45 protein-coding genes (2 of these 45 cut by a window edge) are annotated in these 57,671 nt (G+C 40.7%); 32 read left to right on the top strand and 13 right to left on the bottom strand.

Annotated features, from left to right (window positions below):
• Both QQK02_RS14245 and QQK02_RS14240 read left to right on the top strand, forming a co-directional pair.
• A protein-coding gene (locus QQK02_RS14245) for an efflux RND transporter permease subunit (protein WP_284208761.1) crosses the window boundary here: on the top strand, nt 1-319 show its final stretch. It extends 2,792 nt beyond the left edge of the window; only the last 319 of its 3,111 coding nucleotides appear in the window; its start codon lies off the left edge, out of view; its stop codon occupies nt 317-319.
• A 7-nt stretch (nt 320-326) separates the two neighbouring features.
• Nucleotides 327-1,394, top strand: coding sequence for an efflux RND transporter periplasmic adaptor subunit (locus QQK02_RS14240; RefSeq protein ID WP_284208760.1), 1,068 nt, complete (start codon nt 327-329; stop codon nt 1,392-1,394).
• 39 nt (nt 1,395-1,433) lie between these two features.
• Here the strand turns inward: QQK02_RS14240 and QQK02_RS14235 are convergent, their stop codons facing one another.
• The 3 genes from QQK02_RS14235 to pgi form a co-directional block, all read right to left on the bottom strand.
• Complete coding sequence (locus QQK02_RS14235) at nt 1,434-1,841, bottom strand: hypothetical protein (protein WP_284208759.1); 408 nt, start codon at nt 1,839-1,841, stop codon at nt 1,434-1,436.
• Complete coding sequence (locus tag QQK02_RS14230) at nt 1,838-3,253, bottom strand: sodium/proline symporter (protein WP_284208758.1); 1,416 nt, start codon at nt 3,251-3,253, stop codon at nt 1,838-1,840. Before QQK02_RS14230 ends, QQK02_RS14235 begins: the two co-directional genes overlap by 4 nt.
• A 115-nt stretch (nt 3,254-3,368) precedes the next feature.
• Nucleotides 3,369-5,018 (bottom strand): glucose-6-phosphate isomerase, encoded by a 1,650-nt coding sequence (pgi, locus tag QQK02_RS14225; RefSeq protein WP_284208757.1) that lies wholly within the window; start codon nt 5,016-5,018, stop codon nt 3,369-3,371.
• Between the two features lie 121 nt (nt 5,019-5,139).
• Here pgi and QQK02_RS14220 point away from each other — a divergent pair, with 121 nt between their 5' ends.
• The 6 genes from QQK02_RS14220 to QQK02_RS14195 all read left to right on the top strand — a co-directional run bounded on the left by QQK02_RS14220 (nt 5,140) and on the right by QQK02_RS14195 (nt 12,537).
• Nucleotides 5,140-5,760, top strand: a complete 621-nt coding sequence (locus QQK02_RS14220) for a fumarylacetoacetate hydrolase family protein (protein WP_284208756.1) — start codon at nt 5,140-5,142, stop codon at nt 5,758-5,760.
• Between the two features lie 182 nt (nt 5,761-5,942).
• On the top strand, nt 5,943-6,077 hold the full coding sequence (locus QQK02_RS14215) for a thioredoxin domain-containing protein (RefSeq protein WP_284208754.1): 135 nt from the start codon (nt 5,943-5,945) through the stop codon (nt 6,075-6,077).
• 55 nt (nt 6,078-6,132) lie between these two features.
• Entirely contained in the window at nt 6,133-8,028 is a 1,896-nt protein-coding gene (locus tag QQK02_RS14210; protein ID WP_284208753.1) for a tetratricopeptide repeat-containing diguanylate cyclase, read from the top strand.
• Nucleotides 8,029-8,080: 52 nt separating this feature from the next.
• On the top strand, nt 8,081-9,259 hold the full coding sequence (locus tag QQK02_RS14205; protein ID WP_284208752.1) for a hypothetical protein: 1,179 nt from the start codon (nt 8,081-8,083) through the stop codon (nt 9,257-9,259).
• Nucleotides 9,256-11,403, top strand: coding sequence for a 5-histidylcysteine sulfoxide synthase (ovoA, locus tag QQK02_RS14200; RefSeq protein ID WP_284208751.1), 2,148 nt, complete (start codon nt 9,256-9,258; stop codon nt 11,401-11,403). The genes QQK02_RS14205 and ovoA overlap by 4 nt, the downstream gene beginning before the upstream one ends.
• Complete coding sequence (locus QQK02_RS14195; RefSeq protein ID WP_284208750.1) at nt 11,404-12,537, top strand: aminotransferase class I/II-fold pyridoxal phosphate-dependent enzyme; 1,134 nt, start codon at nt 11,404-11,406, stop codon at nt 12,535-12,537. It begins immediately after the preceding gene.
• 52 nt (nt 12,538-12,589) lie between these two features.
• Here QQK02_RS14195 and QQK02_RS14190 read toward each other — a convergent pair whose 3' ends face one another.
• Both QQK02_RS14190 and pulA read right to left on the bottom strand, forming a co-directional pair.
• Nucleotides 12,590-14,623, bottom strand: a complete 2,034-nt coding sequence (locus tag QQK02_RS14190; protein ID WP_407705047.1) for a glycoside hydrolase family 97 protein — start codon at nt 14,621-14,623, stop codon at nt 12,590-12,592.
• 87 nt (nt 14,624-14,710) lie between these two features.
• Entirely contained in the window at nt 14,711-17,491 is a 2,781-nt protein-coding gene (gene pulA, locus QQK02_RS14185) for a pullulanase-type alpha-1,6-glucosidase (protein WP_284208749.1), read from the bottom strand.
• Between the two features lie 422 nt (nt 17,492-17,913).
• Here pulA and QQK02_RS14180 point away from each other — a divergent pair, with 422 nt between their 5' ends.
• The 6 genes from QQK02_RS14180 (at nt 17,914) to QQK02_RS14155 (ending at nt 33,054) form a co-directional block, all read left to right on the top strand.
• Nucleotides 17,914-20,826, top strand: coding sequence for a TonB-dependent receptor (locus QQK02_RS14180; RefSeq protein ID WP_284208748.1), 2,913 nt, complete (start codon nt 17,914-17,916; stop codon nt 20,824-20,826).
• A gap of 39 nt (nt 20,827-20,865) precedes the next feature.
• Nucleotides 20,866-25,170, top strand: coding sequence for an alpha-1,6-glucosidase domain-containing protein (locus tag QQK02_RS14175; protein WP_284208747.1), 4,305 nt, complete (start codon nt 20,866-20,868; stop codon nt 25,168-25,170).
• A gap of 568 nt (nt 25,171-25,738) precedes the next feature.
• Nucleotides 25,739-28,495, top strand: a complete 2,757-nt coding sequence (locus QQK02_RS14170) for a TonB-dependent receptor (protein ID WP_284208745.1) — start codon at nt 25,739-25,741, stop codon at nt 28,493-28,495.
• 145 nt (nt 28,496-28,640) lie between these two features.
• Nucleotides 28,641-30,134: a tryptophan halogenase family protein gene (locus QQK02_RS14165; RefSeq protein ID WP_284208743.1), complete on the top strand. Its 1,494-nt coding sequence runs from the start codon at nt 28,641-28,643 to the stop codon at nt 30,132-30,134.
• Between the two features lie 14 nt (nt 30,135-30,148).
• On the top strand, nt 30,149-31,639 hold the full coding sequence (locus QQK02_RS14160) for a tryptophan halogenase family protein (RefSeq protein WP_284208742.1): 1,491 nt from the start codon (nt 30,149-30,151) through the stop codon (nt 31,637-31,639).
• 11 nt (nt 31,640-31,650) lie between these two features.
• A complete protein-coding gene (locus QQK02_RS14155; protein WP_284208741.1) occupies nt 31,651-33,054 on the top strand; it encodes an MFS transporter in 1,404 nt (467 codons plus the stop codon).
• A 37-nt stretch (nt 33,055-33,091) separates the two neighbouring features.
• On the opposite strand, the gene QQK02_RS14150 is transcribed toward QQK02_RS14155, so the two are convergent.
• On the bottom strand, nt 33,092-33,844 hold the full coding sequence (locus tag QQK02_RS14150; protein ID WP_284208740.1) for a hypothetical protein: 753 nt from the start codon (nt 33,842-33,844) through the stop codon (nt 33,092-33,094).
• Between the two features lie 177 nt (nt 33,845-34,021).
• On the opposite strand from QQK02_RS14150, the gene QQK02_RS14145 reads away from it, so the two are divergent.
• The 4 genes from QQK02_RS14145 to QQK02_RS14130 all read left to right on the top strand — a co-directional run bounded on the left by QQK02_RS14145 (nt 34,022) and on the right by QQK02_RS14130 (nt 39,878).
• Nucleotides 34,022-34,396 (top strand): YacL family protein, encoded by a 375-nt coding sequence (locus QQK02_RS14145; RefSeq protein ID WP_284208739.1) that lies wholly within the window; start codon nt 34,022-34,024, stop codon nt 34,394-34,396.
• Nucleotides 34,397-34,478: 82 nt separating this feature from the next.
• A complete protein-coding gene (locus QQK02_RS14140) occupies nt 34,479-35,771 on the top strand; it encodes an efflux RND transporter periplasmic adaptor subunit (protein WP_284208738.1) in 1,293 nt (430 codons plus the stop codon).
• The gene (locus tag QQK02_RS14135) at nt 35,764-38,913 is read left to right on the top strand and encodes an efflux RND transporter permease subunit (RefSeq protein ID WP_284208737.1); all 3,150 of its coding nucleotides are present in this window, start codon (nt 35,764-35,766) and stop codon (nt 38,911-38,913) included. Before QQK02_RS14140 ends, QQK02_RS14135 begins: the two co-directional genes overlap by 8 nt.
• An 86-nt stretch (nt 38,914-38,999) precedes the next feature.
• A complete protein-coding gene (locus QQK02_RS14130; protein ID WP_284208736.1) occupies nt 39,000-39,878 on the top strand; it encodes an ATP-grasp domain-containing protein in 879 nt (292 codons plus the stop codon).
• A 52-nt stretch (nt 39,879-39,930) separates the two neighbouring features.
• Here QQK02_RS14130 and QQK02_RS14125 read toward each other — a convergent pair whose 3' ends face one another.
• Entirely contained in the window at nt 39,931-41,358 is a 1,428-nt protein-coding gene (locus QQK02_RS14125; protein ID WP_284208735.1) for an ATP-binding protein, read from the bottom strand.
• Nucleotides 41,355-42,050: a response regulator transcription factor gene (locus QQK02_RS14120; protein WP_284208734.1), complete on the bottom strand. Its 696-nt coding sequence runs from the start codon at nt 42,048-42,050 to the stop codon at nt 41,355-41,357. The genes QQK02_RS14125 and QQK02_RS14120 overlap by 4 nt, the downstream gene beginning before the upstream one ends.
• A 161-nt stretch (nt 42,051-42,211) precedes the next feature.
• Here QQK02_RS14120 and QQK02_RS14115 point away from each other — a divergent pair, with 161 nt between their 5' ends.
• Complete coding sequence (locus tag QQK02_RS14115; RefSeq protein WP_284208733.1) at nt 42,212-43,012, top strand: Spy/CpxP family protein refolding chaperone; 801 nt, start codon at nt 42,212-42,214, stop codon at nt 43,010-43,012.
• A gap of 39 nt (nt 43,013-43,051) precedes the next feature.
• Here the strand turns inward: QQK02_RS14115 and QQK02_RS14110 are convergent, their stop codons facing one another.
• From QQK02_RS14110 to QQK02_RS14100, 3 genes are all read right to left on the bottom strand, one after another.
• Nucleotides 43,052-44,098 carry a trypsin-like peptidase domain-containing protein gene (locus tag QQK02_RS14110; protein ID WP_284208730.1) on the bottom strand — a complete coding sequence of 349 codons (1,047 nt, stop codon included), beginning with the start codon at nt 44,096-44,098 and terminating at the stop codon, nt 43,052-43,054.
• A 142-nt stretch (nt 44,099-44,240) separates the two neighbouring features.
• Nucleotides 44,241-45,605: a Do family serine endopeptidase gene (locus tag QQK02_RS14105; protein WP_284208729.1), complete on the bottom strand. Its 1,365-nt coding sequence runs from the start codon at nt 45,603-45,605 to the stop codon at nt 44,241-44,243.
• 80 nt (nt 45,606-45,685) lie between these two features.
• Nucleotides 45,686-46,138, bottom strand: a complete 453-nt coding sequence (locus QQK02_RS14100) for a YhcB family protein (RefSeq protein ID WP_284208728.1) — start codon at nt 46,136-46,138, stop codon at nt 45,686-45,688.
• A 205-nt stretch (nt 46,139-46,343) separates the two neighbouring features.
• Between QQK02_RS14100 and zapE the strand changes: the two genes are divergently transcribed.
• The 10 genes from zapE (at nt 46,344) to QQK02_RS14050 (ending at nt 54,203) form a co-directional block, all read left to right on the top strand.
• Nucleotides 46,344-47,459, top strand: a complete 1,116-nt coding sequence (gene zapE, locus QQK02_RS14095; RefSeq protein ID WP_284208727.1) for a cell division protein ZapE — start codon at nt 46,344-46,346, stop codon at nt 47,457-47,459.
• A 166-nt stretch (nt 47,460-47,625) separates the two neighbouring features.
• Nucleotides 47,626-48,552 (top strand): aspartate carbamoyltransferase, encoded by a 927-nt coding sequence (gene pyrB / locus QQK02_RS14090; protein WP_284208726.1) that lies wholly within the window; start codon nt 47,626-47,628, stop codon nt 48,550-48,552.
• Nucleotides 48,552-49,013: an aspartate carbamoyltransferase regulatory subunit gene (gene pyrI, locus QQK02_RS14085; RefSeq protein WP_284208725.1), complete on the top strand. Its 462-nt coding sequence runs from the start codon at nt 48,552-48,554 to the stop codon at nt 49,011-49,013. Before pyrB ends, pyrI begins: the two co-directional genes overlap by 1 nt.
• Before the next feature lie 275 nt (nt 49,014-49,288).
• Entirely contained in the window at nt 49,289-49,717 is a 429-nt protein-coding gene (gene rplM, locus QQK02_RS14080) for a 50S ribosomal protein L13 (protein ID WP_284208724.1), read from the top strand.
• A gap of 3 nt (nt 49,718-49,720) precedes the next feature.
• A complete protein-coding gene (gene rpsI, locus QQK02_RS14075; protein ID WP_284208723.1) occupies nt 49,721-50,113 on the top strand; it encodes a 30S ribosomal protein S9 in 393 nt (130 codons plus the stop codon).
• A gap of 291 nt (nt 50,114-50,404) precedes the next feature.
• Nucleotides 50,405-50,995: a ubiquinol-cytochrome c reductase iron-sulfur subunit gene (gene petA / locus QQK02_RS14070; RefSeq protein ID WP_284208721.1), complete on the top strand. Its 591-nt coding sequence runs from the start codon at nt 50,405-50,407 to the stop codon at nt 50,993-50,995.
• On the top strand, nt 50,995-52,260 hold the full coding sequence (locus tag QQK02_RS14065) for a cytochrome b (RefSeq protein ID WP_284208720.1): 1,266 nt from the start codon (nt 50,995-50,997) through the stop codon (nt 52,258-52,260). Before petA ends, QQK02_RS14065 begins: the two co-directional genes overlap by 1 nt.
• Nucleotides 52,260-52,961 (top strand): cytochrome c1, encoded by a 702-nt coding sequence (locus tag QQK02_RS14060; RefSeq protein ID WP_284208718.1) that lies wholly within the window; start codon nt 52,260-52,262, stop codon nt 52,959-52,961. Before QQK02_RS14065 ends, QQK02_RS14060 begins: the two co-directional genes overlap by 1 nt.
• A 157-nt stretch (nt 52,962-53,118) precedes the next feature.
• Entirely contained in the window at nt 53,119-53,757 is a 639-nt protein-coding gene (gene sspA, locus QQK02_RS14055) for a stringent starvation protein SspA (RefSeq protein WP_284208717.1), read from the top strand.
• Complete coding sequence (locus QQK02_RS14050; RefSeq protein ID WP_284208716.1) at nt 53,757-54,203, top strand: ClpXP protease specificity-enhancing factor; 447 nt, start codon at nt 53,757-53,759, stop codon at nt 54,201-54,203. The genes sspA and QQK02_RS14050 overlap by 1 nt, the downstream gene beginning before the upstream one ends.
• Nucleotides 54,204-54,271: 68 nt before the next feature.
• Here QQK02_RS14050 and QQK02_RS14045 read toward each other — a convergent pair whose 3' ends face one another.
• Nucleotides 54,272-54,748 (bottom strand): acyl-CoA thioesterase, encoded by a 477-nt coding sequence (locus QQK02_RS14045; protein ID WP_284208715.1) that lies wholly within the window; start codon nt 54,746-54,748, stop codon nt 54,272-54,274.
• Nucleotides 54,749-55,019: 271 nt separating this feature from the next.
• Here QQK02_RS14045 and QQK02_RS14040 point away from each other — a divergent pair, with 271 nt between their 5' ends.
• From QQK02_RS14040 to QQK02_RS14030, 3 genes are all read left to right on the top strand, one after another.
• Nucleotides 55,020-55,658, top strand: a complete 639-nt coding sequence (locus QQK02_RS14040) for a 1-acylglycerol-3-phosphate O-acyltransferase (protein ID WP_322790617.1) — start codon at nt 55,020-55,022, stop codon at nt 55,656-55,658.
• 10 nt (nt 55,659-55,668) lie between these two features.
• On the top strand, nt 55,669-56,019 hold the full coding sequence (rraB, locus tag QQK02_RS14035) for a ribonuclease E inhibitor RraB (RefSeq protein ID WP_284208713.1): 351 nt from the start codon (nt 55,669-55,671) through the stop codon (nt 56,017-56,019).
• Between the two features lie 79 nt (nt 56,020-56,098).
• Nucleotides 56,099-56,257, top strand: a complete 159-nt coding sequence (locus QQK02_RS14030) for a hypothetical protein (protein ID WP_284208712.1) — start codon at nt 56,099-56,101, stop codon at nt 56,255-56,257.
• 48 nt (nt 56,258-56,305) lie between these two features.
• Here QQK02_RS14030 and QQK02_RS14025 read toward each other — a convergent pair whose 3' ends face one another.
• A protein-coding gene (locus tag QQK02_RS14025; RefSeq protein WP_284208711.1) for an efflux RND transporter permease subunit crosses the window boundary here: on the bottom strand, nt 56,306-57,671 show its final stretch. 1,715 nt of this gene lie beyond the right edge of the window; the window shows 1,366 of its 3,081 coding nt (coding positions 1,716-3,081); the start codon falls outside the window, past its right edge; the stop codon is at nt 56,306-56,308.

Raw genomic sequence — 57,671 nt, 5'->3', positions numbered from 1 at the left:
TCAAACCCGTCAATCTGAACGCGTAGGTAAAACACGCACTCAAGCTGTTGCAGAAGCAGTAAGCATTCGTGCTCGCCCCGTTTATATGAGTACATTAACGAGTTTATTTGGCATGTTGCCGTTGATGCTAATGCCGGGTGTTGGCAGTGAAATATACCGTGGATTAGCCGCCGTAATTGTCGGTGGTATGTTGGTCAGCGCTATTTTCACTTTAGTGCTATTTCCAAGTTTACTGCGCATCGGTGAAAGCACGGTTAAGCAATCAAATAACGTGACTCACCTAACACCTCAAAGAGCCAAACAAGTTAGCAATAGCTAAGGAAACAATGATGAAAACAAATAAGATCAGTATGAATAGATTCTTAGCCTTGGGTTTACTTATCGGTAGTGTGCTAAGTCAAATCAGTTATGCGGCAGAGGCGCCGAAAAAGCCTGTAAAAATAGATAAAGTAACGGAAATGGTGCTTCCTGCAACGTCTGTATTTATGGGCACTGTTGAATCACGTACGCATATTCCAATTACAGCAGGTGTTAATGGTCGTATTGACAAAATAGCGCAACCGGGCGATTTTGTTCAACTTGGCGACACGTTAATTGAAATGGATACCTTGCCACTACAACTTAGACTTGCAGAACAAAAAGCACAAATTAAACGTGCTGAAATAAATATGCGATATCTTAAAAATGAAGTGAGTCGCCTTGAGCAGTTAAAGAAAACCAATGCTACATCGCAATTTCAGCTTGATCAGCAACGCTCACAGTATGAATTGGCTATGTCAGATCATGAAATCGCTCAACTTAAATTAAAGCAAATTGAAGATCAGCTTGCCAGAGCAACCGTTAAAGCACCTTTTCAAGGTGTTGTCACTGAGCGATTGATGCGCGCAGGTAGCGATGTGAATCGCAGTGATACCTTGTTGAGATTTTTGGACACGACCAACCTTGAAGCCCATGTTTATGTACCGGTAAAGTATTTAGCATTTTTGCGCCGCGGTAACGAGTTAACATTAAGTGCAGATGACCAGTCGATCCAAGCGAAAATCAACGCGATTATCCCCAGCGCAGACTCGCGCTCTCAAACGGTTGAGGTGCGTATCCTTATTCCTGAAGAGCTCAATCATGTTTGGGCAGCAGGTCAACTGGTTAAAGTGACGATCCCTGTTCAAGAAACAAAGCTAAGTTTAACTGTTCATCGAGACGCTTTAATTCTACGCAAAAACGGTGTTTATGTTGTCAAAGTGAGCGAAGACAATACGATAAAGCGTTTTCCTGTCATCGTTGGTGCAGGTACGCCTGAACGGGTCAGCATTGAGGGTGAAGTCAGCGCTGGAGACGCGATTGCGGTGCGAGGTGCTGAGCGATTAATTGACGGTGAAGAAGTTATTATTCAATAACTTTTTTATCCGATATAAGCGCCTCCCATGTGCTTGCATCTAACACTGAATCGCTTCAAAGTTTAACGCTTGGGCGTGATGTTTTGTCATTTCGACAAGACGTTGTCTAAGCGTGTTTTCTAGTGCAATTTGCTCCGTCTGATTAAGATCTTGCTCAGTTAAGGCAATCAGAATTAAGCAATTGAGGCCATTATTTTGAGAAATAAACGCACAATTGTTTGACACTTTTTGCCAAGCTAAACCATCACCACATTGCAGTGCTAATTCCTCTTGCGTGATGAATCGATAACGAAAGCGAGGACTGCGCGCTTCATCCTCGAACCAATTTAGCCCCATTGCCTGAAAATTTAGCCATGCTTCTGTCGTAGTAATCGCACTAGATAGCAGTGAGGATTGCGATAAAAGAGTGTCACTGACCGTTATTTGTAATGGAAATAGATTTGTCATAAGGCTTTTTGAGTTAAATGAATACGACCCCACCAAGCAATTGCTAGGGCAAGAAAGAATGGCACTAAACGCTCGATATAATCTCCCGGCGCTGAAGGCATAAAACTTAGAGCGACAGTTAAGAAAAAACCAGTACAGATAGCAGCAAGCGCGTAACATCCTTGTACTCGCTTACTACATACTCGCACAACGAGCAGAGGGCCAAATGCCGCCCCCAGTGCATTCCAGGCAAATAATACCCGAGTGAATATATCCTCAGGCGCGTATAGGGCGATAAGTGTTGATACAACACACATTAAGACAACTGTTAATCGAGAAAATAATAGGGCCTTTTTATGATCTTCAATTTTGACGACATCATAAGAAAGTGCAGAAGCACTTACCAACAATTGGCTATCTGCCGTTGACATAATTGCCGATAACACAGCTGCGATGATGATGCCCGCGATAATTGGCGAAAACAGAGAGCTAGTGAGGGCAAAGAATGCTTGCTCTTGATCGGCAACAGGATCAATCAACACCTTGGCTGACCAACCGACAATAACCATGCCTCCATAGACTAATGTTGCCCAAGTCACGGCGATAATGCGTCCTTGTTTAATGGCTGCTTGTGATTTGATCGCCATTAAGCGATTAACCACATGTGGCTGACCACAATTACCTAAACCAATCCCCATGAGACCAAATATAAAGCCAATCGCTAACATACCTGAATGCGAGCCAAAACTATTAAGTTGTTGTTCGTTAAAAACGAGGTGCATTTGTTGCCAAAGCTCTGTTGGTCCACCAATAGCCAATAATGCATAAATAGGTAGGAGTAGGCTAGTAGCAGCCATTAACAACCCTTGTAACGTATCCGTAATACTAACGGCCCAAAAGCCACCTAATAAGGTATAAATAAGAATAATCGACGTGCCTAAAATAATACTGGTGGTCATCGACATGTCAAAGGTACTTGCAAAGGTTTTTCCTGCCGCCTGAAACTGTGCTGCAATATAAAAGCTGAAAGCAAAAATGATGGCAAATGCACAAACAAAGGTAATTAACTGTTTAAACTTACCGGTATCTTCAGCTAATAGCTCGGTTAGCGTGACTGATTTTTTTTCATGACTGAGTTTTTGTAACTGGGGGGCGAGCCAAAACCAATTAAAGATGTAGCCACAAATAATACCAGGTGGGATCCAGGCAGCAGATATACCCATCACATAAGCAGCACCACTCATACCAAGTAAAGACCAAGCCGATGAAGCACTTGCTGCTGAACTAACTGCCGCTACCCATGGGCCAAGCGAATGGCTACCAATAAAGTAATCTTGCGTATTACTATTACGCTGATTACTCCATAACCCGATACTAATCAGTAATACTTTGTAAGAAATTAACGTGATCAGGACGGCGTAGTGATAGTCCATTTAAGCGCTCATTTTTATTATTGTATGTGATAAGTTTTACGTTTTTGGCAACAACAATGCAAGCCTGGTAATAAAAAGGCCGCTAATTAGCGGCCTTTGTTGGGTTATTGCTTCGCTATATTTGCTCTATCATTGCGTGGTAATGGCTAAGTAAACCTTGGGTAGAGCTATCATGTTTAGGATTTACTTCACCAGAGGCTAATTCTTGTTGAATCTTGTTAGCCAAAGTTTTACCTAACTCAACACCCCATTGGTCAAACGAACAAATTTGTAAAATAATGCCTTGAACGAAAATTTTATGCTCATACATGGCGATTAAGTTACCGATAGAGCGAGGCGAGATTCGCTTCATCAAAATCGTATTCGTTGGTCGATTACCTACGTGTACTTTATGAGGAGCTACTTTATCAATATAGCTATCATCGCGACCTCGCATTTTAAGGTCTGCACGCACTTCTTGTTCCGTAACGCCTTGCATCAAGGCTTGTGTTTGTGCGAAAAAGTTCGCCATCAATGTTTCATGGTGGCCTTCAACAGGCGTAACACTTTCTACTGAACCGATAAAATCGGCAGGTACAATATTATTGCTTTGGTGTAAGTATTGGTAAAACGCGTGTTGCCCATTAATACCGAGTTCGCCCCAAATTGAAGGTACCGTTGGGTAGTCAACTTTTTCACCCTGCCAATTAACCGACTTACCATTACTTTCCATTTCAGCTTGCTGAAGATAAGCACTTAGCATGTGTAATGATTGATCGTAAGGCAAAATGGCTTGAGACTGGGCTCCTAAAAAGGTGGTATTCCACACACTTAACAGAGCCATGATCACTGGGACATTTTCAGTTAAGGGTGCATCTAAAAAGTGCTGATCAATTTCGTTAGCACCATCAAGTAATTCTTTAAACTTGTCAAAGCCAATATCTAAAGCAATGGGTAAACCGATTGCAGACCATAATGAGAAACGGCCACCTACCCAATCCCACATATTGAAAATGTTTTGCTCTTCAATACCAAATTTAATCGCGTTGGTTTTGTTGGCACTGACGGCGACAAAGTGCTTAGCAATAATTGACGTATCTTGTGCTGCGTCAGTTAACCATTGCATGGCCGTGTGAGCGTTTGTCATTGTTTCAGTGGTCGTAAACGTTTTACTCGAGACAATAAACAAGACGGTTTCAGGGTTAAGCTGTTTAAGGACATTCGCGATTTGTGTGCCATCAACATTTGATACGTAATGCATATTGAAATGGCCGTCGCTATAAGGGTTTAGTGCCTCGGTAACCATCTGAGGTCCTAAATTAGAGCCACCCACACCAATACTAACGATATCTGTGATGGTTTTCCCTGAATAACCTTTCCATTGACCTGAGCGAACACGTTGGCAAAAAGCGTCCATTTGTTGTTGAGTGGCGGATATTTGTTGATTGATATCAACACCGTCTAACAATTTAGGTTGGTCTAACTGATCACGAAGTGCAACGTGCAATACCGCGCGATCTTCTGTTGTATTGATATGCTCACCTGCAAACATTTTTGCTCGCCATTGATCAATATGGCAATCATTAGCGAGTGAAAAAAGCATATCCATGGTTTGTGGCTCAACGATATTTTTCGAGTAATCGAAAAGAATCTTAGGTAATTTGATACTTAACTTTTCAAAACGCTCAGGATCTTGAGCAAATAAATCCTTCATATGTGTATTTTTCATTGTGTCAGCATGTTGCTCTAATGCTTGCCAACTAGGTAATGATTTGCGAGCTTCCATAATATCTTGCTTAACCCTGTGCGTTATTAATTATTGTGTCATCACTAAGTGTTGATATTATGACAGAATATCAACACGATAAAATAGTTAAAAATTTTCACCTATAGTTCAGAGGCATAATATGCGGTCGGTAAATTATCAAAGTACGCAAATCACACCGAGTAAAATCATTTGTGTCGGTAGAAATTATTTAGCGCATATCAAAGAGCTAGGAAATCAAGTGCCTGAAGAAATGGTGATATTTTTAAAACCAAACAGTGCGATTTCAGAAAACTTATTCGTTCAACATCAAGGTGAGCCATTGCATTATGAAGCCGAATTGGCATATTTATATCAAAAGGGCTCTTTTGTCGCGGTGGCTTTAGGGTTAGATCTAACAAAACGTGGCTTACAGTCAACCTTGAAAAAACACGGTTTACCTTGGGAAAGAGCGAAAGCGTTCGATTGTTCAGCTTTGTTTAGTGATTTTGTCAGCATAGAAGAAAGCGATGAAGAATTAACGCTTTCATTGACTATAAATGGCGAGCAAATTCAATACGCAAGTAATCAGCTTATGATGCATAAACCCAGTGACATTTTGCGTTCTGTGCAAACATGGCTAACGTTAGCTGATGGTGACATTGTCATGACGGGAACACCTCAAGGTGTGGGAGCGGTGAAAGGAAATCACTCTTTTTGCGGTCAAGTCATTAGAAAGCATAGCGTTATTGTTGAAAAAATATGGCATAGTGAAGAAAGCTAATTTTTTAGCTTTCTGACAAGATAAGGTTATTTACACTTAAAATTGCGCTAACATGGTTGACAGAGTAACCTTGAAGTGAAAGCTAATGAAACGTGTCGTGCTATACAGTGCTAAAAATTGCCCGCATTGCGACTCGGCAAAGGCTTATTTTCAGAAAAAATATAACCTTTCGATTGTGTGATGTGAAAACACCTGCAGGTCAAAAGGAATTTCATCGATTAGGGTATAGAGCAGTACCTGTTGTAAGAGTTGGCGAAAAAGTAGTGCAAGGCTTTTCAATAAAGCAATTTGAAAAACTATATAAAGCAAAAGATTAAAAAGGAACGGTGGCATATTGCTCGCTGAGGTCTGTAGTAAAAACATGGAAGAGTCATGAAAGCGTATAGTCAATATATGTTAAGAAAGGGGAAGTTTTTATTGCTGTTACTTGCAGTAATCACTTCACCGATGACGTTTGCTTCCGATATTCTTAAAGATGAAGAAAAACTCAGATATAAAGACCCTAAAACCTACTATGCTCAAATCCTACAGCTCAAGGAAAGTGCCGAAAATAGTCATCGCGATCAGTATTATTGGTGGTTATTAAGAAAAGCTCAGGCAGAGCATTTATTGTGGCTTCCTAAAAAATTCAAAGAAACGGTTTCCTTAACCCTTGATCTTATCGAACCAGGCGCGCCAGCCGAAGTGATTAGTCACCTTCAAATGTTTTCTGGCATTATTGCCCAGCAAGAAAGCCGCTATACAGATGCAGTTAAAGCTTTTAAGCTTTCCATGACGATTGCAGAACAAGAGCAGTTAAACGAAATTTATGTCAGCGCGAAACAAGAACTGGCTTACACCAGAAGCCTAACGGAGTTATTTGACACCTCACTCGTGGGTTTGCAAGAAGCGTACGTCGAAGCTTTTGCGTTAGATAATTTGTTTTTGGTTGCCGCAATTAATGAAACTTATGGCGCAATCTATGGTTACATGGATGAGTATGAGCGCTCTATTGAATATTATGAAAAAGCGTTAGAGAGCTACGAGCGATTAGGCTATGTATCACATATTGCTGAGGCAATATTCGGTATTGCAACGACGTATCGCTATTGGAAAAAATACGATCTAGCAATTGAATATTTTACGTTATACAAAGAAAAGATAGCCTTTACTCCAAACCCAGAAATTAACTTTTACGCAAGTTATGGCTTAGGCATGACCTTAGCGGAAAAAGGTGATTGCGTGGCTGCAATTGACGCGATTGATAAAGCTATCGCTCAAGGTGGCTTTGTCGATTACATTGCTGAACTATATAAACGCCAAGCAGTCTGTTTTATTCAACTAGAAAAGTTAGATAAGGCTGAACAAGCACTTGATAAAGCGGCGGCCATTTTTGCTGATATTCCTGAACTGCAAGGAACCACATGGCAACTAGAAGTGGATAAACTTTATGGCTTATTAGCAAAAGAGCAGGGTGACACAGAGCGCGCATATAAAGTCATTACGCAATACTATGATAAGTATATTGATTTACTCTATCAAAACTCAAGTTCAAGACTGTTACGTGTCAGAACCTCAATGGAAGTTGAGCGACAAAATATTGAAATATCACTATTGCAGCAACGTTCCAAGGTTAAGGTGTTGGAAATTGATAAAAAGCATCAAGAGAATGTCCAAAAAACCTATCTCATATTTAGTCTGCTTGCCATTATCGGCATGATCATCATCTTGATGTACCTTCAACAACGCACAAATAAAAAAATCTTTGAGTTGTCAATCAAAGACGGTCTTAGTGGGCTTTATAATCGCCGATATATCTTCAAACATATGGATAGATTAGTGCAGAAGTATCATGGCAGAGGTGAATTCGCTGCTATTTTAATTGATATTGACGACTTTAAAGCGGTTAATGATTTATATGGTCACCCTTTTGGCGATAAGGTCATTAAAGCAATCGCCGAAGTAGGGCAAAAAGTATTACGAGTCGGTGATGAAATGGCACGTATTGGTGGCGAAGAGTTTTTATGTATTTGTGCCCGTATCGATCACAAACAAGCTGTAGAAATTGCTGAGCGACTAAGAGAGTGTGTCGAAACAATGCCACTCTACCGTGAAAATGGTCAGCCTGTTCAAGTAAGTGTAAGTGTTGGTGTTGCTTTAGCCAATGCGAAAACATCTGAGAGCCAATCGTTATATGTTGCAGCCGACAAAGCGCTCTATTACGCGAAAGCGCACGGTAAAAACCAAGTGATAGCCTACAATGACATTGCAGATGATCTTGCACCCTAACTCGTTTCGTATGTTAGCTAGCATACAAAGAGACATTTAAGCGAGCCCTCCCTTGACGAGCTTATCTATAACACGACATGTATTAGCGGCAAACATCGTTCAGTTTTTACAAAACGTTATTAGCCAGCAAGGCTTTGACGCGAAAGTTCATTTTGAACTAGAAGGTTGTTTTCGAAATACTGAAAAGCACGTGCCGGTTAATTTTAATTTGTTAAACAACTGGTTAGTAAAACATAATATCGAAGGCACAATAATCCCTGAATATTGGCATAATCAATGGGAGTTTGTTAGTGACTTCGCTGGCCAATCACCACTCAAAGAAGCACAAAACTTAGCGTTTGTGCTTGAAAAACTACCAGAAGCGTTTCGTCAATTTAACTTTGGTGAAGTAAGTATTAAACCGGTTGTTTGGTCTGGTGACCAAGGAAAAATGGTGACTGGTTCAACACAAATATTTTGTCAGGATCGTCGTGCGGTTCATATCCCTAACGCCATACAAATGAATGTATCAGTGTTAAATAATGGCAAAAACTTGATGGTGGAACGCGGCTTTGGAGAGCGTCTTCAAGAGGCTTTTTTACAGACAAGCTTATCTTGCTGCTTACTTTACTTACCTGAAGAGGAAGCGTTTGAGCGCTTTGCCCTAAAAACTCAATATGGTTTATTTGACGAACTATGCTCACCTTATGATATCTCAGGCGGGCATCAGGGCAGCATTGCATTATATAAAGATAAAGGAAAGCACAACCAAGCCATGGGATTAGAGCCGCTCATTTATGGTGCAGATGAAAAAGTTCTGGTCAGTAAGCAGGATTGGCATGCAACGGCACGCATAGAGCATCGACTAGGTGCTGCAAGTTCGTTATACGATCCTTACATCAATGTTATTTTTGCATTACTTAATATTATTGAAAGCCTTGACGCTTTTATAAAACATCGCGAAGCGCCTTTAGATGCTAAAGCGTGTATTGAATCAACGGCGTTACCTTCATCCTTGTATGATCACGAAGATGAAACAAATGCCAATTATGGTGCTAATACACAAGGTGCGATTAGCTTATTTGAGAATGACAGGTGGTTTGCAGAAAAAATTGATCAATTAGTGGGGTTACACCGTAATGAGGATTCGTTGTCGTCGACTTTACCGGCTAATGCAGGTCAGTTATTAAAAAAACAAATATTGGCAAATTATCAAAAACAGCCCATTTTTATAAATAGAATACATTTATGAGTATTACAAATATTACTAAACATCAAATGAAAACCGTCTTGTTACAGGGGGATTGTATCGAGGCGAAGCGTGATGAAATAAAACGCTATTTTCAAAATACATGGCACACTTATGAAGCATTGTTTAGCCTAATAAACGATGACAGCGCTTTTTTCTTAAGACCAGAACCACTAAGACACCCTCTAGTTTTTTATTACGGCCACACGGCAACTTTTTTCATTAATAAGCTGATGTTAGGAAAATATATCAATGCACGGGTTAGTGAAAAATTAGAAGCTATTTGTGCCGTTGGCGTTGATGAAATGAGTTGGGATGATCTTGACTCAACGCATTATGATTGGCCAAGTGTTGATGAAGTGCGTGAATACCGTCATCAAGTTTTCGCGTTGATAGAACAACTCATTGACGATATGCCGTTAACGCTGCCTATCACGCAAGACTCTCTCGCTTGGGTGATTTTAATGGGCTGTGAACATGAACGTATTCATCTTGAAACGTCATCGGTTATTATGCGAATGTTAGACAGCCAATATCTTACGGCAAACAATGATTGGCAGTCATGCTCGCTAACGGGTAACGCGCCTGAGAATAGATGTATACCGGTGGCTGGTCACATTGTGCAGCTAGGTAAACCCCGCGATGCTAATACCTATGGTTGGGATAATGAATACGGTCAGGCTAGTGTAGAAGTACCTGATTTTAGTGCTTCTCAATACCTCGTTTCAAATGGTGAATTCTTAAGCTTTGTCGAAGCTGGTGGTTATCAAACACCTAAATATTGGACAGAAGAAGGGCAAAACTGGCTAGCCTTTAAACAAGCAAAAATGCCACGCTTTTGGCGAAAAACTAATGGTCAGTATTTCCAAAGAAATTTACTTGAAGAAATGCCACTACCCTTCGATTGGCCTGTTGAGGTTAATTATTTAGAAGCCAAGGCTTTTTGTAACTGGAAGGCAGAATTAACAGGCAAACACATACGTTTACCAAGTGAAGCCGAGTGGTATTGCCTGCGTGACCTTATTCAAGGCGATATCACTGACTGGGCAGAAACCAGAGGAAACCTCAATTTAGAGCAATTCGCCTCATCTTGTCCTGTTAATCGATATGAGCATAAACAGTTTTTCGATATTGTCGGTAATGTATGGCAATGGACAGAGTCTGCTATCGATGGTTTTAATGGTTTTGAAGTGCATCCACTTTACGATGACTTTTCAACGCCAACCTTTGATGGTAAGCATAATTTAATCAAAGGTGGTTCGTGGATCTCAACAGGGAATGAAGCAATAAAATATTCTCGTTACGCTTTTCGCCGACACTTTATGCAACATGTTGGCTTTCGCTATGTTGAAAGCAAAGATGAAACAATTCCTGATATTGCTGTTAATCAATATGAAACTAACCGTGAAATTTGCGAGCAATTGGCTTGTTATTACGCCAAAGGTGGTGACCACCAATTTGCGATGCCAAACTATGCGGAGCAACTGGCGCAAAAGGTTAATTACTTCGTCAATCAATACGATATAAAGCCAAGTAGGCTGCTAGAGCTTGGTTGCAGTGTGGGTAAAACAAGCTTCCTGTTGTCTTCAGTATTTTCTCATGTTGATGGTGTTGATTTTTCTGCTCGCTACATACAGCACGCAGTAAAACTCCAGAAAGGTGAAGCATTGCGTTATTCTCTCGAGCATGAAGGTGATATTGTTGATTTTAATGAAGTCACGTTATCTCAAATTGGTCAATTCAATGGCCGCGATATCCAACCGAAACACGTGTTATTTAGCCAAGGTGATGCTGGCAACTTAAAACCTATTTTTGATAACTATAATGTAATAGTTGCTCAACAATTACTCGAGCAATGTTACGATGCCAAGCGTTTTCTCAATCAGGTTTCTGATCGTCTAAGTGAAAACGGGATCTTTATTTTAGTGACTGATTACAGTATTAACCAAGATAAAGTGCCGGTTGAAAAACGACTAGGTGGTTGCAAAATTAATGGTGAAAATGTTACCGGTTTTGATGCCGTAAGTCAGTTGCTCTCGTTACAGTTTGACTGTCTAGAAGAAGAGCAATTAACTAAAATAGTGCCTCAAAATTACAGACAAGCGTCGATGAGCTTAATGCACGCTTCTGTGTGGCAAAAAAAATAAATGAACCATCATTTGTTGCCTCCCCATATAGCCTTTAGTCAGTCGGTTGAAGGTGATATTGCGATCAATTTGAGTCATTCAGGTGGGCAAAGTTTAACGGTAAATAGCCTACTTGCCTATTGTGATGGTCAGCGTTCGTCACTCGCCGAATTAGAGTTGGGTTATGCCAGTATTCAGGGGAAAAAATCGCTTCGCCAAGTTATTTCAACGTTTCATCAAGAAACTTATCAGCAAACTTGGGTTAAAGCAAAACATGTTATAACGTTTGCTGGCGCTCAAGAAGCATTGCGTGCTGTCTATCAAGGGATACTATCGCCCGGTGATCATGTTGTTGTGATGACACCAAGTTATCCGTCTTTGCAATCAATGGCTGTAGAGTTTGGCGCAACGCTAAAAGCGATACCTTTATCTTTTGATAATCATTGGCAACCTGATTGGTTAGCACTAGAAGCGGCAATAACGTCATCAACTAAATTAGTTGTTATTAACTCTCCCCACAACCCAACAGGTATGACTATTGGCAGTCGTCAAATTGAACGTATCGTTGAACGTTGCCAAGCGCATGATTGCTATTTGATCATTGATGACGTATCTCAAGCAACCCAGTATCAAAAACGCTCTTCAGAACGTAATGTCGATTATGACAAAGCGGTATTTATTAATGTGATGTCTAAGAGTTTTGGTTTAGCTGGTATTCGACTCGGTTGGGCAGTAACTAAAGATAAAGGGCTTACAACGAAATTGTTAGCACAGAAAGTAAAAGGCTCTATTTGTACCAGTGCTATCGACGAGTATTTCGCAGAATTAGCACTCATAAATAGCCAACGAATATTGGCACGCAACACTAAGATAGTTGAAGAAAATATTCAGCTATTCAAACAGTTTTTACTGCAGTTTCCTGAAATTAGCTGGCATCAACCTCGTGCTGGATTTTTGTCGGTGATCAAGTTTTCTGAGTCTTTGTTAAATGGGCAATCAATGGAGGACTGGGCAAAACAATTAGCTGAAAAAACTGGCGTTCTATTATTGCCGACTAGCCTATTTTCAATGCAAGGACCTTATTGCCGCTTAGGGCTAGGGCAAAAGAATTTTGCGGATGGACTTGAACGGCTGGGGAAATATCTCACTGATTAAACAATCGGCTATTAGACGGGAATAGTGCCTAACAGCCGAAAGTTTAAAAACATTACAACGCTTTAAAGCGAATGGCTACGCCACCACTTGTCGCTAGATTTACCTTTAAGGTATCGCTTGCTTTAACTGTTTTTTCTTCAATAACAAGCTCGTAAGGATTGTTTTTCCATTCAGCCTTGTCACCGTCACGATAAATTTGTGCTTGATAACGTTTACCCGGCGTTAGAAAGTCGAGTTTTAATGCAAGCTCTCGAGCATTTTCGTCAGTTACCGCACCTAGATACCAATCTTTTCCATCGCGCTCTTGGCGAGCAAATGCAACGTATTCGCCGATTTCACCAGCAACAGCGACTGATTTTTCCCAATCTGTTGGCACATCTTGAATAAACTGAAACGCCGGTAAGTTTGCTTCGTAATTGCGCGGTAGATCAGATGCCATTTGTATTGGGCTGTAGATAACAACAAACAGCGCTAGTTGTTTGGCTAAGGTTGTTTGCGGGCGATTGGTGTCGTCTCCTAAACCATTAAAGCTCATATCAAACGTACCAGCGGTAAAATCCATCGGCCCTGATAACATGCGTGTAAATGGTAAAATAGTCGTATGCTCTGGCGGGTTTGGAGGAGTTCCCCATGCGTTGTATTCTTGACCACGAGCGCCTTCACGAGTAATCCAGTTCGGGTAAGTACGACGTAAACCCGTGTCTTTGATTGGCTCATGGGTGTTGATACTGATGCGATATTTAGCCGCTTGCATGATATTAAACAAGTACTCATTTACCATGAATTGACCATCATGCCACTCTTTACGAACAAGGCCGTTTTTATCTATACGTTTAATGTTTCCTGCATCGGCAACATAGCCTGTTTTGACTTGGGCAACATTGTGTTTTTTATATAGAGTAAAAGCATCAGCCATTTGTTCGCGGTAATTTGAGACATTACCTGATGTTTCGTGATGACCAATTAGGCGAACACCCACTTTCTCACCATGTTTGCTTATTTTATCAATATCAAAATCTGGATATGGCGTATCAAATTTAAAAATATCTCCATTGTTAAACCAATCTCCGTCCCAGCCAACATTCCAGCCTTCGACTAAAACACCGTCAAATCCATATTTTGCTGCGAAATCCATATAGCGAATTGTTTCACTAGTTGTTGCACCATGCTTTTCACCACTGCCCCAAGTATTTTCTGCGATGTGCATTCCCCACCAAATACCTACGTATTTGCCTGGCTCTACCCAAGAAACATCGCCTAGTTTATTAGGCTCATTTAGATTAAGAATTAAATCAGAATTCAATAATCCTGTGGCTTGTTCACTAATTTGAATGGTGCGCCAAGGGGTTGTGAAGTTGTGACGTTTTCTGACCAACGTGCCGTCAGACCATGGTGTTAAGTCAGCTTTTAGCGTGCCAGGTCGGCGTTGATTTAGTGTCATACCTGCGTAATCAACGAGTGCCGCTTCATGAATTGAAACATGAGTACCATTGGTCAATTTAAACGTCAGTGGTGTATGAGTTAACGGTGCTTCTTTTAGCTTGGTTGTTTTGTAAATATACTCGTATCGATTCCAACCACGTGCTGGAATCCACCAAGCTGTGGCATTCTCACCATCATTAATCGCGAATTCAGTCGCTTCATCAATAATGCTGATGTCGCCCGTTAAGCCTTTTTGCTTTTTAACTTCGTAGCGAAAACCAAGGCCATCGTCAAATACTCTAAATTTTACGTCAAAGGTATGGGCTTTTTTGCGATCTGCACTAAAGGTCACCACAAGCTCGTTGTGCTGATCAATGACTTCTTTGCGCTCACCCCAAGGTTGTTCCCAACTTGAGCTGTGGCTTTGTGTTTTAACTGATTCGATAGTAAAGCCTTCGCCAAAGCTAGGGGCTTTTTTGAATGACATCCCCAGTTTAGAGGCTTCTATTACCGATTTGTCTTGGAAGCTTACTTGATAACTTGGGCTGTTATCATCACTGACTGTCAATACTATCTCGCCATTTGGTGATGTCACTTCAACGGTTTTTGCCATTAGCCATGGGCTAAGCAAAATCGAAGTAGCTAGGGTAATTATTTTTTTCATGTGACTCTCGTTACTATTCACTTTGTTGTAACTCTTTATGATTAGGTATAGTTGCCAACGATAAAGTTGTCATTGGCAACCGCGGTATTATTTAACAAAAATGGCTGTGGTAATTGCTGGAACCGTAAACCCGTTAGCCGTTGTTTTGCTCTGTTTTACGATGCTATCGGCACTTTGTGTCTGCACCGGATGCAAGGTAAAACCAGCGGCATCAGCGTAGTTAAAGTTGACGGCTTGTCGGTTAGCGTTAAACAGCACAATAATGTCTGTATATGGCGAACTGTCGCTTGTTGTTTTAGTTAAGTGCATAGCAATCAGCCCGATTTGTTGATTAGGGCCTGTATTTAAGAAACTGAGTTGATTAACAATGGCCTGTTCAGTGGTTAAACGGAATAGGTCACTGCTTGTTCTTACTTTTAATAGCTCTTCAAATAGTGCCGAAGAAAAAGCTATGTCATTTGCATTGACGCGGTCTTTACCATTATTCCTACGTATAATTTGGCTAATCAATGGCCAGTTTTCTTGGTCTTTTTCTGCTGGCGGTAAGCCAACATGGTAGTTATTATTTTGTTTTGAAAAATCAACATAATTGAACCAATCGGTGTAGTCATAACTGTCACGTAAATAAGACTTTGAACGCATTAATTCAGAACCCATATGCAAGAATGGAATACCTTGGCCTAACATCACATAGCTTAGGCTTTGGATGTGCATACGGATCCTTTCGGCTTTAGTTACTGAAAAGTCAGTGCGATATTGGTTGTTGTCCCATAATGTTTGATTATCGTGTTTTGACACATAGTTAACGGTGTCTGCCGGATCTAAAGCATAGCCCGTTGGCTGGTTGCCATAAGGTACTTCTTTAGCCAATGCGACTTCACCCGATTGAAGCGTCAGTGGGTAGTTCGCTAAATTGCCAGCTAAACCAATACGTGTATGATCAAGTAATAATTGGTAATCGGGAGCACCAGCTTCATTTTGTAGTTCGTTGTTGATAGTGCCTAAGCCATTACCAATACCTTGGTTTCTTCGTATATCGTTACCCGATACGCTAATACCTGGCCCACGGACGGCATCGCGTAATCGATCTGAAAAGGTACCAATTTCGCTGCCGGCCAGCTCAAGTTGGCTGGCTTGAATAAATTGTTGGTTATTGGCGACTTCGCCAAAATTCCAACCTTCGCCATAAAAGTAATTGTCGCTATCAACCGCATGAACCGCCTCTCTTGCTCGTAGCATGGCGTCTTTAGGTTGATGGCCCATTAAATCAAATCGAAAACCATCAATTTTATAGTCTTTTGCCCAAACAACTAATGAATCAATCATCAGCTTTTCCATCATGACGCGTTCGGTAGCGGTATTGTCACAGCAAGTAGATTGCTCAATTGCACCTGATATTGGGTTCAGACGATGATAATAATTAGGCACAATTTTATCGAGCACAGCGGTTGGCTCTAAACCTGCTTTATGCGTGTGGTTATACACAACATCCATAATGACACGAAATCCCATGTTATGGATGTCTTGTACCATTTGGCGAAACTCTATTAAGCGCGCTTTCCCTTCAGGCTGTTTGGCATAAGATCCCTCAGGCACAGTGTAATGAAATGGGTCGTAGCCCCAGTTGTAATTGTCAAACTCACGCAATTCACTAATCACATGTTGTGCGTCGTTTGATAACGGATCAAAGCCAGTTAATATTTCTTGTAAGCTTAAATCTGGTGCATATTCTTTTGAGCAAACACTTACTTCAGGACGCGTCTGACAAACTTTTTCAACGGTGTCTGATAGCGCAAAAGCAACGCCTGCTTCTTCATTAACGGTACCTATGTCAAACACAGGTAATAAATGAATATGGGTTAAACCTGCGTTTTTTAATCGCTGCAAATGTTTTATGCCATAGGATTGTTGCTCACCAAAGGCAGCGTATTTTCCTCGATTACTTTCATCAGAAAGCGCACGCTCACCAGCGCTAAAATCACGCACATGTACTTCGTAAAAAATTGCATCTTCTTTGTGTGTTATTTGTGGGTCTTGCTGAGTTGACCAGCCATTTGGTTGAGTGGATGGTGCGTCCAAATCTACAATTTGTGAGTGCTCACTGTTGGTGGATAGGCTTAAAGAATATGGGTCAGTAGTGGTGAAGGTTTCAATGTTTTGCGTTAGTGGGTGATAGTTTTTAATGTCATACTGATAGAAGTAACCGTCTAGATTCTTCGGTGTTTTAAACAACCATATGCCCGTGTTGTTATCCAGTGTCATCGCATGATTGGCAACAAAATTTTTCGCTTGGTCAAAGAGTTTAACCTCAACTGATAGGGCAGTTGGTGACCATAACTTTACTTGTGTGCCATTGGTTGTCAGCACCGCGCCGTAATCAGCCACATCATCGGCATCATTGTCATTTTTTGTATAAAGCTCATCAAGTAAATAACTGGTTTGTAGATGATGAATTGCGGTTGGTTGCTGCTGATCTAAAGCAAGTACTCCGACTCGACTTTTTATCAGCGCTCTCGTGTTCTTCTCATCAATGTTGATTTGATAAGCCTCGAAATCAGCTAGGTGAGGGTATTGAGATTTTAGGTGCGTAGGGAACTGCGTTTTTATCAGACCAAATGTCTTTAATGACGAAGTTTCTTTTGTCGCATTAGCGAGTGGTAAAGCACTCAGTGCATATTCTTCAGTTGCAGATTTTGGTAAAGCAATTAACTCTTTTGTTAACCAGTGACCAGCAAAATCAGTTGGTAAGTTAGAGAGTTTTTGTTGGCTAACTTCTATCGATGATGACGTGTTAGAAAGCTTAGTTGGCTGATCTTGGCAAGCTATCAATACAGCACATGACAGGAGGCTAGTTAATAAAACGCGCATAAAAAGTGCTCAATTTGGTGGTCAGTAATAAATTCATTTTAATCTAGCGATTTAAATCACTAATAAGAAGATAGACTATTCATAATGCATACGTATTCAAAAATGACGCCGTTAGCAAAAAGTTAATTAGGTTTTAAAAAAGTAAATTCTCGTTCATTTTTTATCCGTCTTTGCCCCTTCTAGACTTCCGCCGATTTTCGAGTAATTACTCTTAATGTCTGTCTGATCAAATGAGTTGTTTTTTATTGGTTTTATCGTTTTTTGCTCAGTTTTGAATACGTATGCAATGCGTAGGTGTTCTCTACGTAGTTTCATAAAGTGGTTAGTTGTGGTGCTTTTTTAAGCGCGACAAACGTGTTTTATAAAAAATAATAAGTTAACAAAAAGTTAGCTAAAACAGAGAGTAATCTGGGGAAGATAACATGTTTAAGCCAAGCAAATTGTCGCTTGCGTTGTTGTCATGTGGTTTGATTTCAGCTAGTGCTTTGGCACAGTCAGCTGAACAAGCAAACACAGCATCACAGCAAACGGCGAATAATGCACAAGATGATCAAATTGAAGTCATCGAAGTGACTGGTTTTAGAAAATCACTAATCGATTCAATCAATGCAAAGCGTTTTGCTGATACCGTAACAGAGCAACTTTCAGCTGATGACTTAGGTGCCTTACCTGATGTTTCTATGGCTGATGCCTTAACGCGGCTACCCGGTATTTCCGCGGTTCGAACCGGTGGACAAGCAGCCGAAATTAACATTCGTGGTATGGACGGTGGTTTTGTATTTTCGACATTAAATGGTCGAGAACAAGTGTCAACAAGCGGTAGCCGTAGTATTGAGTTTGACCAATACCCGTCTGAATTAATTACTGAAGCGGCGGTTTACAAATCCCCCAAGGCTTCATTAATTGAAGGTGGTGTAGCGGGAACCGTTGAGTTAAAAACGGCAAGCCCATTAAGTATCGATCAAGATCATAAGTTTAATATTAACGCGCGTGGCATGTATAACGACCGCGCGAGTGAAGTACAAGACGCTAATGAATTTGGTCATCGTTTAAGTCTGTCATATCAAGGCAAGTTTTTAGACGAAACACTTGGTGTCGCGTTAGGCTATGCGCGACTTTATCAGCCTAGTGTTGCCACACAGTTTATTGGTTTTGCCTACAACGGTGTTAAAGATATTGATTTAGTTGACGGTGATACTGATGGTCCAATTTACGATGACGGTAGCGCAAATCCGGAACGCGATATTGACAAAGAATACATTTCAGAAGGTTTTGAGCTTCAACATTTAGGTGGTGAAGAAACGCGTAATGGTTATGTTGGTGCAATTGAATGGGCGCCAAGCGACGTATTTAAATTACGTGCTGATGCGTTTGTCTCTAAATTTGATAGTAAGACGTTTGCACGTGGATTTCGTGTAAAGTTTGGTGGTGAAAATGCCGCTTATGCTAATCCAGTTATTGCCGAAAATGCGATGGTAGGTGGCACAATTAATCGTACTACCAAAAGTTTTACGCGTGTTGAAACGGTAAATGATGACAACCAAGACTTTGATGAAATTCAAAACTATGGTTTGAATTTACAATGGCAGATCACAGAACGTTTGACTGCCGACCTTGATCTTTCTTACTCAAATGCCACCAATGATTTTCGCAATGGTTTGTTATGGGCGTTAGTTGCAGAAGATGCGAACGCAGAAACGCCTGTTTTTGACACTAATGTATCGCTGTCTTACTTGTTAAACGGGTTAGATTTGCCTGACGTTGGGTTTAACCAAGCCGACGCTTTTACCGACACAAACCGTTTAATGGTGAGTAAGTACGGTATCTACCCTTTTCAAAATGAAGATGAACTTAAAGCGGTTCGTCTAGATCTGCAATACGATTTAGATAACGATTTTTTCTCATCGATTGAGTTTGGTGCTCGATATTCTGAGCGTGAATATAGCAACGACCGTTCACTTTATCAGTATGGTAACGATGGTGCATTTTCGAGTAGAGAAGCACCTTTGCAGTTAACCGACGACATGGTTGAAGTAGTGAATTGGGAAGGTGACTTTTCATATTTCCCATCGTACTTAGCGATTGATCTAGATTCGGCATTGGCGGCGTGGTTCCCAAATGGTATCCCACAACCTGTGCAAACATGGGGTGCGAATAGCGAAGGCGTAATCGACAACAACTCCTCTTGGTCGGTATTGCAAAGTGGTGATGTTTTCGAAAAAGTCGTGTCTGCTTATGTCATGGCAAATATTGATACTGAAATTGGCGATATTCCGGTAACGGGTAACATCGGTATTCGCATGGTTGATACCGATCAGTCTTCAACCGTGTATGAAGATGTTGGTGGTGACGTGTCTGCTGGCGCAACGCCAATTGTTGATCAGGTTGGCTTAGTTAATAGTAATTACGCATTCAAGCGCTTAGGGTTGAAATATACCGATTACTTACCTTCGATTAACTTAAACTTTAGAGTCACAGACAACGATCAAATTCGTTTTGCTGCGGCGAAAGTAATGTCTCGTCCAGAAATTAATCGCTTGGTTTCTAACTTGAGTACCAACATTAACGATGATGGCGAAATTTCGGGTAACAGTGATAACAATCCGTTCTTGAAACCTTTCTACGCTAATCAATACGATATCTCATATGAGCGTTATTTCGCTGATACAGATGGTGCTTTTGTTGCCGCGTTTTTCTATAAAGATATTGAATCTTTTGTTCAAACCTTGCCAATTTATAATTTTGATTTTAGCGCTAATGGCTTCTATGTGCCTGAAACTATTGAAGATGAGTTGAGCGGTGTGCCGGTAACAGTTGATCCTGTTGGTACATATACTACGGCCATCAACAATGAAGAAGGCGGTAGCATTAAAGGTATTGAACTTGCCTATACGCAAATCTTCTCATTCTTACCAGATTTATGGTCTGGTTTAGGTTTAAACGTAAGCTACTCATACACCAAAAGTGAAGTGGAATTCTTTACTGATCTTGGTGGGCAAACGCGCACACAGTCATTACCTGGTCTTTCAGAAAATGTCTTAAACGCAACCTTATTTTGGAACTACAAAGACTTCGAAACACGTTTAAATGCGCGTTACCGTAGTGAGTTTGTTTCTGAACAATGGGGTGTTAATGAGCAAGTTGTTAATTTTGATGATGAAATCGTTGTTGATATGCAGGCGTCATATGACGTAACAGAGCAATTAAGTGTGTTATTTCAGGTGAATAACTTAACCGACGAACCGACGCAAAGTTACTTTGGTTCTAAACAGTTTACCGGTACCACGCAATTCTTTGGTCGCCAGTTTTATTTAGGAGCCAATTATGCGTTTTAAGTTAATTCCTCTTGTATCAGATAGCTCGGAGATTCGCTCATGTTAGCAACAACTAAAATAATAAAATTACTTGCTGTTGCCCTCGTAACAGTAATGCTAAGCGCTTGTGGTGGTGGAGGTAGTGATGTCGCAGCTGGGCAAACGCTATTAACCTGTGATGTGCCGCAGGTACCAGATGCTAGCGGTACCATGTGTGTTGATCCAGAACCTTTGCAATGTAAAGCACCATTAGTACCTGATGCATTAAATGAAGAGTGTGTTGTTGGTTTTGATGAAAACGCACCGTTGCCAAGTGTTACACCTACTGAAAACCAAACTATTTTGTATTATAACCGCGGCGATGTTGGTGCGACCAATGCATCGGATGATCCTTCCTATGAAGGGTACCGCTTACATACATGGAATAATGATAGCTGTGATGCTTATGCAGCTCCGTTTGATAGTTCTGATTGGGCAAATGGTCATATTCATGACGGTGTTGATCCGAACTACGGCGCATATTGGATCCTCAACTTAAAAGAGGGTTACAGCGATTGTGCCAACTTTATAATTCATATCGGTACCGATGATGCAGGTAAAGCACTTGGTTCAAGTGACTTGCAAATGCCGTTAAACCAAGACGATGAGCGCTTTGTTCGCATGAACTTTACGTTCCACGGTGTACCAACAGTATTTGAATACCCGGTTGAATCGTTAGGTTTCAGTGCCTCAGGTAATTCAGCGCATTGGATCGATGCAAACACCCTTGTTTGGAAAGGCTATAACGATGGTGTTATGTCGGTAAAGCTGCATCATTCAGCTACCGCTGGGATTGAACAAGACGATGACGGCAATATCACTGGTGCATCAATTGATCTTACGCCGGTAGATTTAACTGACGAGCAGCGTGCATTAGCACCACAAGTTGCTGATTGGCCAGCCTTTCAAGGTGATTGGGAAGCTAGCGATGCGAAACAAGTACTTAAAAATCAGCTATTGGTTGTTGGCTATGATGCGGAAAATAAGCCGGCATTAGCCACAGGTGTTCAGGCCGATAAAGTACTAGACGTGTTTTATACGCAAGGCGACATGGATGCTGATGAAGCATCACTTGGTGTTGTGTATGACAACGGTGAAATTACTGCAAACTTGTGGGCACCTACCGCGCAAAACGTAGCATTAGTTGTTTATGACGCATCAAAAGCAGAAACAGCGCGTCATCAAATGATGGAAGATACCGATACAGGTATCTGGTCTTTTACTGGTGATAGCGCGCTTGATAGAGCTTTCTATCAGTATGAAGTCACCGTTTATCACTACCAAACAAAGGCAGTCGAAACGTTAATGGTGACAGACCCGTATTCGGTGAGCTTGTCGACCAATGGTATTTACTCACAATTTGTTAACTTAGCCGATGAAGATCTGATGCCTGACGGTTGGGATTCACATGATATTCCTACTATTGTAAACGTTGAAGATGCGGTTATTTACGAAGGTCATATTCGAGACTTCAGTGCATTAGATCAAAGTACTAGCGAAGAAAATCGTGGTAAATATTTAGCATTTGCTGAGGTTGATTCTGCACCTGTTCAGCACTTACAAAAATTGGCGGATAATGGTGTAACTCATTTTCATATGCTGCCGGCAAATGATATTGCTACCGTAAATGAAGATAGTGCCTCAATTGTTGATATCACAGATACCGTTGCAGCTTTATGTGAAGTTAATGCTGATGCACCGGTTTGTGGCGTGGAAGCTGATGACGCTGTGTTGAGTGATGTATTGGCAAGTTATGAACCGTATAGTAACGACGCGGCCATGCTCGTTGATGCGATGCGTAACTTTGATAGTTTTAACTGGGGTTACGATCCGAAGCACTTTAATGTGCCTGACGGTATTTACGCCTCAAATCCAGATGGTGTTGCGCGTATTATTGAAATGCGTGAAATGATCCAAGCACTTCATCATACGGGCCTGCGTGTTGTGCTCGATGTTGTATACAACCACACTAATTCAGCAGGTACCTACGATAACTCAGTTTTAGATAAAGTGGTGCCAGGTTATTACCATTCTCGAGATATTGAAACAGGTAGCGTGATTCAATCAACTTGTTGTAACGATACAGCGTTAGATCATCGTATGATGGACAAACTGATGGTTGATTCACTTGAAATGTGGACCGAACATTATAAGTTTGATGGCTTTCGATTCGATATCATGAGTCATGGCTCTAAAGAGCAAATGTTAGCCGCGCGAGATGCGGTGCAAGCTATTGATGCGGATAACTACTTCTATGGTGAAGGTTGGACCCGTGACGATCGTGGTTTTACACAAGCAAATCAGCTAAATATGGCGGGTACTGAGATTGCGACCTTTAATGATCGTATTCGCGAAGGTATTCGAACAACTCACATCTTTAGTAATGATGCTGATAACCCTGAAAGCTACAACAAACAAGATATTGTTAAGTTAGGGATGGCTGGTTCGTTAGCTGACTATGTCTTGGTGAACAATAACGGTGTTGCAAGCACTGGTGCTGCTTACTCACCGAATATGTATGCGCAAGATCCTGCAGATAACATTAACTATATTTCTAAGCATGACAATGAAAGTTTATGGGATCAGTTACAGTTAAACCTACCGTTTAATTACTCGATGGAAGATCGCGTACGTATTCAAAACGTATCGCAATCGATTATTTTACTGTCTCAAGGTATTCCATTTTTACAAATGGGCGGTGATTTCTTACGCTCAAAATCGTTAGATAGAAATACTTACGATGCTGGTGATTGGTACAACTATGTTGATTTCACGTTAGCAGGAAATAACTACAATGTCGGTTTACCGCTGGATAAAGGTGGTCGAGACGATGAAACCTTAGTGAGCTTAGCAACAAGTGCTAATAGCCAGGTTGCTATGACCGAAATGATGTTTGCTTCTGAGGTGTTTAATGAGTTCTTATCGGTCAGAACATCAAGCCCGCTATTTAGGCTGACAACATCACAAGATATTATCGACCGTGTTGGCTTTCACAATATTGGCAGTGGGCAAACACAAGGTTTAATTGTCATGAGTATTGACGATGGTCTTGGTTTAACTGATTTAGATCCTGCAAATGATGCGATTGTTGTCGTGGTTAATACTAGCGAAAATGATGCAAGTCATACCGTTGCTACTGCATCAGGGTTTACCTTACATGACACGCTAGCAAATTCAGTTGATAGCTTAGTTTCGAGTGCAAGTTTTGACGCTGGTGAAGGTCAAGGTACATTTAATGTACCGGCATACACGACGGCTGTTTTTGTCAAAGTACAGGGTGAAAGCCAAGGTGAAGGACTGCTAGCAACAGCTACGTCAGGCGCACCTGATGTTGAGCCATATGGTGATACAACGGTGTACGTGCGTGGTGAAATGAATGGTTGGGGTGAAGTTGATGACTTCAACTATCAAGGCGGCGGTGTTTATCGTACAACGATAACCTTATCTGCTGGCACTTACGGTTTTAAAGTCGCTTCAGGAGATTGGTCTACGGTGAATTTAGGTGCACCTAGTAGCAGCGAAAATGTTGTGAGTGTGGGTGAAGACTTTACGCTATTACCGGGTAGTAACGACAACCTGGCTATTACGATTGATATTGAGGCGACTTACGTATTCACAATTGATGCAAATGATATCGATAACCCAGTACTTCATGTCAGGAATGAAGAAACCTTTGCAGGCACACCGATTTTTGTGCGAGGCGGGATGAATGGCTGGAGTGAAGATAATGAACTTACCTATATTGGTGATGGAAAGTACATAGCGACCATTACTGTTGATGATAACACGCATGACTTTAAAGTTGCTTCGGCAGACTGGTCAACAGTTAACCTTGGCGCACCAAGTGACGATCGTGAAGTTATGGCGGGTGACTACAAGTCGTTAGTGCAAGGGAGTAATGACAATTTCTATATGAGCTTTGTTGCTGGTGAATATACCTTTTATGTTGATGCGAGCGATCCACAAGCGCCAACCTTAGGTGTATTTAATGCGCCGTTATTTGGCGCTACCGAAGTTTATATTCGTGGTGGTATGAACGGTTGGGGCACTGCAGATGCTTTATCTGACAACGGCGATGCAAGCTTTAGTGTTGAGATTGAGCTTAATGCCGAGCGTTATGAATTCAAAGTTGCTTCTGAAGATTGGTCTACGGTTAATCTAGGCGCGGATAACGCATCAAGCGAAGTATCAATTGATATGCCATATACATTAACGCAAGGTTCAAATGCGAATCTTGTTGTCGAAGCTGATGAGGCAGGCACTTATGTCTTTACGGTAACAGGGCCAGATCCACAAAGCCCAACAGTTACTATTACTAAAAAATAAGCTTTAGTGCAAATACTCAAACTTTTATAGGCGCTCAATCGAGCGCCTTTTTATTGTGCAACTCCCCATTATTACCAGCTAATTGCGCTAATTTGGTGAATAGTGAGTAAATATCCATCAATACACTGTTAACAGGTGTAACCTCTGCATACGTATTCAGATAGGTATCAAAAATCATGAAAGTATCCACTCACACATTACATTTTGATTTTTTTTCTTCCAGACTGGTCAGGTTGGAGGATTCCAGAAAATCAGCTAACTCGTTGAGTTTATTGTGCTGGAAGTTGGCTTGAAAACTTGCAACGTTATTTTGAATGTTTTTTACATAGAAAGTTTGCTGTTATTTGAATTTCTCTATTACGCTTATGTGGAGAAACAAATATGAGACATAGCCAATGGCAAAATTATGAATACGTATGCAGATGGTGTTTTTAGAGTCAGCTCGCTTTTATAGTTAGTTGACTGCTCAGAGTAGATGAGTGGATTTCTAAAAAATATAAATACAAATGTCGTCGCGTCAGCTCGGATGCTGAACAAATAAAGATAACAAGGATGAAGGGGAGAATATATGTTGAAGTTTAAACCTAGCAAGGTAACGCTTGCTATGCTTTCTACTGGTTTAATGGCAATGAGTGCTCCTGCACTTGCTGCACAAGATAGCCAGGCAAAAGAACAAGAAGTTGAGGTAATTACGGTTACGGGTATCCGTGGTTCTTTACAGCGTGCTCAAGCAATCAAAATGAGTACTGACAATATCGTAGAAGTACTTTCTGCTGAAGATATCGGTAAATTACCAGATACATCAGTAGCTGAGTCACTTGCTCGTTTACCAGGTGTATCAGGTGAACGTCGTAACGGTCGTACAAGTGGTCTTGCCGTTCGTGGTTTTAATGAAAACTACGTTGGTACTACATTAAATGGCCGTGAATTATTAGGTATGGGTGACAACCGTGGTGTTGAATTTGACCTTTACCCAACTGAAATTATTAACAATATTGTTGTTTACAAATCTTCTGAAGCAGGTCTAACAACCCAAGGTATCGGTGGTACTATCGATATGCAAACTGTTAGCCCATTAACTGCTGAAAGCACGATGACATTTAATGCGTCATACGAGCAAAATGGTGAAGATGCTGGTAACCCAGACTTCGACAATAATGGTCACCGTTTATCATTCAACTTTGTTGATAAGTTTGCTGACGATACCGTTGGTATTGCGTTAACAGTTGCTAACCAAGAAACGCCTCGCCAAGAAAACCAATTCCGTGGTTGGGGTTATGCTGACTCAAGCCAAGCACCAGGTGCTAAAATCTTAGGTGGTCACGATTCTTACACACGTTCTGCTCTATTAGAGCGTACATCAGTTGCAGGTATCGTTGAATGGGCGCCGACAGAGCGTTTAAAACTTCAATTAGATGCTTTGTACATCGACTTCGAAGAAAACGATGTTAAACGTGGTTTAGAAGAAGGTGGTGCTGAGTGGGGCGCGCCGAACCATACAGCCGGTACTGTTGAAAATGGTTTAGTGATGAACGGTGAATTTGATGGTTTCCATTCAGTTATTCGTAACGATGGCTTATCACAAAAAGCAGAACTAACAACATTAGGTTTAAATGTAGAGTACGCATTATCTGATGATTGGACGTTAGAAGCTGATTTTTCATCGGGTGACGTTGAAAAAGACTTACTTGACGTAGAAAGCTACTCAGGTGTTGGTCGTGCTGGTGTTGATGGTCGTCCTACGATTGCTCGCTCATGGCAGCAAACATCTACTGGTGCTGTATTTGGTGCGCACTCTTCTTTACCGACACTCGATTACACAGATCCTAACTTAATTCGTTTAGCGGGCCCTCAAGCTTGGGGTGCGCCAGTCGTTGGTGGTGATGCACAAGATGGTTTCATTAACCGTCCATCTTTTGATGAAGAGTTAGATGCATTGCGCGTATCAGTTGCTGGTACTGTTGAATGGGGTATCATTTCTGGTGCAGAATTCGGCGTAAACCTTTCTGAGCGTAAGAAAACGAAGATTAATGAAGGTGATTACTTAACAGCTCCTTCTTACCCTGGTGATGCAGCAATCCCAGAAGTATTAGGTGTTGCAGATTTAAGCTTTATCGGTATTAACGGTGTATTAGCTTACGATGCATTAGGTTTATACCAAAGTGGTTACTACAACGCGACTGAAGCGTCATTAGTACAAACAGACCGTTTTGGTGACACTTACACAGTGGAAGAAGACATTCGTACAGTTTATGCTAAATTCAACATTGATGCTGAAATTGGTAGCGTATACGTGACAGGTAACTTTGGTCTTCAGTACCAAAATGCTGAGCAACGTTCATTTGGTTTCTCAACGGTAGAAAACGCAAATGGTTACGTTGAAGCGACACCTGTTGAAGGTAGCTCAGAGTACTCTGATTTATTACCAACGATTAACTTAAGCTTCGAAATTTTTGAAAACCAATTTATCCGTACTGCAGCAGGTAAAGTATTATCTCGCCCGCGTATGGACCAAATGAAGCCTAACAACGTTGCAACATTTGCTTATAATGATGACCAAATTAACAATCCTAACCCAGAGCGTGGTCCTTGGAGTGGTAATGCGGGTAACCCGAACCTTAAGCCGTTAGAAGCAGTTCAATTTGACTTATCTTACGAGAACTACTTCTCGCCAGAAGGTTACTTTGCAGCAACATTCTTCTACAAAGATTTGAAAAACTGGCACCGTTCTAATAACGAACTAGCTGATTTCTCTGATGTTTATATTCCTGAGTTACACCAAGATAGTAATGGTAATGCACCGGCGACTTTCTTAGGTTTCGTTAGCACAGAACAAGATGGTTTAGAAGGTTTCGTACGTGGTTACGAATTCCAAACTAGCCTTCCGTTTAACATCATGCACGAAAACTTAGAAGGTTTAGGCTTAGTAATGAGCGCAACTTTCTTAGACGGTGAGTTAGATGACGGTGGTCGTATCCCTGGTCTTTCTGAAGAAAGTTACTCATTAACGGCATACTATGAAATCAATGGCTGGGAATTCCGTATCGCTGGCACTAAGCGTGATGAATTCTTAACTGAAACACGTGGTCTAAGCTTAGCATTAGAAGAAACTGAAGACTTAGGTGGTCAGTTATGGGATGCGCAAGTTAGCTACGACTTCAGTGAGTCTAGCATGGAGTCATTGCACGGTTTACGTGTAAGCTTCCAAGCGCAAAACTTAACAGACGAAGATACTGTTCAAGCTGAAGCGGTTGATTCACGTCAAATCACTAAGTACCAATCTTTCGGTGCTAACTACATGTTAAGCATGAACTACCAGTTCTAATTAACTTGTTCCAAATCAAAACCTGCCAGTTTACTGGCAGGTTTTTCTTTATAGATAGTTTGTTTTTCACTAGATTAAGCTCATTAGTCTGTAATTTAATGAAAAATAAATTACGCATCATTTTTCCACTATTAAGAAAATTGTCATGAATAACGCAGTAAAAAAAGTTGTCGTTTTAGGTGGCGGAACATCGGGTTGGATGTCGGCTGCATTTCTTAAAAAAATGTTTACTGATCAAGTTGATGTTGAGCTTGTTGAATCTGACGCGATAGGGACCATTGGTGTTGGTGAAGCAACAATTCCTCCGATACGTTTGTTCAATAATGTACTGGGTATTAATGAAGCTGAATTTATTAAAGAAACCAAAGCAACAATTAAGCTGGCGATAAAATTCGAGAATTGGAAAAACGTTGGTGAAAGCTATTACCATACCTTTGGAAGTGCAGGCAAAAGCAATCCATTTTGTCATTTTCATCATTACTACTATCGCGCTAAACAGTTAGGTTTAGACAAAAGTCTTTGGGATTACGATCTTAATTATCTCGCTGCACAGTCAGGGAAATTCGCTCAAATCAAAGCGCAAGATCCTGTGTTAGATGTGCCATTTGCCTATCACTTTGACGCAGGTCTCTATGCTAAGTTTTTGAGAAAGTTTAGTGAAAACTTAGGTGTCAAACGTACTGAAGGTATGGTTGATTCAGTAGAACAAAACCGTGAGTCAGGATTTATTAAAAAGCTGATCTTAAAATCAGGTCAGGTGATCGAAGGTGACCTATTTATTGATTGTTCTGGCTTCAAAGGCTTACTTATTCAAGAAACGCTAGCAACAGGTTTTGAAGACTGGAGCCATTGGTTGCAGTCAGATTCAGCGGTAGCGGTGCCGTCGGAACGTCTCGAAAAAACGTTACCTTATACTCGTTCAATTGCTCATGCCGGCGGTTGGCAGTGGCGCATCCCATTGCAACACCGTAACGGAAACGGCATCGTGTTTAGTCAGCGCCATTATACGCCAGACCAAGCAACTGATATTTTAATGTCGAACTTAGACACTAAGCCGCTTGCCGATCCTATGTTGATTCGCTTTACTACAGGCCGTCGCCGTAAGCAGTGGAACAAAAATGTTATTGCTGTTGGCTTATCGAGTGGCTTTTTAGAGCCGCTTGAATCAACCAGTATTCACCTTATCCAAAGTGCAGTCGTGCGTTTAGCGCATTTGTTTCCGCATCAAGGAATCAATGAATCTGACATTGCAGAATACAACAAGCAATCTGACATTGAGTATCAGCAAATTCGCGACTTTATTATTCTGCATTATGTGGTTAACGAACGCACCGATAGCCGTTATTGGCAAGATATGAGAGAAATGGATATTCCTGATTCGTTACGTCATAAAATCGAGCTGTTTAAAGCCTCAGGTCGCATTTTTAGAGAGCAAAATGATTTGTTTTTAGAAAGCTCTTGGCTACAGGTTATGGCAGGACAAGGGCTTGAACCTCAAGATTACAATGCATTAGCAAATCAATTAACGGAACAACAATTAATGGATATGTTAAACAGAATCGAGACGATTAAAAAAGAGCCTGTTAGCCAGTTACCGAGCCATGATGAGTTTTTACAAAGCATCATGAATAGAGCATAACGACAAGGGCCTTTATGAAACCAATCTCGATTGCAATTGTAGGCGGTGGCACCGCAGGTTGGATGGCAGCAAATTTATTTGCTCAAAAGTGGGCAGATAAACCCGTCAATATTACATTAATAGAATCGCCTGATATTGGTATTATTGGCGTTGGAGAGGGCTCTACGCCAACGTTGAAACGCTTCTTTAATATGTTAGATATTTCTGAAAGCCAATGGATGCCTGAGTGTAATGCCACGTATAAAGTGAATATCCGCTTTAAAGATTGGAGCCCTCAATCAGGCATTGAAAGTTACTCACATCCGTTTACTTCGCAGGTTGATACCTTTACCTCTCGCTCCTTTCATGTAAATACACGCACGCGACGTTTAGGGCTAGATACTTACGTTACCCCTGAAGACTTCTTCCTTAATGGCGTGCTTGCTAATCAAGGAAAAGGGCCGGTAGCGCCAAGTAATTTCCCCTTTATTATGGAATACGGTTACCATTTTGATTCAGCTTTGCTTGGTCAATTTCTTGCAAAAACTGCACAATCGAAAGGGGTTAATCACCTCCAAGCGAAAGTGACGGATGTTACACGCCATCAAAGTGGTGATATCGCAAGTGTTATCACGCAAGAGCAAGGCGAAATCAGTGCTGATTTTTTTGTTGATTGTACGGGTTTTAGTGCATTGTTGATGGATAAAACCTTAGGTGTAAATTTTAAATCATATAAAGATAATTTATTTAATGACAGCGCCGTGGTCATGCCGACAGCAATTGACGATGTTATTCCTGTGGAAACGCTTGCTACTGCATTAAGTACCGGTTGGGTGTGGAAAATCCCACTAACTAATCGCTATGGTAATGGTTACGTTTTTAGCAGTGATTTTATTACCAACGATGCTGCTGAAACGGAGTTTAGAAAACACTTAGGGACATTAAATGATGATACAACGTGCCATCATTTAAAGATGAAAGTAGGGCGATTAGACAAGCAGTGGTCACATAACTGTATCAGTATTGGCTTATCTCAAGGCTTTATTGAGCCGCTTGAAGCGACAGCTTTACACCTTGTTCAGCTTAGCCTTGAAATGTTCATCGAGCAGTTTGAAAAAGGCGGTTTTTCTAACCAACATCAACAACACTATAACGAATTTACCAGTGAGCGATTTGAGCGAGTGCGAGACTATATTGTTGCTCATTATAAAATGAATACTCGCACTGACAGTGAATATTGGCGCGCTAATCGTGATAATACTGAGTTATCACGATCGTTAATTCAAATTTTGAATAGTTGGTTTAATCGAGAAGACTTAACCGACGAAATTCACCGACAACATCTACAAAGTCATTTTGATACTAGTTCATGGCACTGCTTATTAGCTGGCTATGGCGCCTTTCCTCCACTTGCTGAAAAGCAACCTAATCAAGGTGATTTATACCAAGATAACAATATCGAGCAGTTCCTATCAGGCTGCGCATTAAACTTTAAAAATCATAATAATAATTTGCAGTTCAAGTAAGTGAGTCGTTCATGTTAGCAATGCAGAAAAAATTATCCAATAGCTTTTATATGCTGTTGTCACTACCCGCAACGGCGATGGGTTTTGCCTTATCCGTGCAAATTTCAGCACTTAGTTGGATCTTAACCACCCAATACGGGTTAGATATTCATGAGGTTGGCCTAGTGTGGGCCGCAGGCCCAATCGCCGGTATTTTGGGGCAAGTTATCGTCGGTATTATCAGCGATAAAGTGTGGTTTTGGCACGGTAGAAGACGCCCATTTATTTTGATTGGCGGTGTACTGGCGGGGCTCATGCTTTTAGCACTTCCTAATATTGATATTGTTTCTTCAAGTTTAGGCTTTTCTGGTATTTTAGGGGTGGCTATTGCGATTGCACTGACCTTAGATTTATCAATTAATGTTAGCTTCAACCCTACACGTGCAATTATTGCTGATGTTACGCCTGAGGGAGAAGAGCGTACCAAAGGTTATACTTGGATGCAGACCGTGTCCGGATCTTTTGGTGTATTAGCTTACGCTATCGGTGCTACCTGGGGTAATTACGCACTTATCTACTTTGGTGCGGCGTTAGTGTTAGTTTTATCGCTTATCCCACCTTTCTTTATTGAAGAACCTAGAGAGTTATCTGCAAATGAAGATGAGCAGGAGAGCTATGGTTTAGTCGATGTTATAAAAAACATCAAACCGTTATGGGGTATTTTGCTTTACGATATTTACGCCCTTGTATTGCAACTTTCAGGTATTAAAGTTGATCACTACTGGGCCGAGATGATTGCTGCGGTGATCACTTTAGCATTGGTGATTCAAACAATAAGTGCGAAAGAACAAACTAATGAAACGACCAATAAAACGGGTTTTGCAAAAGTACTTGCTGCACATTCCTTTAGTTGGATTGGTGTGCAAACCATGTTTGTTTTTATTATCGCCTTTTTACAAGACAAAATGCCGAGCCTTGGTGAAGATGACTTAGGTAAAGTCATTGCGATGAGTTTTCTTATTTTAAGTATTACTGCGGCATTTTTACCTGCATTGGTACTTGAGCCCATTGCTAAGAAAATCGGTCGCGTTAAAACACATACGATATGTATTGCGTCGATGGCGGTAGCCTATGGTTTAGTTGCTTATTTAGGTCATGAAAAAGTTAATTTATATATACTAATGGCTATTTTAGGTATTGGTTGGTCGTCAATTATCAGCTTACCTTTTGCGATTATGTCTGAAAAAGTCAATCAAGCTCAAATGGGCTTATATATGGGGCTATTTAACTTGTCTGTTGTTTTGCCGCAATTGCTGGTGAGCTTAGGTGTCGGCTTATTTATATCAAAGGTTGCCGATAAGAGTATCGTGTTTCAGGTCAGTGCTGTTGCGTTAGCCATTTCAGCTATTGTTTGGACCAAGGTAAAAGAAAATTAAACATAGCGTTTGTTTAATAAGGGCGCATTAGGCGCCCTTATTTTTTGTCTTTACCCAGTTTTTTCAGGGTTTTCTCCATGTGTTCTCTAAAGCTTTTATCAAATTTGCTTTCACCACAATCAAAGCCTGAAGCAGGTTTATGATCTAAACCTAAGTAAGATAAATCTTCAATTAACGTACAATTGCCATCATCTCCTTTAATTATGTCGAAGCTGCCCAGCCTCGTTGTGGCTTGCTCGCGCTTCTCTTCGTCTGTTAGTGGTACTTGTGAATGTGGCACAGCGGTATGCTTACCGGCCATAACATCACCTTGTCGGTACCGTTGATACTCTTCAAATTCGTTTTGTTGACCCTGTTGTTGTATTTGTTTTTTTAAATCAAGTAACTGGGCTCGCACTGACTTAGGTTGATTACTCATTCTGGGTAAAGGGGACAACTCTTTTGGTTGTTCGCTTGTTATTGGCGTTTCCAATGCCGGTAAGTCCTCTTCTATATTCATCGGAGGATCTATGGTTTTATCCTCGTCAGTTTGCGCAGGTTGTTTTTCTGTTGGCGTTACCGTTTCAATAGTTTGTTTTGTCTCAGTGTTGAGTTCTGTTTTGGGTTCAGGCACTGGTTTTGGCCTAGGGGCAACGTACAAATAGCTTTTTATCGGCTCAATTTCATTCGGCGCCTGATGATTTTCTGGAAGCGTAAATGATTGCAAACTCAAGATAAAAAGTAGGCCAAGATGGATAGCTAGGGCAAATAAAATAGCTAATTGATTTTGGCTCAAACCTTTAGTTAGCAATTGCCTTTCCTTGTGAACAAACACTATGTAGATGATATTAATAGACTTAGTCAATAATCAAAAGTTCAGCTGTTTTCAAAAAGCGACCATTAAGCTAACTCTAAGGTATTGATTTAGAAAACCCGTTAATCATTTGCTAAACTTAACGCTAGTTATAGCAACAATAAAAGTACCTTCATGGAATATCAATTTTCACATGATACAACTTCAGGCAATTTACGAGCACGGTTTAATTTAGAACATCAAGTCTTCGGTCAATGGCTAGAAACCGAGGTTGGCCGAGACGCTACGCAACTTGCAAAAATTAATAAGCTTATTGATGGTATTAATCAGGCTAAGCAGCATGAACTGCGCATGACGGGCCATCAGTATACCTTGGTGTTGTCTGAACATGATGCCATGATCGCGTTAAATGCCAGTATAGAAGGCGAAGAGTTAGAAGAAAGTCTTTCTGAGCAAGCGCTTGATTTTGATGAAAATGAGTCTGCAAGTTGTGGTCTTGATGATTTTCAAAGTTTAATGCACGCATGGGCAAACTTTATTACAAATTAATTCGTACCTATTATTCTAAACTAGGTTAAAGTATAACCGTATAAAAATAACATTAAATATTGTTTTAATTAGGTATTTCCCAATGACAAATCCTGCTAGCGCTTCAGCTAAACCACAAAAACAAAGAAAAATGGTCCAACTCCGGTTTGTTCTATGGCCAATCGCTATCCTATTGATATCGTTTGTATTGCTAGGCCTGATGGGGGCATTAGCACCTAAGCCAGAGAAAAAACCGTTTATTGTCAAAGCGCCATTAGTGGAAGCCATGCCTTTTTCGGCTGGTGATGTTCAGTTTATTATCGAAAGCCAAGGCAGTGTTCTTCCACGCACTGAAACTATCTTGGTCTCTGAAGTAAGTGGCCAGGTTGTTAAGGTTTCTGACAAGTTTAAAGTAGGTGGCTTCTTCAAAAAAGGTGAAGAGCTGGTATTAATTAACGATATTGATTACCAAGTCGCCTTGTTGCAAGCTCAAGCACGCTTGCATGTCGCCGAAGCTTCTTTAATGGAAGAAGAAGCAAGGGTTGAGCAAGCCAAAGATGAATGGCGTTTAACGGGGAAATCAATTGATGAAGCGCCAGCATTAGCGACTCGTAAGCCACAACTAAAAAAGGCAAAAGCCGATCTTGAAGCGGCTAAAGCTGAAGTACAAGCCGCGCAGATTAAACTCAGCAGAACGAAAATCGTAGCGCCTTACGATGCTATGTTGAAAGCCAAGCATTTAGATATTGGCCAGTTTGTCGGTGTTGGCGGTCAAATTGCTACAACATTCGCCGTTGATTATGCAGAAGTGAGGCTTCCGGTAAAGTTTCAAGATATCGATTTCTTATCTTTGCCTAAAATTAACCATGAACAGGGGGTACTTGGATCTACTGTCGACTTACATCTCAATATTTTAGGGCAAGAGCAAACGTGGCAAGCTAAATTAACCCGATATGAAGGCGTTGTTGATATGAATTCTCGTGTTCATTATGTTGTTGCACAACTCGATGACCCATACAATTTATTTGGCGAAAATGAAAGTAATGAATTGCGTGTTGGTACCTTTGTTAATGGGGATATTCACGGAAAAACAGTTAATGATGTTACTTCTATTCCTCGCGCTGCAGTGCGCGGTGCCAATAACATTCATATCGTCACAAGAAGCAATACACTCGATATTCGTCCAGTGAATATTTTACGAGGTGACTCACAATATATTTATACACGTGATCAGTTTGGCAAAGATGAACGTTTAATTCTTACCAAATTAGAATTACCGGTAAATGGTATGGAATTGCGTGTATCAAACGATAAAGCACAAAGTAATATTGAAGAAGACACTACAGGCGTTACTAACGAGACACCTGTATCAGTAAATGGTGAAGCAAATGACTAACCCTACTGAACAGCGTTCAACAGGTATTATTGCCTGGTTCACTTACAATAATGTTGCTGCCAATTTATTGATGGTACTTATTATTGTCGCGGGCTTTATGTCTTATCAATCGATTGATAAGAAAATGTTTCCTGAGTTTAGCCCTAACGCCATACAAATTGTTGTGCCACATTTAGGCGCGTCTCCTGAAGAAGTAGAGCTTGCTGTCATCTTAAAGGTGGAAGAAGCCTTAGAGGATATTGAAGGTATTAAAAAGACAACGTCTACCGCAAATGAAGGAGTAGGCTCTGTTTACATTGAACTGCAGTCAGGCTATTCGATTGAAGAAAAGCTTGATGAAATACAGATGCAGGTTGATAGCATCACCACATTACCTGAGCAAAGTGAAAAGCCGATAATCTCGAAACAAGAGTTTAAAGGCCAAGTGATGTGGTTATCTTTGCGTGGCAACATGGATCGTCGGACACGACAAACCATGGCGCAAAACATTCGCGATGAAATTATGCTACTACCAAGTGTTAATACGGCAGAAGTTGTTGGCTCACGTGATTATGAAATTAGCATTGAAGTTTCAGAAGAAAAACTACTGCAATACGGTTTAACATTTGACCAAATAGGACAGGCGGTAAGAGCCTCTTCAATTGACTTACCTGGCGGGCGCATTAAAGCGTCCAGCGGCGATATTTCCGTTAGAGCCGAGGGGCAAGCTTATACAGGGCAAGATTTTTCAAACCTTGTTTTACGAACTAACCCAGACGGCACACATTTACTATTAGCTGATATCGCCACCGTTGTTGATGGCTTTGTCGAAGCCGAAGACTTCGCTACGTTTGATGGTGAAGAAACTTCAAGCATTATGGTGCAATCGACCAGCGATCAAAATGATTTAGAAATTGCTGAGCAAGTGCGCGAATACGTTGACAAGAAAACCGAGACATTACCCAGCGGCGTTAAGTTGACTGTTTGGGGTGATACCTCATTTTACCTTAATGAACGTTTAGACATGATGCTAAGTAACTTAGCATTAGGTGCGTTACTTGTTTTTTGTGTTTTAACGTTGTTCTTGCGTGTGAAAGTTGCCTTTTGGGTAATGTTAGGTATTCCAATCAGTTTCTTTGGGGCGTTTGCCTTAATGCCGCTTGGTGGCGAGTGGTCTGTTTCAGTGAACTTAATTAGCTTGTTTGCCTTCATCATGGTGCTGGGGATTGTCGTTGATGATGCCATTGTTATTGGTGAAAGTATTTATTCTGAAATTGGCACCAAAGGGCACTCTACAGAGAATGTCATCAAAGGCACGATGCGTGTTGCTATGCCGGCAACCTTTGGTGTCTTAACAACGATAGCAGCGTTTGCCCCTTTGCTATTTATTGACGCGACGTTTGCTGCATTTTTCCGAGCAATCGCATTGGTTGTGACCTACTGTTTAATTTTCTCTTTAATCGAGTCAAAATGGATTTTACCTGCCCATTTAGCTCACATGAAATATGTACCATTAACCGAGCAGAATGCGAATTGGTTTGAACGCCAACAACTCGCCTTTAAAAATGGTTTAGATAAGTTTATCAATAATATGTACTTACCTACGTTACAAAAAGCATTGCGTGCACGTTACACAACCATGGCTATCTTTTTTGGTGCCTTACTTATTTCCATTGGCCTGATTGTTAGCTCTTTAGTGAAAGTAGAAGTGTTTCCAAATGTGCCAAGTGATTTTATTCGAGCAAATCTCGAAATGGTTGATGGCTCATCAGTTGTCGAACGAAATAGAGCTGCAGAGAAAGTCATATTGGCAGCTGAAAAGATAGGTCAGGAAAATCGTACCTTTGACGGTGAAAGCATTGTCTTGCACACCATGGTGTTCACTGGTGGTAATACCAACGCAACGTTCATGCTTGAGCTTGTTAAACCTGAACATCGAGAACTGTCATCTTATGATGTCGAAAAATTATGGCGAGACGCGGTTGGTGAAATTCCAGGTGTTCGTGAATTACGCTTATTTGCTGGCACGAATACTGGCGGTGGCGCGGCATTAGAGTTCCAGCTATCTGGACGTAATGACGCTGAATTGGAAGCTGCATCGACAGAAATTCAAGATAAACTGACGGAGTATGACGGTGTTTACGATATTCGTAGTTCATTTAGTCGCGGTGTTCAGGAAATTAAACTCGATATCAAGCCTGAAGCCGAAGTACTTGGTTTGAAACTTAGCGATTTAGCAAGCCAAGTAAGACAAGCTTTTTATGGTTTAGAAGCGCAACGTATTCAGCGTGGTCGAGATGAGCTTAAAGTCATGGTGCGCTACCCTGAAGAAGATCGCTTATCGATTTCTGATCTTGAAAATATGTGGATAAGAACGCCAGACGGCGGCAAAGTACCATTTTATCAAGTAGCCGATATTTCAATCGGTCAAAGCTATTCGACGATTACCCGCATCAACCAAAAGCGCACAATTACCGTATCAGCGGATATCGACAACGACAAAGTTGAATCGCGTGTAGTGCTAAAAGAAATGAATGAAGAGGTTATTCCTGAAATACTGGCGAATTACACAACCGTTGAATACGGTATGGAAGGCGCGAGTAAAGAACAGGCTGATTTCTTATCTCAATTAGGGATCGCGTTAATTGGTGCGCTATTTATGATTTATGGTTTAATCGCGATTCCAACAAAGTCATATATTCAACCAATCGTCATTATGTCGGTTATTCCATTTGGTATTATTGGTGCGATATGGGGCCACTTCTTCTTAGATCGAACAGTGAATATGATGTCGATGTATGGCTTTATCGCGTTAACCGGGGTTGTGGTAAACGACTCGTTGATCATGGTCGATTTCATTAACCGAGCTAAGTCGGAAGGGATGAAGTTGGTTGATGCCGTTTGCCAAGCTGGTACACAACGTTTTAGAGCTATCTTATTGACGTCATTAACCACTTTCTTTGGTGTATTGCCGTTATATTTTGAGACGAGTTTGCAGGCTCAGTTTATTATACCAATGGCGATTGCACTTGGCTTTGGTATTATTTTCGCCACTGTGATTACGCTGTTCCTAATTCCGTCGTTGTACTTAATTAAAGAAGACATTCATAATCTAGTTAAGCGAGAGTCACCTACTGGAGAGCCAGTAACCGACGTTAAATAAACATTTACTAAATCAGTATCATTGGGTCAGAGTAATATATTTACTTTGACCCTTTATTTTATATAAGAGTAAAAAAGGACAAAGTAATGAAGCAGTGCGCAATTTTATCAATGGACAACCTCGATGATTTTGAAGCATATGATGATTTGTTAATTGAGCCATTAGAAGCCTACGGTTGGAACACTGAGTTTATTTCGTGGCGTGCAACCGGTGTAGATTGGAACAAATTTGACGTTGTCATCATTCGTACCCCTTGGGATTACCAAGATGATGCTCCAGCGTTTATTAAGGTATTAACAGAAATTGAAAGCTCACGAGCAGTGCTAGAGAACTCGTTAGATATTGTTAAGTGGAATATCGATAAGCAGTATCTAAAAGCGCTGGAAGCACAAGGTGTGATGATTGTGCCTAGCTTATGGCGTGAGCAGTTGAACAAAAATGAAATTGAACGCTTTTTTAACCATTTCGATACCGACCAAGTTGTTTTTAAGCCACGCATTAGCGCCAATGCGGATAATACGTTTTGGTTAACGCTTGAACAAGCAATAGACCGGGCTGACGAACTTGTCGAAGTATTTAAAGACAAGCCTTTTATTATTCAACCGTTTATTGAAGATGTGATAAATGAAGGTGAGTTTTCACTGTTCTATTTTGACGGACAGTATAGCCATGCCATTTTAAAAACACCTAAGCAGGATGATTTCCGTGTTCAAGAAGAGCACGGCGGGCGGTTAAAAACGATCACGCCAGAGCAATCGTTAGTGGTAGCAGCTGAAAAGTCGTTAGCTGAAATTGGTGAAATGCCACTGTATGCGCGCGTAGATTTTGTGCGCACAAATCAAGGGTTTGCCTTGATGGAGGCTGAACTTATTGAACCGTCGTTGTATTTCAATATGGATGATAAGTCACCGCAACGTTTTGCTGACGCATTTGTTGCCCGCATGGCAAGGCTTTATCAAATGTAATGAGTAAGGGTGAAGGTTTACTTTACCCTTATTTTATTATGGCCGTTGCTGGTTATTTATCGCTTGTATTCATCGGTAAAGTGACCGTGACATTTAAACCATTGGGTTCAACGTTGGTTGCTGTAATACTGCCTTGATGAATATGAACCGCAGAGCGTGTTATCGCTAATCCTAACCCGACACCACCAGACTCTCTATTTCTTGATGCAGAAGCGCGATAAAAAGGGGTAAAGATTTTGTCAATTTCATTTTCACTAACCCCGGTACCGTCGTCAATAACGGTAAAGGTTATCTTGTTTGCTTCTTGGCGCAATAGGATGTCGATATTATTGTTGGCATACTTAACGGCGTTACGTGTTAAGTTTTCAAATGCGCGACTAAGCAATTGACCATCACCTTTGACTTTTACGTTTGAGTCCAAGTGACTAGTTAATGTCTTACCTTGCGCACTGGCTTCAAAATTAGCGTCTTGTGCCATTTGTTCGACTAAGCTGGTTAAATTCACTGTTTCAAAGTCAAAACTTTGTTGATTGGCTTCAAGCCTAGATAACGCTAATACCTGAGTAATCATTGACTCTATTTCATCCGCTTCCTTTTCGATGCGCTGCAATGATGTTACTTGGATATCTTTCGGGTTATTTTCACTCGCTTGTTGCGCAATACCTATTGCAATTTGCAGGCGTGCTAAGGGCGAGCGTAATTCGTGGGAAATATCGGCTATTAATCGTTTTTGCGCGTTAATTGACGATTGAACCTGCTCAGCCATAAAGTTTATATCTTGGCTTAGTTTTCCTATCTCATCATGACGACTATCTGCATTATCAACCCGTGCCGACAAATTACCAGACGCCATTTGTTGTACTGTTTCTTGTAAAGCTTTTAATGGTCTATTGATTGACCATGCCATAAACAAACACAATAAAGCACTAATAGTTAAGACAATAAAGACAAACCAACCGGGGTGGTTTTCTCTAAAGTTATGCAATGCACTGCCTTTTTTATGTTTCCCGACATAAACAAGAATGGGTTGTTGATTACTTATTGCTTTTACTGGCCCTGAAAATGTCATTCGACCGACATTAAAGGTCAGCGGTGTATCGTAGGCTAACATACGCTCAAATCGTTTCTTGTAACGAAACTTGCCATCGGGAAACATCGTCACCCAAGTATTATTATTAACATCGTATATGAAAATGTCGTAGATAAAACTTCTTTCTAAGTGATAAGCAAGCTTTTTCAAGTCTTTAGGTTTTCTGGCGCGTTGATTAAGTTTATCAATGCGTTCCGTCACTTTTTGTAAAACATTCTGTTGTTTTTGGTCAACAGGTCTAATTTGGTCATGGTCGGTAAATTGGTGCGAAAGCCATATTGAACTGGTAATTAGCACGATGGTAGCTAACCAGAACCATAGAAAAAGGCGACCAAAAATACTGTGTTTTGGGTTTAACTTCTTGAGTCTGTTGATATGTTGCCGCTTCATTGAGCACCCATAAAAATGTAGCCAGAACCACGTACAGTTTTAATTGATGTATGCTCACTAAATTGATGGATTTTCTTGCGGATATTACTCACATGCATATCAATTGAACGATCAAAAGCCATTAGCTTTCGACTAAATACGTTCTCAGAAATTGTTTCCTTGGAGACTAGCTCGCCCTGCTGTGCCATTAAAAGGTGTAAGATCGCAAACTCTGTTCCGGTTAATGTTAGCGCTTCTTCTTTGTAGAAGGCTTCTTGTCTGTTAGGGATGATCGTTAAGTGGTCAATCGTTAAGTTCTGGGGTTGCTCAGGTTTTGCATGAAAGTCGACCCTACGGACAATCGCATTAATACGAGCTGTCAACTCACGATGATTAAATGGTTTAGGGAGGTAATCGTCGGCGCCAAGCTCAAGCCCCAATATGCGATCAAAATCATCGCCTTTAGCTGTTAGCATTAATACGGGGGTGATTGACGTTTGCCTTAGCTGTTTTAATACATCAAAACCATTCAGTTTAGGCATCATCACATCGAGTAGAATGAGATCGTACTTGTCGCTACTAAGCGCCATTTGCAGGCCTTGCTCGCTGTCGTTGGCAACGTCAACTAAATAACTCTGGCTCGACAAGTATTGCGAGAGCAATTCAGTTAATTCTACATCGTCGTCGATGATCAACAGTGATTTTTCAGACATAAAGGACTCCAATTAATATAGGTGTATCTTATCAAATCAAATAGCTAAACGCCCAGCATCACTGTTCAACCTTTACGCAACTTTACATTAGCTTTGCGTTTCTTTTCATTGCAATCGTTACAATGATTCGTGACAGTTAATTAACTAAATAGGAAGCGCAAATGAAAGCAATACATAAAAAAGTGTTAGCAATAAGTTTATCAGCCATGTTAATTCCCGCTGCGATATCTAGTGCCTTTGCGCATAGTGAACATCGCCACAATATGCAGCATGGTGCTTACAAAATGTTGAAAAAACTAGACTTAACAGACGCTCAAAAAGAAGACGTTAAAGCCATTTTTAAAGCTAAACGTAGCGAAGCAGGCAGCCAACGTGAATCTTTCAAAGCACTGCTTCAATCGCTTGGAGAGCAAATTAAGCAAGATACCTGGGACGAAACTCAAGTTGCGCAGCTAGTAGCTGACATGCACAAGTTCAAGTCTCAGCAGATGGAAAAGCGTTTAGCGACAAAACAAGACGTTTGGCTGATACTAACACCACAACAACAAGCAAAATACATAGAAATGCTGGAAAAGCGTTTAGCTAAAATGTCTGGTAAATCAGATGAGCGTATGGAGAAACGTCAAGCAAAAATCATGAAAAAGCTTGAGTTAACGCAAGAGCAGGAAACTGTAGTTGCACCGTTATTGGCTCAGCTTAGTGAGAATAAAGGTCAATTGAAGAGCATCAAAATGGCGGCTAAATCGCAAGAAGTGGCATTGTTGTCAGCAAGCGGTACTTATGACCAAATGTCACCATTAACCAGTGAACAAGAGCAGGCTATTCAACAATTATCAGTTAACAATGCCAGTCTTCATCATAGAATTTGGCATAATTTAACGGCTGAACAACAGTCGACGTTTGAACGCTTTATGAAGCAAAACAAGAAAGGTAAAAAGCGTGGCAAGTCTCGTCAAAGCTAATCACTTAATTAAAAGGCAGGTTAATAACCTGCCTTTTTTCTAAATGGGGAAAGCGCCGATTGTTACGGCAAGGCTTTTGTTTGTATTACTACGATAAACCTCAAAATTTAACACGGTGCCAGGCCTAGTTTCAGCAACAATATCAAGTGCCTGTGCAATACTTGTGATTTCAACACCATCAATTGTATGAACAATATCACCTTTTAATAGACCGCCTTTTTGCGCTGGACCGTTGACGACCACATCACCAATTAAAAAACCTTTCGCGTTTTCAATGTATTCAATCGTACTAATACCTAACCAACCTCGTACAACGCGACCGTTTTCTATGATTTCAGTCATCACCTTATAAACTAGCTTATACGGTACTGCCAAAAAGATACCTTGAACGTTAAGTTCTTCTTTATCGACTTTACGCGAGTTAATACCGACTAAATCACCATTGCTATTAATTAATGCGCCACCAGAATTACCTTCATTAATGGCCGCATCCATTTGCAAAAATTCTAAGTGACTTGTAGCACTTAATCCCGAACGTCCTACAGCACTAATAATACCCTGTGTGACGGTTTGACCTAGATTTAATGGGTTGCCAATTGCTAATACCACATCACCAACATAAGGCTCCATGTTTAGCTCTTGGGGAATAACTGGCAGATTGACAGCATCTACCTTAAGCACAGCAAGATCGGTTACTAAATCATAGCCAATGAGCTCTGCTGCGTAATCTTCTCCTGATTGCAATAAGACAATAATTTGTGCGGCATTTCTAATGACGTGGTAATTCGTCACAATAAAGCCTTGGCTGTCCATGATGACACCAGAGCCTAGTTTTGTGCTGATCGTATTGCGGCGCGTTACACGATTACTGTTAATAATCTCGTGAGAATATAAATTAACGACTGCTGGACTAGCGACCTTAACTGCTTGTGCATATGACAAAGGTGCTGGCTTTTTAGGTTCAGGATCAAATAAATCAAAAAATGAGCCTTCGTCGCCTCGTAATTGCGGAAAAAGGATAAGTGCGACTACACCAGCCATTACACCGTAGCTGATTGCACGAAAAATATATTTAAAATACGACATCACGAAACTTACAGATAATTAATTTTTATAATATTTTTAGCTTATCACAGATTTTTAAAATTGGTGTAGGCAGGGCGGCTATTCTTTTTATTATTTATAATAAAAAACCCGCATTTAGCGGGTTTTTTAAGATGTTAATTGATTAACGAAGCATTAGGTAGAGCGTAGTATTGCCGCGTAATACATTTAAGGCAAACAACCCTTCTCTATCTTTAAAGAACTCTCTTAATTCACCCATATTGTTCGTTTTAGTGCGGTTAACACCAATGATCACGTCATTTGCCTGCAAGCCAATATAGTGTGCTGGAGAATCTTCAGCGACACTGGTCACTAATATTCCTTTTACACCTTTTTCATCTTCATGGCTTTCTAGTTGAGCACCATCGAGCATATTGTGCAGCTTAACTGCTTCTAATTTAGGGCTTTGTGGTTTTTTAAGCGTTACTTTGTAGGTTCTTTCTTTACCTTCGCGCGTAACCACCGTGATTTTTACGTCTTTACCTGCACCAATAGAACCAATTTTTCCGCGCAATTCACTAAACGATTTTATGCGCTTGCCATTTACCTTGGTAATAACGTCGCCGGCTTTGATCCCTGCTTCTTCTGCGGCTGAATCTTTAGCAACTTGTTCAACAAAACCACCTTGGTTTGTTTCTAGTTCCATCGCCTTAGCGATTTCACCATTAACACTTAGGCCTGTAACACCTAAAACACCTCGGCGTACTTCACCAAACTCAATAATTTGGTTCACCAAGTTACGCATCATGTTACTCGGGATAGCGAAACCAATACCGACATTGCCACCGTTAGGGCCTAAAATAGCAGTATTAATACCAATTAATTCACCGCGTAAATTGACGAGTGCGCCTCCAGAGTTACCACTGTTAATGGCAGCGTCCGTTTGAATGAAATCTTCAAAGTTTTCTATGTTCAAACCACTGCGGCCTAACGCACTTACAATACCTGATGTTACCGTTTGACCTAAACCAAAAGGGCTACCAATCGCTACGGTAAAATCACCAACGCGTAATTCGTCAGAATCAGACACCACAATTTCGGTAAGCTCATCTGCTTCGATTTGAAGTAACGCAATATCACTGTCTTTATCTGAGCCCAGTTTAGTTGCTTCTATTTGACGACCATCTTTTAATGTCACCATGATTTCGTCAGCTTCATCAATGACATGATTGTTGGTGACGATATAACCTTTATCAGCGTCAATAATGACACCAGAGCCTAATCCTCTAAAAGGACGTTCTTGCGGCTGTTGGCGAGGGTTGCCAAAGAAAAATCGAAATGCTTCAGGTATTCTTTGCTGCTCTATTTCGTGTGTACCTTTGACAGAAATACTCACAACAGCAGGCGTTGTTTCTTCGAGCATCGGCGCTAGGCTTGGCATCTCTTGAGAGCCAATGGAAAAAGGTAACTTCGCCTGTGCAGGCGCAATAGCTAAAGTTAAAGAGCTCGAAACGAGTGCAGCACTAATAAATAAACCAAGTTTTTTCATACTTAAAATAACTCCATAAATTGTTCAAGTACGGGTACTCAAATAGAGACTTATTAGGTTAGGGTTAGTTCCCTGAATTTCTATTCGCTATTTGTAACACTTTGTTTCTTATCGTCGAATAAGCCACTTGGATTGTCAGAGTAGTCTAATGGTTGCTCAGTAAGACTATCTTCTGATTTACGCTCTCTGTTATGACGAAGCTCGGCAGTTTTTGCGAGTTGCTCTTGCGTTTCTTGCGAGAAAAACGGCATTGCTGCCGTGTTTTCTGGCGTTGCTTGATTTAATAACTGCGTACTTTGTTCCATTTGCTTCATTGCCGCTTGGCAGGCTTCATTCATTTGAGACAGTAACTGTGTTGAGTTATCTAAATGCTCAGCGACATCTTCTTTATACTTGGCAAGCTCAGCTTCACTTTCTGAAACTTTTTCTGATAATTTGACTTGTTCTTGAGAAGACGCACTTAACGTCTTAAACGCGAATGCACCAACAATCGCACCTAAAATAAAAATAATAATTCCTGAAACAACATCCATACTTCGCTACCTTAATTTGTTGTCATATTGATATAAGATGAAATATTCACCGAAAAGCGCTCTGCTACTTAACCATATACGAGGTTTTTTACTGATTGGTTTAGTAAAAGCAACTGGTATACTATAGCTTGCCTTTAGCTGCAGATATAGCAGATATAAACGGTTTTTTTCAAAATTCAAGAGTTCAATTAGCCTGAGTCGACCAATGATTAACCAGTCTCCTTTACAAAAGTATAAACAAGATTTAGAACGAGATGATTTCCAATATGATGCCGCACAAGAAAATGCCGTTAAACATTTACAGCGCTTGTATGAAGATTTAACGTCTCGCCCGGTGCCGGTCACAGGCTTTAAAAAGGTGTTAAATCGTTGGAAAAAGGTGATGGGGTCGCCGAACCAAAAAGCAGTTAAAGGCCTCTATTTTTGGGGCGGTGTTGGCCGCGGTAAAACCTACCTAGTTGATACCTTTTATGACTGCTTGCCATTTGAAAACAAAATGCGGGTTCACTTTCACCGATTTATGCATCGTGTTCATGATGAAATGAAGCAAATAAGTGGTCAATCAGACCCTCTTAAAATTATCGCGAAAAAATTTGCTCAAGAAACCTCTATCATTTGTTTCGATGAATTTTTCGTGTCAGATATTACAGATGCAATGATATTGGGTACCTTGTTTGAAGAGTTATTTGCCCGCAATGTTACGTTAGTGGCAACGTCGAATATTATTCCTGATGAGCTATACCGCAATGGTTTGCAACGTGCGAGATTTTTACCAGCGATAAAGCTTATTAATGAAAATACGGAAGTGGTTAATGTTGATAGCGGTGTTGATTATCGTTTGAGAACGTTAGAGCAAGCTGAAATTTATCATCACCCGCTAGATCAGCAAGCCGATATTAACTTGCGCCAGTATTTCAAACAGCTTTCAGCTGAAGAAGGTCAGCAATTGGCTGATATTGAAATTAATCATCGCCAATTACCTACGGTAGAAGTATCTGATGGTGTTATACACTTTGAATTTTCAACGCTTTGTGAGTCTGCCCGCAGTCAAAGTGATTACATGGAGCTAAGTAAAATTTATCATACCGTGCTGTTAGCTAATGTGACTCAAATGGGCGCAACCAATGATGATGCTGCCCGTCGCTTTATCGCGCTTGTTGATGAGTTTTATGAACGAAAAGTTAAGCTGATTATTTCTGCCGAAGTTGCAATGGAAGATCTTTACACTGAAGGAAATTTAAATTTTGAATTTAAGCGCTGCTTAAGTCGCTTACAAGAAATGCAGTCGCATGATTATTTAGCGGCAGAGCATTTACCGTAATTGATTTGCTCAATTAAAAAATGGGGTCAGTGTGATTTATTTACACGGACCCCATTTTGCTTTTAGTGGTTTGAAAACGGATGACGGGATTTAGCTTGTTATGTTAGAATCCTCCCTCAGCAAGTCTTTGAATTGCCTTTCCTTACATTATGTTATGAGATGAAGAATGAAAAACACGCTGTATAACAAAGATATCATTTCTATTGCCGATCTCTCTCGCGAAGAGCTTGAGTTGATCGTAGCGCAAGCTCAATCAATCAAAAAAACGCCACGACCAGACCTTTTAAAAGGCAAAATCATTGCGAGTTGTTTTTTTGAAGCGTCAACGCGTACTCGTTTGTCATTTGAAACAGCGGTTCAACGATTAGGCGGCACTCATATCGGTTTTGATTCAGGCGGAAATACATCACTTGGTAAAAAAGGCGAAACCCTAGCGGATTCTGTGAAAGTGATAAACTCTTATGCCGACGCCTTTTTTATGCGCCACCCTAAAGAAGGGTCAGCAAGGCTCGCTTCAGAGTTTGCTAATGTGCCAGTGATTAATGGTGGTGACGGAGCTAATCAGCATCCAACACAAACGCTGCTAGATTTATTTAGTATTTACGAGACACAAGGTTCGTTAGAAGGCCTGAAAATCGCCTTTGTCGGTGACTTAAAATATGGCAGAACAGTGCACTCGTTAGCGCAAGCATTAGCCCTATTTGATTGTGAGTTTTATTTTGTAGCACCACCTGAACTGACAATGCCTGAATACTTGTGTGATGAATTACGCCAAGCTGGTGTTAAGTTTAGTTTTCATGATGACTTAGAAGCTATTTTGCCTGCTTTAGACATCTTATATGTCACCCGCGTGCAAAAAGAGCGCTTTGATCCAACCGAATATCAGCATATGCAATCAAAGTATGTTTTGACCGCCGATTTACTCCACAGTGTAAAAGACACGTTCAAGGTATTACATCCATTACCACGTGTTGACGAAATTACCATTGATGTAGATGCCACGCCTTATGCTTACTATTTTGAGCAGGCAGAGAATGGTGTTTATGCCCGCCAAGCGTTGCTGAGTTTAGTGTTATCAGAGGAGAGTGTGTAATGACTGGCCGTAAATTAAAAGTAGAAGCAATTGCTAGTGGTACCGTTATTGACCATATTCCAGCCGGCATGGGAATTCGCATCTTAAACTTTTTTGAATTAACTAAGCAGCAAGATCGCATTACTGTAGGCCTTAATTTAAAAAAGAGCACGGGTGGTAAAAAAGATCTGATCAAAGTTGAAAACACTAAATTTACTAAAGAACAAGCCCAGCAGTTAGCCTTGTTTGCTCAAGACGCTACGATAAACGTCATTGAAGATTACAAAGTCGTTGAAAAGTTTAAGGTCACATTACCTGAAGCAATAGAAGAAGTCTTAAGTTGCCCAAACACTAACTGTATTACTCATGATGAGCCTGTTTCATCAACGTTTTATATCAAAGAGCAACAAGACAAAGTGGCGTTAAAATGTCACTACTGCGAAAAAAGTTTTCATCAATCGTTTTTCAAAGAATTGGTTTAATTTCTGTCAAGTAAACTTGGCGCTGGTTAAAATTTTTACGTCGACGCCAAGTTTTTACTTTTCTACCAAGTTTTTCACTATTTTTCGCAAAAAATAGGTGATCTTTTGGGCAAACTTCACTATAATCCTGCGCTCCCTAACGTTACAAATGTTTATTCTTTCCCGGAATAAGCGACATGGTTCGATACTCGAAGGGGTAGCAGCGTAACCATTTTGAATCGATAAGTTCTTGAAACTTATCATTTTAGTAACTTTTTTAAAATTGGGTTTTTTAAATGAAAACTTTTGTAGCAAAACCAGAAAGCGTACAACGCGAATGGTTTTTGGTGGACGCTGAAGATAAAACTTTAGGTCGTATCGCCACAGAGATCGCTGTACGTTTACGCGGTAAGCACAAGCCAGAATACACTCCACACGCAGACACTGGTGACTACATCGTAGTTATCAATGCTGAGAAAGTTCGTGTAACAGGTAACAAAGCGAAAGGTAAAATTTACTACTCGCACACTGAGTTCCCTGGTGGTTTAAAGCAAATTAGCTTCGAACAGCTTATCGAGAAAGCGCCAGAGCGTGCGATCGAATTCGCTGTTAAAGGCATGTTACCTAAAGGTCCTTTAGGTCGTGACATGTTCCGTAAGCTAAAAGTGTATGCTGGTGCTGAGCACAAGCATGCTGCACAACAACCACAACTTTTGGAGCTATAAGCAATGGCTGATAATCAATATTACGGTACTGGTCGTCGCAAGAGCTCAACTGCTCGTGTGTTCATGAAAGCTGGTAACGGTACAATCACAATTAACAAGCGTGACATCTCTGTTTACTTCGGTCGTGAAACGGCTCGCATGGTTGTTCGTCAGCCATTAGAATTAGTAGAAATGTTAGAGAAGTTTGACTTCAACATCACTGTAGTTGGTGGTGGTATTTCTGGTCAAGCTGGTGCAATTCGTCACGGTATTACTCGTGCCTTAATGCAATTTGACGAAACTTTACGTTCTGATTTACGTAAAGCTGGCTTCGTTACACGTGATGCTCGTAAAGTTGAACGTAAGAAAGTTGGTTTACATAAAGCACGTAAACGTCCACAATTCTCAAAACGTTAATATTTATCGTTTATGCAAAAAAGCTGGCTTATGCCGGCTTTTTTTATCGCTAAATTTCATCGACAATTAACCCATTGGTTACATATCTCCCGTAGTGACTATACTACAGACAAATTAATTAAATTTATCTCAGTGAAAATACTTGAATTACCTTGTAAAAATAGGGGGTTTTCATTATGATCAAAAAAATTTTTTTATCGTTAGGTTACTCTCGACTTTCGAGGCATTTATGCCATTTATAGAAGATAAAAATCGAAAAGGTTGGGGTAAAAACACATTTGGAGAAGTTGAATGAGCAATACGCCTGTGAATAACGGCCGTCGACGCTTTTTAACTGCGGCTACTTCGGTAGTTGGCGGTGTAGGTGTTGTCGGTGTGGCTGTGCCTTTCATTGGGTCTTGGAACCCGAGTGCTCGTGCGAAAGCTGCGGGTGCGCCGGTTGAAGTCAATGTTAGCAAGCTAGAGCCTGGCCAGTTAGTCCGCGCTGAGTGGCGTGGCAAACCGGTTTACGTGGTACGTCGTACTGAAAAGAACGTCGCAGAGTTAAGTAATCATGAAGATCAATTACGTGACCCTAATTCGGAAGAGCCGCAACAACCTGAATACACGGTGAACCAGCATCGTTCAATTAAGCCTGAAATTATGGTTGCTTTAGGTGTATGTACTCACTTAGGTTGTGCACCAACATACCGTAAAGGCGACTTCGAAGAAGTTGTTGAAGGTGTTACTGATGGTTTCTTCTGTCCTTGTCACGGTTCAAAATTTGATATGGCAGGACGCGTATTCCAAGGCGTACCAGCACCAACTAACTTAGCGGTGCCTGAGCACTCATTTCCATCTGATGACATCTTGTTAATCGGTGTTAGCCCAGGAGAAGCGTAATGTTTGAAAATTTTATGGCTTGGATCGACAAGCGTCTTCCTGTGACTGATGCTTGGAACAAGCATTTAGCACAATACCCAGCACCAAAGAACTTCAACTTCTGGTACTTCTTTGGCTCGTTAGCAATGTTAGTTTTAGTTAACCAAATCTTAACGGGTATTTGGTTAACGATGAACTATGAACCATCAGGCGATGGTGCATTTGCTTCAATCGAATACATTATGCGTGACGTAGACTACGGTTGGTTGCTACGTTATATGCATTCAACTGGTGCTTCGGCATTCTTCGTTGTTGTTTATTTACATATGTTCCGCGGCTTAATTTATGGTTCTTACCAGAAGCCACGCGAATTATTATGGATCTTCGGTATGTTAATCTTCTTAGTATTAATGGCTGAAGCGTTCATGGGTTACTTATTACCTTGGGGTAACATGAGTTACTGGGGTGCACAGGTAATTATCTCCTTATTTGGTGCGATTCCAGTTGTAGGTGAAGACTTAGCGACATGGATCAAAGGTGACTATGTTATCTCTGGTGCTACGTTAAACCGTTTCTTCGCACTACATGTTATCGCTTTACCACTTGTACTAGTTGTATTGGTATTCTTACACATCTTAGCGTTACACGAAGTGGGTTCTAACAACCCAGAAGGTACAGATATTAAGAAGCCGAAAGGCAGTGTGAAAGAAGAAGATAAGTCTAAATTTGAATTCCACGAAGCGTATACAAAGAAATATGACATTGTTGATGCCGTGCCATTCCATCCTTATTACTCTGTGAAAGATATTATGGGTGTTGCAGGTTTCTTAATTCTGTTTTGTTGGGTGATGTTCTTCCATCCTGAAGGTGGTGGTTACTTTATTGAAGCGCCAAACTTTGAGCCAGCTAACGGCTTGAAAACGCCTGAGCATATTGCACCAGTATGGTACTTTGGTCCGTTCTACACCATTTTACGTGTAGTACCAGATAAGTTACTTGGTACATTAGCCATGTTTGCAGCGATTGGTGTGTTATTCGCGTTACCTTGGTTTGACCGTTCTACGGTTAAGTCATTCCGTTTCCGTAGCAAGTTACACTTATTCAATATTGTTCAATTCGCTATCTGTTTCATCGCATTAGGTATATTAGGTACTTTACCTGCATCTGACTTGGCTAACTTAATTGGTCGTATTGCAAGTTTAGGTTACTTCGGATTCTTCGTTGCAATCTGGTTCTACTCTAAAAATGAAAAGACTAAGCCTGTACCAGAAAGGGTGACTAAATAATGAAAAAGTTCGTATTAGTTTTATTAGCAACGTTAATGCCTGCATTAGCGATGGCTGCTGGCCCGTCAGTACCGGTAGATCCTGCTGGCAACGACTTAGCCGACAAAGAATCATTAAAGCGTGGTTTCCGTTCTTACATTAACTACTGTTTAGCTTGTCACCAATTACAATACCAACGTTACAACCGTACGTTTGCTGACTTAGGTATTGACGAGAAAGATGGTAAAGAAAACTGGATGTACACTGGTGAGAAAGTTGGTGATCATATTACTAACACCATGCCAGCAAAAGAAGCGGCTAACTGGTTTGGTGCTGCGCCACCAGATTTAACGTTAGAAACACGTTTTAGAAGTCCTGATTGGGTTTACACTTACCTACGTTCATTCTATGTTGATGAAGCACGCCCATTTGGTGTAAACAACACAGTGTTTAAAGACGTTGGTATGCCGCATGTACTTCAGAACCTTCAAGGTACGCGTACACTAGATGCAAACGGCAACTTAACTAAAGCTGTTGGTGGTAGCATGACAGAAGCTGAATACGATGCTTTCGTTCGTGACTTAACTAACTTCTTAGAATATGTTTCAGAGCCGAACAAACTAGAGCGTAAGTCATTGGGTTACTGGGTAATCGGTTTCTTAGTTGTGTTCTTTATTCTTTCTTATTTCTTGAAGAAAGAGTACTGGAAAGACGTTCACTAAGAACAAATGAATGATATTAAAAAAGGCAGCTTCGGTTGCCTTTTTTGCTATTTTGGTTCGGTGGTCTGACCTGTTTTCTATTTCTGCTTAGATCGGTTATCATATAGCCCATTATCAACGTAAGTTGATACCTTTCTTTACCTTTACTGGAGGCACTATGGCCGTAGCTGCAAACAAACGTTCTGTGATGACGTTGTATTCTCACGCGGATGATATGTATAGTCATCAAACTCGTATCGTTTTAGCTGAAAAAGGTGTAGGTGTAGACATTCATTTAGTCGACCCAACAAACCTTCCTGAAGATTTAATTGATTTAAACCCATACGGCACTGTACCTACATTAATTGATCGTGAACTAGCGCTTTATGAAGCTAGTATCATTATTGAATATTTAGATGAGCGTTTTCCTCACCCACCATTGATGCCGGTTTACCCAGTATCACGTGGTCGTTCTCGCCTGATGATGCACCGTATTGAGCATGACTGGTACAGCTTAGCAAAAATTATTATTGCTAATGGTGACGGTGCTGATAAAGCACGACAAGAACTCAAAGAAAGCTTATTGAGTGTTGCACCCATCTTAAATGAAGCGCCGTACTTTATGAGCGAAGAGTTTAGCTTAGTTGATTGCTACTTAGCACCGTTATTATGGCGCTTACCGGCATTTGGTATTGAATTATCAGGCCAAGGCTCTAAAGAACTTAAGTCTTACATGCTTAAATTATTTGAACGTGAGTCGTTCCAAGCGTCATTAACTGAAGCTGAGCGTGAATTACGTTTCGGTAACCCAGCATAATGTCTAGCGAGATGACATCAAGTAAGCCTTATTTAATTAAGGCTTTCTATGATTGGATTTCTGATAATCGTTTAACGCCACATGTTGCTGTAGATACAACGGTGCAAGGCGTGCAAGTGCCGTGGCAGTTTGTTCAGGATAATCAGATTGTGTTAAATATCTCAGGTGGTGCAGTTGGTGCTATTTCTTTTAACGACCAAGCGATAGAGCTCACCGCTCGATTTGGTGGCAAATTAGAATACATTACTATACCCTTTGGTAGCGTTGGTGCTATTTACGCCAAAGAAAATGGTGCAGGTAGTTCCTTCCCAATTGAGCATAGCGACATTGAGGAAGAAGACTTTACTGATAGTTTGACAGACGTTAGCAGTGAAGAAGCAGAACCACAGAAGAAGGCAGAGCCTTCAACTGAGAAAAAACGACCCAATTTAACCGTCATCAAATAACGTAAAAAGGTAGCTTAAAGGCTACCTTTTTTGTCTCTGTTATCTGCTCAAAGTAAGGGCATGTTCAATTATTTCCATCCGAGGGTTTTTTCAAAGTCTGCATCAAGCTCTTTAGCAAAATCCTTAGCATGCATCGCGACCTGCTCTAGCATTTTATCTTCATCTTTCACTGGCTCAAATTTAGGCACTTGGGTTGGGTAGCCTGCCTCGTCTACCGCCATAAAAGTAATAAAACAGCGGTTGGTGATCGATGCTTTGTCTCCTCTAGGGTCGCCAGAACGAACCACAACGTATATGTGCATACTAGATTTTCCAGTATGTACAATACGGGCTTCGACACTAATCATCTGACCTACAAGTATTGGGCGAATAAACCGTATAGCGTTTGCTGATACGGTAACACAGTATCTTTTGCTCCATTGAGCTGCACAAGCATAGGACGCTTGATCTATCCATTTCATGACGATGCCACCATGCACTTTACCGCCAAAGTTTACATCTGTAGGCTCGGCTAGAAAGCGAAATTCAACAATATTTTTTTCCATATAGCTAATCTTTTAGTTAACGAATCATTATAAACTATAGTTAATATCAGCAACTTAGCTAATTGGTTAAATAATATTCACTAAAAATAACGCATCTGTACATGCCATTACTTAGCGTACACGTGTTTTGCGTGTATACTTGCTGCTTTTATTTTGTCAGGAATTCGTTTTGTTAGCTGTCATCCGAATTATACTTATAGCATTAGCGATAGGATTGATTTCAATCATTTCTATTTTGACTTGTCTTGTACGACCTTTTCATCGAGATAATGTGTACTCTGCTGCACAAATGATGGGTAAGCTATCAAAGTTGATTGGTATTACCGTCGAAATTCGTATTCCTGACGAAGTTAAAGCGTTAACGTCAGTGGTTTATATTGCTAACCACCAAAATACTTTTGATTTATTTACGGTCAGTAATGCTGTTCGACCAGGCACGGTAAGCGTTGGTAAGAAAAGCTTAAAATGGATTCCATTTTTTGGTCAAATGTATTGGCTTACCGGTAATATTTTGATTGATCGTAAAAACACGTCTAAAGCGATGGGCACGATTGCACTGACAGCGCAAAAAATCAAAGAGAAAAAATTATCTGTCTGGTTATTCCCAGAGGGTACTCGTAGCTACGGTCGAGGACTTTTACCTTTCAAAACAGGTGCCTTTCGCACGGCAGCACTCGCTAATGTGCCGATAGTTCCTATTTGTAGCTCTAACCAGTATGAGACGATAAAATTAAATCGTTGGAATAATGGTAAAATTATCATCGAGTTTTTACCGCCCGTTACTGTAGAAAGTGACGGCAAGGAAGAAGTACGTGCATTAGCAAACCAAGTGCGCGAAAATATGACTGAAAAACTTCAAGAAATCAGTGTTGAAGCTGGTTCTGAATATCCGACATATAAAGGTAAATAAGGCTAGGCAAATGATTGAGCAAGAATTACAAGAGTTATTCGACTATACCAATACGCTGATCGAAGAACTTGTTGAAGATGGTACGAATGAAGAAGTTCATCATACCATTGAACATCATTTTTCTAGTGTTGATTTTAATGCGTTAGAGCAAGCCGCAGTTACTGCTTTTAAAATGGGCTTAGAAGTCGATGAACCTGAAGAGGCTGAGCTTGAAGACGGTACGAAAGTTTTCGCTTTTGATATTATTACAGAGCAAGCCCTTGAAGTTGAAATTATCAATGATGAAGTAAAAGCTATGTATGAGTTGGCAAAAAAAAGCAAAATTGATTATGATGGTTGGGGTACATACTTCGAAGAGTAGTTGTCTACCGAAAGGTTGTTTTTCGAGGACGAAATTTTAGCGACTAATTAGCATTACCATAAAAGAAAGGAGTATTTTTATGGAGTGGATTCAAGATATATTTAACCCGGGAACCTTAGCATTATTAATCCCTTTAGTAGCGATTATCGGTGCATTTGCGGTAGCGGCATTAAAAGCGCATCACAAACATCAAGAGCGTATTGAAAAGATCAAACAAGGTTTCGATATTTACGATTAAATATTTAATCAATGAATAAGGGCAGAGTGAGAACTCTGCCCTTATTTTTTATGCCGCTTGTAACGTTTGTTCGAAAGGTTTTTTGCTTGTTAACCATGCAAAGCAGGTTGGCACAAAGTAGAAGGATAGTAGGGTAGTTAATACTGTGCCTCCAGCAATGGCAATGGCGAAAGGTGGCCAAAAACCACCACCAGCGAGAATCAGCGGTAGAAAGCCACCAACCGTTGTAATCGTTGTTGATGTAATGTGACGAGCACAGCTTTGCACTGCAACAATAATAGCCTGTTTGTCACCTTTGATGGCAGCTTCGCTTGATTTCAATTCAGCGATGATCACAATTGCCGCGTTAATCGCTAAGCCCATTAAGCCCAGTAACCCGATAATAACCGTAAAGCCAAATGGGTAGTCAAATAGGTAAACGCTAAACAAACCTAAACCAATTGATTGCATAGCTGACAACAAGATAATTGCACTGATTCGAAACGAGTTAAAAGATAAGACAACCACTGTAAATAATAAGGTCATAATCAAGCCAACACTTGCCATTAACTGACCGACCGTAGAATCGCGCTCTGCTGATTCACCGCCAATTTCTAAATGGTAGCCACTTGGCAGGGTAAATTGTTGTTCGTCAATCGCTGACATAATACCTGTTAACACCTCAGACGGGAGTACACCAGCCGTTATATAAGCGGCAATCGTGTTAACACGTGCGCCTTCTCGATGTGGAATCGCTCCGCGTGTAGGCGCTATATTTAGCTGAGAAATGGCACTTAACGGCACGGGTAAATCAGAAAATTGACTAATTAATTGAATATTATGTAATTGGCTAATCGTACTTCTGGCATCGTTATCAAGGCTAACTCGCACAGGAATAGACTCAGTCACTTCTATTAAACTACCATTAACTGTCCCGTTTAACGTATTGCTCAATTGGTTAGCAACATCAACGAGTGTTAAACCCGACAGCATCACTTGTGCTTCATCAGCATCTAACCAAACTTTTGGTGCACCGGCTTGTAGTGACGTTCTGGTATGAATGACATCATCTACGGTACTCATTAATTGGCGCACGTCGTCACCTAGGCGTTTGAGCTCATCTAGATTTGGCCCATATATTCTCAATTCAACCGGCGCAGCAAACGGAGGTCCTTGTTCTAGCTTTCTTACAATGATCTGGGCCTGCGGAAATTGCTTATCAAGTTGCTTTTGTAATATCGGAATCAAACGATTGGTGGTACTAAAATGATTCGTTGTAATCATCGCTTGTGCGTAATGTTTAGAGCCATCATTTTCAGGTGCCAAATTATAGTAAAAAGACGGTGTATTTTTACCAACAACCCAGCGAGTGTGAGTTATGCCTTCTACACTATCTAAAAATGAGGTGATGTCTTGGGCAACTTCTTCAGTAGCT

The sequence above is a fragment of the Thalassotalea eurytherma genome, from assembly GCF_030161415.1.
Lineage (GTDB): Bacteria > Pseudomonadota > Gammaproteobacteria > Enterobacterales > Alteromonadaceae > Thalassotalea_G > Thalassotalea_G eurytherma.
This window is presented reverse-complemented; position numbering and strand designations above follow the sequence as displayed.

What these genes read in the sequence shown, in the direction of transcription:
- QQK02_RS14240 (WP_284208760.1), top strand. Translation starts at nt 327, where the DNA reads ATGATGAAAACAAATAAGATCAGTATGAATAGATTCTTAGCCTTGGGT.
- QQK02_RS14235 (WP_284208759.1), bottom strand. Translation starts at nt 1,841, where the DNA reads ATGACAAATCTATTTCCATTACAAATAACGGTCAGTGACACTCTTTTA.
- QQK02_RS14230 (WP_284208758.1), bottom strand. Translation starts at nt 3,253, where the DNA reads ATGGACTATCACTACGCCGTCCTGATCACGTTAATTTCTTACAAAGTA.
- pgi (WP_284208757.1), bottom strand. Translation starts at nt 5,018, where the DNA reads ATGGAAGCTCGCAAATCATTACCTAGTTGGCAAGCATTAGAGCAACAT.
- QQK02_RS14220 (WP_284208756.1), top strand. Translation starts at nt 5,140, where the DNA reads ATGCGGTCGGTAAATTATCAAAGTACGCAAATCACACCGAGTAAAATC.
- QQK02_RS14210 (WP_284208753.1), top strand. Translation starts at nt 6,133, where the DNA reads ATGAAAGCGTATAGTCAATATATGTTAAGAAAGGGGAAGTTTTTATTG.
- ovoA (WP_284208751.1), top strand. Translation starts at nt 9,256, where the DNA reads ATGAGTATTACAAATATTACTAAACATCAAATGAAAACCGTCTTGTTA.
- QQK02_RS14195 (WP_284208750.1), top strand. Translation starts at nt 11,404, where the DNA reads ATGAACCATCATTTGTTGCCTCCCCATATAGCCTTTAGTCAGTCGGTT.
- QQK02_RS14190 (WP_407705047.1), bottom strand. Translation starts at nt 14,623, where the DNA reads ATGAAAAAAATAATTACCCTAGCTACTTCGATTTTGCTTAGCCCATGG.
- pulA (WP_284208749.1), bottom strand. Translation starts at nt 17,491, where the DNA reads ATGCGCGTTTTATTAACTAGCCTCCTGTCATGTGCTGTATTGATAGCT.
- QQK02_RS14180 (WP_284208748.1), top strand. Translation starts at nt 17,914, where the DNA reads ATGTTTAAGCCAAGCAAATTGTCGCTTGCGTTGTTGTCATGTGGTTTG.
- QQK02_RS14175 (WP_284208747.1), top strand. Translation starts at nt 20,866, where the DNA reads ATGTTAGCAACAACTAAAATAATAAAATTACTTGCTGTTGCCCTCGTA.
- QQK02_RS14170 (WP_284208745.1), top strand. Translation starts at nt 25,739, where the DNA reads ATGTTGAAGTTTAAACCTAGCAAGGTAACGCTTGCTATGCTTTCTACT.
- QQK02_RS14165 (WP_284208743.1), top strand. Translation starts at nt 28,641, where the DNA reads ATGAATAACGCAGTAAAAAAAGTTGTCGTTTTAGGTGGCGGAACATCG.
- QQK02_RS14160 (WP_284208742.1), top strand. Translation starts at nt 30,149, where the DNA reads ATGAAACCAATCTCGATTGCAATTGTAGGCGGTGGCACCGCAGGTTGG.
- QQK02_RS14155 (WP_284208741.1), top strand. Translation starts at nt 31,651, where the DNA reads ATGTTAGCAATGCAGAAAAAATTATCCAATAGCTTTTATATGCTGTTG.
- QQK02_RS14145 (WP_284208739.1), top strand. Translation starts at nt 34,022, where the DNA reads ATGGAATATCAATTTTCACATGATACAACTTCAGGCAATTTACGAGCA.
- QQK02_RS14140 (WP_284208738.1), top strand. Translation starts at nt 34,479, where the DNA reads ATGACAAATCCTGCTAGCGCTTCAGCTAAACCACAAAAACAAAGAAAA.
- QQK02_RS14135 (WP_284208737.1), top strand. Translation starts at nt 35,764, where the DNA reads ATGACTAACCCTACTGAACAGCGTTCAACAGGTATTATTGCCTGGTTC.
- QQK02_RS14130 (WP_284208736.1), top strand. Translation starts at nt 39,000, where the DNA reads ATGAAGCAGTGCGCAATTTTATCAATGGACAACCTCGATGATTTTGAA.
- QQK02_RS14125 (WP_284208735.1), bottom strand. Translation starts at nt 41,358, where the DNA reads ATGAAGCGGCAACATATCAACAGACTCAAGAAGTTAAACCCAAAACAC.
- QQK02_RS14120 (WP_284208734.1), bottom strand. Translation starts at nt 42,050, where the DNA reads ATGTCTGAAAAATCACTGTTGATCATCGACGACGATGTAGAATTAACT.
- QQK02_RS14115 (WP_284208733.1), top strand. Translation starts at nt 42,212, where the DNA reads ATGAAAGCAATACATAAAAAAGTGTTAGCAATAAGTTTATCAGCCATG.
- QQK02_RS14110 (WP_284208730.1), bottom strand. Translation starts at nt 44,098, where the DNA reads ATGTCGTATTTTAAATATATTTTTCGTGCAATCAGCTACGGTGTAATG.
- QQK02_RS14105 (WP_284208729.1), bottom strand. Translation starts at nt 45,605, where the DNA reads ATGAAAAAACTTGGTTTATTTATTAGTGCTGCACTCGTTTCGAGCTCT.
- QQK02_RS14100 (WP_284208728.1), bottom strand. Translation starts at nt 46,138, where the DNA reads ATGGATGTTGTTTCAGGAATTATTATTTTTATTTTAGGTGCGATTGTT.
- zapE (WP_284208727.1), top strand. Translation starts at nt 46,344, where the DNA reads ATGATTAACCAGTCTCCTTTACAAAAGTATAAACAAGATTTAGAACGA.
- pyrB (WP_284208726.1), top strand. Translation starts at nt 47,626, where the DNA reads ATGAAAAACACGCTGTATAACAAAGATATCATTTCTATTGCCGATCTC.
- pyrI (WP_284208725.1), top strand. Translation starts at nt 48,552, where the DNA reads ATGACTGGCCGTAAATTAAAAGTAGAAGCAATTGCTAGTGGTACCGTT.
- rplM (WP_284208724.1), top strand. Translation starts at nt 49,289, where the DNA reads ATGAAAACTTTTGTAGCAAAACCAGAAAGCGTACAACGCGAATGGTTT.
- rpsI (WP_284208723.1), top strand. Translation starts at nt 49,721, where the DNA reads ATGGCTGATAATCAATATTACGGTACTGGTCGTCGCAAGAGCTCAACT.
- petA (WP_284208721.1), top strand. Translation starts at nt 50,405, where the DNA reads ATGAGCAATACGCCTGTGAATAACGGCCGTCGACGCTTTTTAACTGCG.
- QQK02_RS14065 (WP_284208720.1), top strand. Translation starts at nt 50,995, where the DNA reads ATGTTTGAAAATTTTATGGCTTGGATCGACAAGCGTCTTCCTGTGACT.
- QQK02_RS14060 (WP_284208718.1), top strand. Translation starts at nt 52,260, where the DNA reads ATGAAAAAGTTCGTATTAGTTTTATTAGCAACGTTAATGCCTGCATTA.
- sspA (WP_284208717.1), top strand. Translation starts at nt 53,119, where the DNA reads ATGGCCGTAGCTGCAAACAAACGTTCTGTGATGACGTTGTATTCTCAC.
- QQK02_RS14050 (WP_284208716.1), top strand. Translation starts at nt 53,757, where the DNA reads ATGTCTAGCGAGATGACATCAAGTAAGCCTTATTTAATTAAGGCTTTC.
- QQK02_RS14045 (WP_284208715.1), bottom strand. Translation starts at nt 54,748, where the DNA reads ATGGAAAAAAATATTGTTGAATTTCGCTTTCTAGCCGAGCCTACAGAT.
- rraB (WP_284208713.1), top strand. Translation starts at nt 55,669, where the DNA reads ATGATTGAGCAAGAATTACAAGAGTTATTCGACTATACCAATACGCTG.
- QQK02_RS14030 (WP_284208712.1), top strand. Translation starts at nt 56,099, where the DNA reads ATGGAGTGGATTCAAGATATATTTAACCCGGGAACCTTAGCATTATTA.